The sequence below is a fragment of the Cupriavidus basilensis genome (assembly GCF_029335485.1).
Lineage (GTDB): Bacteria > Pseudomonadota > Gammaproteobacteria > Burkholderiales > Burkholderiaceae > Cupriavidus > Cupriavidus basilensis_E.
The window spans coordinates 1-47,220 of record NZ_JARJLM010000349.1; the positions used below are offsets into that span (position 1 = coordinate 1).

The following is a 47,220-nucleotide window of genomic DNA, read 5'->3' on the forward strand; positions in this document are numbered from 1 at the left end:
CTGGGGCTTGGCAATGCATGTGACGGGTGGTTCTGGCGCAAACGCAGGCGTGCGCGCGACACCCGTTCCGGGCACCTCTGTTCTGGTGCCATCTAATTGTCATTCTAGCCGAGCCAGCAGTGGTAACGCGGCAATCACCTGACGCGGGGCAGGGGCGTTGAGCCGGCGAGCCTCCGCGGACGTGGCGCAGGCATGAAAAAAGGGACGGCATCGCCGTCCCTTTCCTGCTGCACGCGGGGTACCGCTTACTTCTGCGGCGCCGTTTCCGCGCTGTTGCCGGCGGTCTCGACCAGAATCATCGGACCTTCGGGCAGCGGCGGCAGGGGTTTGCGCTCACGCACGACGCGCGGTGCCGGCGGGATGCTGGCGGCAGCCTCCTGGGCGGCGCGCAGCTTGCTGCTGTCGGTGTTGATCCACTCGAGGCCGGCCGAAGCCAGCATCGGTTGCAGGGTTTCGATCGCCACCGGAGCGGCAGCCACCGGGGCTGGCACGGCGGCCGGGATGGCTGCGGGTGCGGCCACCGGCGCCTCGACGGCGGGGGCTTGCGCAGCCGGTGCCTGGGCGGCGGTTTCCGCCACCGCCGGGGCCGGCTGGTAAGCCGCCGGGCTGGCCGCAACCACGGTTTCGATCACCGGTTCAGCCACCGGTTCGGCGGCGGTCGCGGCGACAGGCGTTGCCGGCACGTGCACGGTTTCCACCGGCTGCATGGTCGGCTCGGGCGCTACCGCGGCCTCGACGGGCCGGGAAGCCGGTGCGCTGGGCGCCGTTTCGGCAACCACGGCGGCGGCTTCGGTCACGGCTTCGGTGGCGACGGCGGCAACAGCCGGTGCGGCACTTTCGCGGCCTTCTTCGGCATTTTCGCCTTCACCGCCTTCACCGCCTTCGCTGGCCTGGACGCCGTCGTCGCGTTCGCGGCGATAGCGATTGCGGCCACGGCGATTGCGGCGGCGGCGCTCTTCGCCTTCACCGTTCTCGGCGCCTTCCGGCGCTTCCGGGAACTCCGTGCGTGCGTTTTCGGCATCGTCGCGCGGCGCGGCCGGTGCGGCTACGGCCGGGGCGGCCACGGCAGCGCTCGCGGCGGCTGCGACGGCGGCGGTACCCACGGCTTCCGCGGCAAGGCCTTCGCCGGCTTCGCCTTCGCGCGGTGCTTCGCCGCGTTCACGCTGGCGATCGCGCTGGCGCTCGCGGCGTTCCTGGTTGCGGTCGCGGCGGCCTTCGCCACGGCCGTCGCTGCGCTCGGCACCTGCCACTTCGGGCTGGCGGGCCGGCTGGACTTCCAGTGCTGCCTGGCGCGGGGCGCGCCCGTTGCGCTCGCCACGTTCGCTGCGTTCTCCTCGCTCGCCACGGGCCTCGGCGCGTTCGCCGCGCTCAACGCGCGGTTCGCCACGCTCGCCACGTTCCTGGCGCTCGCCGCGCTGGCCACGGCCCTGGCGTTCTCCACGCTCGCCACCGCGTTCGCCGCGCTGGCCACGCTCGCCGCGGCCTTCGCCACGTGGGCCGCGCTGGGCGCGGTTTTCCGCGCTACGCGGCTCCGCGTCAACCGGCTTGGCCGGCTCGACGGCCGGGGCGGCCGGCTTGGCGCCGAACAGGTTCTTGAGCCAGCCGATGAAGCCGCCGCTGGCCACCGGCTGGGTGGCCGGTACGGCGGGACGTGCCACGGGGGCCTCCGGGCGGGGGGCGCGCTCGGCGCGCGGTACCGAGACCGGTGCCGGCTGTTCCGGCGTAATGCCCTTGACCGCGGCTTCCTGGCGCGGCTTGGCATCTTCCTTCTTGCGGCTGCTGTAGCTGGTATCGGCTTCCAGTTCCTTGGCGGCGGCCTCGGCCATCTTGTAGCTGGCGGTGCCTTCTTCCAGGCGCGGGTCGTCGTGGCGCAGGCGCTCCAGCTTGTAATGCGGGGTTTCGAGGTGCTTGTTGGGAATCAGCAGCACATTCACCTTGAAGCGCATTTCGATCAGGTTGATGTCCTGGCGCTTCTCGTTGAGCAGGAACGCAGCCACTTCCACCGGCACCTGGCAGTGGATGGCGGCGGTGTTCTCCTTCATCCCTTCTTCCTGGATGATGCGCAGCACCTGCAGGGCGGAGGATTCGGTATCGCGGATATGACCGGTGCCATTGCAGCGCGGGCAAGTGATGTGCGAGCCTTCCGACAGCGACGGGCGCAGACGCTGGCGCGACAGCTCCATCAGGCCAAAGCGGCTGATTTTGCCCATCTGCACGCGGGCGCGGTCATGGCGCAGGGCGTCCTTCAGGCGCGTTTCCACGTCCTTCTGAGCCTTGCTGGCCTCCATGTCGATAAAATCGATCACGATCAGGCCGCCCAGGTCGCGCAGGCGCAGCTGGCGGGCGATTTCATCGGCGGCTTCGAGGTTGGTGCGTAGCGCGGTTTCCTCGATGTCGGCGCCCTTGGTGGCGCGTGCCGAGTTCACGTCCACCGACACCAGGGCTTCGGTATGGTCGATCACGATGGCGCCGCCCGAGGGCAGCATGACCATGCGCGAATACGCCGATTCGATCTGGTGCTCGATCTGGAAACGCGAGAAGAGGGGAACATCGTCCCGGTACTTCTTCACGCGGTTCATGTTGTCGGGCATGACCACGCTCATGAAGGCGCGGGCCTGTTCGTAGATCTCGTCGGTATCGATCAGGATCTCGCCGATATCCGGCTGGAAATAGTCGCGAATGGCGCGAATCACCAGGCTGGATTCGAGATAGATCAGCAGCGGGGCCTTGTTGTCGCCGGCGGCGCCGTCGATGGCCTTCCACAGTTGGAGCAGGTAGTTCAGGTCCCACTGGAGCTCTTCGGCCGAGCGGCCGATGCCGGCGGTGCGGGCGATGGTGCTCATGCCTTCGGGCACCGTCAGCTGCGCCATGGTCTCGCGCAGTTCCTGGCGGTCCTCCCCCTCGATGCGGCGCGAAACGCCACCGCCGCGGGGATTGTTGGGCATCAGCACAAGGTAGCGGCCGGCCAGCGAGATAAAGGTGGTCAGCGCCGCGCCCTTGTTGCCGCGCTCTTCCTTCTCGACCTGGACGATCAGTTCCTGGCCTTCGTGCAGCGCGTCCTGGATGCGCGCGTTGCGCACGTCCACGCCTTCCTTGAAGAAGGCGCGCGCCACTTCCTTGAAGGGCAGGAAGCCGTGGCGCTCTTCGCCGTAGTTGACGAAGCAGGCTTCCAGCGACGGTTCGATACGGGTGATGACACCCTTGTAGATGTTGCCCTTGCGCTGTTCGCGCCCGGCAGCCTCGATGTCGATATCGATCAGTTTCTGACCGTCGACGATGGCGACGCGCAATTCTTCCTGTTGCGTCGCGTTAAAAAGCATGCGTTTCATCGCATTACCTCACTCAATGCCGAGGATTGCACCGGCAAAGCGGTGCCCTCGGCGTTCCGTGGAGCACGCGAGGGAGCGAGTGGTGGCGCGAGAATTGCCGAAGGCGCCGGTGCGCAAATGAGCGCGGCCGGCTGGGCGCGGGTGAAAGAGAGGTAACGACGTCGATGCGCCGTCCGCATGGTCGGAGAGAACGCCGGTGTGCTGCTCTGCGCAGCGACCCGGCGGGTTTCCGGCTGGCATGGCGGCAACGCGGGCGCAAAGGGCGCCATCGCATCGCGGCCGGCCGCGGAAGGCCAAGACGCGTCAAAGAGCAAGTTTGTCGTCACGGCAATGCTGCTTCGCTACCTGACATCTCCTGGCGGGCGCACCTACTACTTCTTGGAGTTCTGCGACCGGGCGCCGGTATAACCAGTCAGGTGGCGTCGGAAGCATGCCGGCGGCACCGTTTCCCGGTGCGGGCGGGACTTCTCTCACCAGAGCGGATGCCGCGAGAGCACCCGCTATCAAATTCTGTTCTACCTGAACACTCTATTCCCACGTGACCGCCGTCAGCGCCGAAGTTGCCTTTGGGCGACTTCCTGCGCGGGGCAGTACCGTGCGTGCTGCGTTTTTGCTGCCATTCACCAACCCGGGGCTCGCGTGGTACGCAAAGAAGCGGGAGGCTGGCAGGGCTGGCGGCAACCCGAAGTGTAAAATACGACGAATCGCCTACACCTGACTTGCGCTGCCGGTCTTTGGCCGGGACAGCGAGGAAATTATATTGAAAATGAATGAGTTACGCCATCAAATTGAAAAAGAGGTGCGGGCCGCCGCGGCCGGGCCCCAGGTGGCGTACGTAACAATTGGCGACGAGGCCGATGGCCAGCGTATCGACAACTTCCTCCTGAAGCTCTCGAAAGGGGTGCCGAAGAGCCATGTCTATCGCATCCTGAGGTCGGGGGAAGTGCGCGTCAACAAGGGCCGGGTGGATGCCACCTATCGCCTCCAGCTTGGCGATGTCGTGCGGATTCCGCCCATGCGAGTGGCGGCGCCGGCACCCGATGGCGGCAAATTCGTGCCGCCGGCCAGTTTCCCGGTTGTCTTCGAGGATGAGTACCTGCTGGTGATCAACAAGCCTGCCGGCGTGGCCGTGCATGGTGGCTCCGGCGTGGCGTTCGGCGTGATCGAGCAATTGCGGCGGGCGCGCCCGCAGGCCAAGTTCCTTGAGCTCGTGCACCGGCTCGACCGCGAAACCTCGGGCCTGCTGGTGCTGGCGAAGAAACGCACGGCGCTGGTCAACCTCCACGAACAGATGCGCGGCAGTGCGCTGGACAAACGATACTTCGCGTGCGTGGCCGGTCACTTCGAGAACGCCCGGCAGCACGTGAAGCTGCCGCTATTCAAATACACCACCGCCGAGGGCGAGCGCCGGGTGCGCGTGCAGGACGACGGCATTGCCTCGCATACCGTGTTCAACCGGCTGGAAGTCATGCCGGGATTCACCTTGCTGGAAGCGGAACTGAAGACGGGCAGGACCCACCAGATCCGGGTCCACCTGGCGCATTCCGGCTTCCCCATCCTCGGCGACGAGAAATATGGCGACTTCGCCCTCAACAAGGCGCTGGCCCGCAGCGGCGCCAATCCCGGGCTCAAGCGCATGTTCCTGCACGCGCACAGCCTGACTTTCACGCATCCGATCAGTGGTGACATCATCACTGTCGTTGCTCCCATGCCGCCGGAGTGCGAAGCCTTCCTGCAGCAAGCCCGCAACCAGCGCGCCCGCGACTAAGGCGCCAACAAGGATACCAATGGCCAGGCAACGCTTTGACCTGATCGTGTTCGACTGGGATGGAACCCTGATGGATTCCACCCCGACCATCGCCAAGTGCATCCAGCTCGCCAGCCGCGACCTCGGCCTGCCGGTGCCCGACGACAGCGCCGCCAGCCATGTGATCGGGCTGGGGCTCAAGGATGCGCTGTCGTACGCCGTGCCCACGCTCGATCCGGCCGACTATCCCAAGCTGGCCGAACGCTATCGCTTTCATTACCTGACCCGCGACGCGGAACTGGTGCTGTTCGAAGGCGTGCGCGAGATGCTGGAGGCACTGCATGCCGAGCACTATTTCCTTGGCGTGGCCACCGGCAAGACCCGCGTCGGCCTGCAGCGAGCACTGGAGGCGACCGGCCTGGCGCGCTGGTTCGACGCCACCCGCTGCGCCGATGAGACCTTCTCCAAGCCCCATCCCGCCATGCTGCAGGAGCTGACCCGCGAGCTTGGCCAGGAGATGGAGCGCACCGTCATGATCGGCGATACCACCCATGACCTGCAGATGGCGGTCAATGCCGGCGCGGCAGGGATCGGCGTCGGTTATGGCGCGCATCCGGCCGACACCCTGCTGGCGATGGCGCCGCTGCATTGCGCCACTTCGATCGGCGACCTGAAGGACTGGCTGCTGACCCATGCCTGACATGCGCGGAGAAAGGGGGGCTGGCGCGCGCCGCCGGTGCGCGGCCGACGAGCTGGCCGAAGGCGGCGGCGGGGTGCGCTTCGTGGTGGCGGTGGGCGGCCGGCCGGTGAGCGCCTTCGTGGTGCGTTTCGACGGCATTGCCCATGGCTACCTGAACCAGTGCGCCCATGTGCCGATGGAGCTCGACTGGCAGGAGGGGCAGTTTTTCGAGTCCTCGGGCCTATACTTGATGTGCGCGACACATGGCGCGATTTATGCGCCGGACAGCGGCCTGTGCGTCGGCGGCCCTTGCCGCGGCGCCTCGCTATCCAAGCTGCGCATCGAAGAGCGCGACGGTAATGTGTACTGGTTGCCGGAAAGCCCCTACGAAGCACCCGCTGGCTAGCGGGGCAGCCCGCAGGGCCGGATGCTGGGCAATACTTCATTCCTAATCAAGAGCCAAAGAGCCAACTGCATGACAGAACAGCAAAAGCCGCCTCACGACGAATCTGGCAAGCCGCAGGAGCCGTCTGCTACTGCCGGCGCCGGGACGCCGGGAGCCGCGGACGACCGGCTGGAAACGGCCTCGCAGGCCGATTTCCCGCTGGAGCAGGACTTGCGCGCCGGCGATGCCGCGGCACAGCGCGAAGCCAGCCAGCGCAAGGCGCGCCTCGCCGGCCGCGACGTCGGGCCGGTGCCTACCGGGACCGGCTGGGAGCGGGATGTGCTGGAAAAGGTGCTGATGGCGACCTTGCGCGAGCAGCGTGCGGCGCGCCGGTGGCGCATCTTCTTCCGATTTGTCGGGATCGGCCTGCTCGCCTTGCTGTTCTTTGCCATTTTTGACTTCAAGGGCGATGGCAGCATTACCACCTCGGGCCGCCATACCGCGATGGTCTCGCTCGATGGCGAGATTGCCGCGGGCACGCCGGCCAGCGCCGAGTCGATCAATGCCGCCCTGCAAGCCGCGTTCGCCGATACCAATGCGGCCGGCATCATCCTGAAGATCAACTCGCCGGGCGGCTCTCCGGTCCAGGCCGGCATGATCAACGACGAGATCCACCGCCTGCGGGCCCTCTATCCATCCAGGCCTTTCTACGTGGTGGTGGAGGAAATCTGCGCTTCCGGCGGCTACTACGTGGCGGCGGCGGCGGACAAGATCTATGTCGACAAGGCCAGCATCGTCGGCTCGATTGGCGTGCTGATGGATGGTTTTGGCTTCACCGGGCTGATGGACAAGCTGGGGGTCCAGCGCCGTCTTTATACCTCCGGAGCCAACAAGGGCATGCTCGATCCATTCTCTCCCGAGGTGCCGAGGCAGAAGCAATATGCCGAGACCATGCTCAAGCAGATTCACCAGCAGTTCATCGATGTGGTCAAGCAAGGCCGCGGCGATCGTCTCAAGAACGACCCGGATCTGTTCTCCGGCCTGTTCTGGTCGGGCGAGCGCAGTGTGGAGCTGGGGCTGGCCGACGGCCTGGGCAACGCGGACTATGTGGCGCGCGATCTGTTCAAGGCGGAAGACATCGTGGACTACACCGTCAAGGAGAACATCGCGGAGCGGGTCGCCAAGCGCTTTGGCGCGGCGGTGGGTACGGCAGCGATGAAGACGATGCTGCTTGGCGCTCGTGCGCAGGCCATGCATTGATCTGTATGCAAGATGCGGGAAAATGGGGCGTAAATGCCCCATTTTTCGTTTTATGCCCCCGCTCTCAACCTGCCAGCAGCGAAAAAATGGCCGGCCGCTTGTGCAGATCCAGTCGCTCCGGCCGCCACTCGGAAATCGGCAGCGTGACGATCGCTTCGCTTGGCAAGGTCAGGTCGACCGCGATCGACAGCATGGTGCCGCCGGCGCAATGCTGGCGCATGGCTTCCAGCAAGGGGCCGTTGCGGTAGGGCGTTTCAATCCAGACCTGGGTCTGGTGTGCCTTGCGTGAAAGCTGCTCCAGCTCGCGCAAGCGCTGCGCGCGCTCGCCGGCGTCCACCGGCAGGTAACCGTTGAAGGCAAAGCTCTGGCCGTTCAGGCCCGAGCCCATCACCGCCAGCAGGATCGAACTGGGGCCCACCAGCGGGCGCACGCGTACACCCCTGGCATGGGCCAGGCGCACCAGGTTGGCGCCGGGATCGGCCACGGCCGGCACACCGGCCTCCGACAGCAGGCCGCCGTCGCGGCCCTCGCGGATTGGTGCAAGCAAGGCCGCCAGTGCATCGTCACGCGTGTTGACGTTCAGTTCGCGGATCTCGATCTGCTGGATCGGCCGGGCCAGCGGACAGGTTTCGCCCAGCTTCTTGAGGAAGGCGCGTGCCGTCTTGGCGTTTTCCGCCACCAGGTAGTCCAGTCCGGCGGCGATTTGCTGCACGCCGGCCGGAATCACGTCCGGCAAGGGGTCGGTTTCGTCGCGCTTGCCCAGGGTGTTGGGAATCAGGTACAGGATGCCGCTCATGCTTGGTTCTCTTGCTTTTGTTTCGACTGCTTTGTTTGTCTGCCCGCGCCATCGGCGCGGCCGCCCTCAGTCCTGGAAAAAAGGGTAGCCGGCCTGGCGCAGCATGGTGGTCAGCGCAATCAGGGGCAGGCCCACCAGCGCGGTAGGATCGTCCGATGCCATGTGCGAGAGCAGGGCGATGCCGAGGCCTTCGGATTTGGCACTGCCCGCCACATCGTAAGGGCGTTCGATGCGCAGGTAGGCTTCCAGTTCGTGGTCGGGGAGTTCGCGGAAGGTTGCGCGGGTCTGGACATCCGCGAGCTGGGCGTGGCCGTTGCGGCCATCGAGCAGGCACAGCGCGGAATGGAAGGTGACGGTACGGCCTCGCATCAGCTGCAATTGTGCTAGCGCCTGTTCATGCGAGCCAGGCTTGCCGATCTGCCTGCCGTCCAGCGTGGCTACCTGGTCAGAGCCGATCACCAGGGCGCCCGCATGGCGCTCGGCAATAGCCTGGGCTTTGCTGCGGGACAGCCGCAGTGCGGTGGCTTCCGGGCTTTCTCCGGCAAGAGGGGTCTCGTCGATGTCTGGTACCGCCACCTCGAATGGAATGCGCAGCCGTTGCAGCAGTTCGCGGCGATAGGGCGAACTGGAGCCCAGGATCAGGGTGGGGCGGGAAGTTTGCGGCATAAGTGATTGAGCGAAAAGGGAAAGCGCCGGATAGCCATCTTCCAAAATTTTGACCACGGCCGAAAAAACGTCGTATAATCTTCGGTTTCAGCCAAGCAAGTCCGGCGCAATTTCCGTGTGTTAACCGGTATTGTGCGGCCCCAGGAACATGTTTCGATGGTGAATAACCCTCGGCACCACGCTCCAGGCCGCTATGCCCGGAATGCTCCGGCAAAACGGCACGATAAGACATGACCCAGCCGATTGACCTGCGCGCGCTCGATCTCTTTGCTTTTTGCCGCGCCGGCGGGAATGCAGCCGGCGAAGTTGCGGCGCGCGATTTGCCGCGCATCATAGCCGAGACCGCAGCGCAAGCGCCAGTATCGGCGCCGGACGAGGTGTTCGGCTACGTGCTTACCGGTTTTGTCGAGGAAGACACCAGCGAGCCAGGCACGGCGCCGACGCAGCATCTGTATATCGATCTCTCCGTGAACGGACGGGTGTGGCTGGATTGCCAGCGCTGCCTGCAGGTTTATACCGAGACGATCGCTACGGACATGTGCTTCGAAGTGGTGGCCAGCGAGGAAGACGCCGACGCTGCGCCGATGGACGATGACGAAATCGACGTGATCGTCGGGTCCAAGCGCTTCGACCTGCTGTCGCTGATTGAAGATGAAGTGCTGCTGGCTTTGCCGGTGGCGCCCAAGCATGACGTTTGCCCGCAGGTACACGAAAGCCTCGTGACCGGGGTGGACGGACAGGCGGAACCCGAACCCGAGGTTCTGCCGGAAGAGGAAAAACGGCCTTCGCCCTTTGCGGCGCTGGCTGGCCTGAAGACCAAGCACTGAAGCCGGCTCGCCGGCATCGGGCTGCGTTTCAAGGCACCAGGATCAGCATCCGGCCGGGCCCGGCTACGCCTCGTGCGGGATGCGTGTGTTACCATTGAAAAATTCTCGAAGGAGTCATCATGGCAGTTCAACAGAACAAGAAGTCGCCGTCCAAGCGCGGCATGCACCGTTCGCACGATCATCTGTCGGCAGCGCCGCTGGCAGTCGAACCGACCACGGGCGAAGCCCACCTGCGTCACCACGTTAGCCCGAACGGCTACTATCGTGGCCGCAAGGTCATCAAGACCAAGAACGACTGACAGATCGTTCGGCGTGGCTTTGCGTCTCGTACGCGCACGTTGCTAGGTCAAAAACAAAAAAGCGGCAAAATCGTTGCCGCTTTTTTGTTGCGCGCTCGCAGCGCAAACCGTAGCGCAGGTTCCAGCCTCCATCGCGCCACTTGCCCGAGCCAGGCCCACGGCCATGGATGGCGGGCCAGGGCGGGCGCCGGGGCTGGCACCGGGCGCTCCGTGAGTGCCGTCGGGTAGCCATCGGCTGGTCCGGGTCAAGCCCGGCCAGGCCGGGAGCCAGGTTTTCAAGTCACGCCGACAAGCGCTTCTGCACCAGGAAACAATGACGATCAAACTAGCTATCGACTGCATGGGTGGCGATCACGGCGTCTCCGTGACGGTACCGGCGGCGATCAGTTTTCTCTCCAGCCATGGCGATGCCGAAGTGGTGCTGGTCGGCTTACGGGACAGCATCGAGCCGCAGCTCAAGAAGCTGCACGCGCTCGACCATCCGCGCGTGCGCGTTGTGACCGCGACCGAGGTCATCACCATGGACGATCCAGTCGAGGTGGCGCTGCGCAAGAAGAAGGACTCCTCGATGCGGGTGGCTGTGACCCAGGTCAAGGAAGGGCTGGCCGACGCCTGCATCTCGGCGGGCAACACCGGTGCGCTGATGGCGGTCTCGCGCTACGTGCTGAAGACGCTCGAGGGCATCGAGCGGCCGGCGATCGCCACCACCATCCCCAATGAACAGGGCTGGGGCACCACCGTGCTCGACCTTGGCGCCAATGCCGACTGCGAGCCCGAGCACCTGCTGCAGTTCGCGCGCATGGCCGAGGCCATGGTGGCGGTGGTGGACCATAAGGAACGCCCTAGCGTCGGCTTGCTGAATATTGGCGAGGAAGTGATCAAGGGCAACGATGTGGTCAAGCGCGCGGGCGAATTGCTGCGTGCCTCCGAACTCAACTTCTACGGCAACGTGGAGGGCAACGACATCTTCAAGGGCACCACCGACATCGTGGTGTGCGATGGCTTTGTCGGCAACGTCGCGCTCAAGAGCAGCGAGGGGCTGGCCAAGATGATCGGCAATATGATCAAGGAAGAATTTACCCGCTCATGGTTCACCAGGCTGCTGGCGGGACTGGCCATGCCGGTACTCAAGCGGCTGTCCCGGCGGCTGGACCCGGCCCGCTACAACGGCGCGTCCCTGCTCGGCCTGCGCGGGCTGGTGGTCAAGAGTCATGGCTCTGCCGACGCGCACGCTTTTGAGTGGGCTATCAAACGCGGGTATGATGCGGCCAGGAATGGTGTGATTGCTCGCACCATTCAGGCTTTCGCCAACAAGTCAGGTAACAGCACCCCGGCTACCGGCCCGCAGTCAGGCGCCCAGGATTCCAGTCCAAGCCCGCACGCCGCCTGAGGTCTTGATGTAGATGCCACGGGCGACGACCCGTGGCCACACGATCGATCCGACATTACATGACAAGCTACGCAAAAATCACCGGAACCGGGAGCTATTTGCCTCCGCGGCGCGTCACCAACCACGATCTGGCGGCGCAACTGGCTGAGAAGGGTATCGAGACCAGCGACGAATGGATTTTTTCGCGCAGCGGCATCTCGGCCCGCCACTGGGCCGAACCGGATGTCACCAGCAGCGACCTCGCGGTCAAGGCCGCGGAGCGCGCACTTGAGGCGTCCGGCATCGATCGCCAGAGCATCGACCTGATCATCGTAGCCACCTCCACGCCCGATTTCGTTTTCCCCAGCACGGCCTGCCTGGTGCAGCAGAAGCTCGGTATCACCAATCACTGTGCGGCATTCGACCTGCAGGCGGTGTGTTCCGGTTTCGTCTACGCGCTCGCCACCGCCGAGAAATTCATCCGCAGCGGTTCGCACCGCAATGCGCTCGTGATCGGCGCGGAAGTGTTCTCGCGGATTCTCGACTTCAACGACCGTACCACCTGCGTGCTGTTCGGCGACGGCGCCGGCGCGGTCGTGCTGTCGGCCTCCGAGGAGCCCGGCATCCTGTCTACGGCGATGCACTCCGACGGCAGCCACGTCGATATCCTGTGCGTGCCGGGCAATGTTTCGGGCGGCAATATCACCGGCAACCCGTTCCTGCACATGGATGGACAGGCAGTGTTCAAGCTGGCGGTCACGGTGCTCGACAAAGTGGCGCGTGAAGCGCTAGCTGGCGCGCAGTTCCCGGCCGGGCAGGTCGACTGGCTGATCCCGCACCAGGCCAATATCCGCATCATGCAGAGCACGGCCAGGAAACTGGGCCTGCCGCCCGAGCGCATGGTGGCGACGGTGCACGAGCACGGCAATACGTCGGCCGCGTCGATCCCGCTGGCGCTGGATGTGGCGGTGCGCGACGGCCGTATCGGCGCGGGTGATCACGTGCTGATGGAAGGCGTCGGCGGGGGCTTCACCTGGGGCGCGGTGCTGCTGCGCATGTAAGATTCGGGCCGGCGCCAGGGGCTTGACCCGTTGCGCCGGTCTTGCCGTATTCATCTTTACGATTCGATTGCGATGAAATATTCCTTTGTATTCCCGGGGCAAGGCTCGCAGGCAGTCGGCATGCTTAACGCGTTTGCCGATCATCCCGTGGTCCGTGCCACGCTGGACGAGGCGTCCTCCGCGCTCGGCCAGGACCTGGGCCGGCTGATCGCCGAAGGCCCGGCCGAGGAACTGAACCTCACGACCAATACCCAGCCAGTGATGCTGACCGCCGCGGTGGCGATCTACCGTGCCTGGCTCGATGCCGGCGGCGCGGCTCCGGCGCTGGTGGCCGGCCACAGCCTGGGCGAGTATTCCGCGCTGGTGGCGGCCGGGGTGATCCCGTTCGCCGAAGCGGTGCCGCTGGTGCGCTTTCGTGCGCAAGCCATGCAGGAAGCCGTGCCCGTGGGCGAAGGCGGCATGGCCGCCATCCTTGGCCTGTCCGATGACGACGTGCGCGCCGCTTGCGCGGAAGCTGCGGCGACGGGTGCAGGCGTGGTCGAGGCGGTGAACTTCAATGCGCCTTCGCAGGTGGTGATCGCCGGCAACAAGGCGGCGGTGGAGAAGGCCTGCGAAATGGCCAAGGCCCGCGGTGCCAAGCGCGCGCTGCCGCTGCCGGTGTCGGCGCCGTTCCATTCTTCGCTGCTCAAGCCCGCCTCGGACCGTCTGCGCGAGCGCATGGCCGGCATGACGTTTGCCGCGCCGTCGATCCCGCTGGTCAATAACGTCGACGTAGCCATCGTCACCGATCCGCAAGCCATCAAGGATGCGCTGGTGCGCCAGGCGGCGGCGCCGGTGCGCTGGGTCGAGTGCGTGCAGAAGATGGCGGCGGAAGGCGTGACCCACGTGATCGAATGCGGTCCGGGCAAGGTGCTGGCCGGCATGACCAAGCGCATCGACGGCAACCTGGTGGGCGGAGCGATCTTCGATCCGGCCTCGCTGCAGGACACGCTGGCGCTGCTGAAGTAATCAAGGATCAAGGCAATGACGAAATTTCTGGAAAACCAGGTTGCGCTGGTGACCGGCGCGTCGCGCGGCATCGGCCGGGCCATTGCGCTGGAACTGGCCGCCCAGGGCGCCACGGTGGTGGGTACCGCCACCAGCGAGGCAGGTGCCGCTGCGATCAGCGAGTACCTGGCGGCGGCCGGCGGCAAGGGCCGCGGCGCCGTACTCAACGTCAACGATGCGGTGGCTTCCGAAGCGCTGATCGACGAACTGGTCAAGGCCCACGGTGGCCTCGGCGTGCTGGTGAACAATGCCGGTATCACCCAGGACCAACTCGCCATGCGCATGAAGGACGATGACTGGAGCGCGGTGATCGAAACCAACCTGACGGCAGTATTCCGCCTGTCGCGCGCAGTGCTGCGTCCGATGATGAAGGCACGCGGTGGCCGTATCATCAACATTACCTCGGTGGTCGGCTCGACCGGCAATCCGGGGCAAATGAACTATGCGGCGGCCAAGGCCGGCGTTGAGGGTATGAGCCGTGCGCTGGCGCGCGAGATCGGCAGCCGCAATGTCACCGTCAATTGCGTGGCGCCCGGCTTTATCGATACCGACATGACCAAGGTGTTGTCGGAAGAGCAGCATGCGGCACTGAAGACGCAGATCCCGCTGGGCCGGCTGGGCCAGCCGGAAGACATCGCGCATGCGGTGGCCTTCCTGGCAGGTCCGCAGGCGGCCTACATTACCGGTACGACGCTCCATGTGAATGGTGGCATGTACATGAATTGATCACCTTGCGCGGTGGTCGGATTCGTTGGAGAAGCCGACAGAAGCCGCGCGAAGTGGTTGTTTTTAAAACTGATCGGGCGCTGTTCTTGCAATAGATGGCGAGGGGCATTTTTGTGGCCCAAACCTGCTAAAATGCGCCCACTTTTTGTCGAACTTCCCTGGAGGGTTACATGGACAATATCGAACAACGCGTCAAGAAAATCGTGGCAGAGCAACTCGGCGTGGCCGAGGCAGACATCAAGAACGAATCCTCGTTCGTGAACGACCTGGGCGCCGACTCGCTCGACACGGTTGAACTCGTGATGGCGTTGGAAGATGAATTCGGCATGGAAATTCCCGATGAGGAAGCCGAGAAGATCACGACCGTGCAACAGGCAATCGATTACGCCACCGCACACGTCAAGGCTTAAGCCTGTCGTATCTGGATTCCGAGCCACAGAAGGCAGGCGGACGGGCCCTTGGGTCCGCCGTGCTGTTTTCTGTGGCTTTCGTCTGTTCGAAGAAGCACAATCGGACTGGCTGCGCCGGTGTCGGCGTAGCCCGGTGCCGGCCGATGGCCTGCCCCGATTCTTGTTCCGGTTCTGTTTCACGTATCCGTAGGAAATCATAGTGAGCCGTCGTCGCGTCGTCGTCACTGGGCTTGGCCTCGTGTCTCCGGTCGGAAACACGGTTGCCGAAGGCTGGGCCAACCTGGTTGCCGGCAAGTCCGGCATCGCCACCGTTACCAAATTCGATCATTCCGCGCTTGCCGTGCACTTTGCCGGCGAGGTCAAGGGATTCAATGCCGAGGACTACATCCCGGCCAAGGAAGCCCGCCATATGGATACCTTTATCCACTATGGCATCGCAGCGGGTTCGCAGGCGCTCAAGGATAGCGGCTACGAAGTGACCGAAGCCAACGCGGACCGCATCGGCGTGCTGGTCGGCTCGGGCATCGGCGGCCTGCCGATGATCGAGGATACGCATGCCGAGCTGACCAATCGCGGTCCGCGGCGGATCTCCCCGTTCTTCGTGCCGGGCTCGATCATCAACATGATCTCGGGCCACCTGTCCATCATCCATGGACTCAAGGGCCCCAACCTGGCCGCCGTGACGGCTTGCACCACCGGCCTGCACAGCATCGGCCTGGCGGCTCGCCTGATCCAGGCGGGCGATGCCGACGTGATGCTGGCCGGTGGCGCCGAATCCACGGTTTCGCCGCTCGGCATCGGCGGTTTCGCCGCTGCCCGGGCGCTGTCGACCCGCAACGACGACCCCGCTGCCGCTTCCCGCCCGTGGGACAAGGATCGCGATGGTTTCGTGCTGGGCGAGGGCGCCGGCGTGGTGATGCTCGAGGAGTACGAGTCCGCCAAAGCGCGCGGCGCCAGGATCTATGCCGAACTGATCGGCTTCGGCATGAGCGGCGACGCATACCACATGACCGCGCCGAACATGGACGGTCCGCGCCGCTGCATGGTGAACGCTCTCAGGGACGCCGGCATCAACGGGGACGAAGTCGGCTACCTGAATGCGCACGGTACCTCGACTCCGCTGGGCGACAAGAACGAGACTGAAGCCATCAAGCTGGCCTTTGGCGATCACGCCTATAAGCTGGCAGTCAACTCCACCAAGTCGATGACCGGCCACCTGCTTGGCGGCGCTGGCGGTCTCGAATCGGTGTTCACCGTGCTGGCCCTGCACCATCAGGTGTCGCCACCGACCATCAATATCTTCAACCAGGATCCTGAGTGCGACCTGGATTACGTGGCCAATACCGCGCGTGATCTGAAGATCGATGTAGCCGTGAAGAACAACTTCGGCTTCGGCGGGACCAACGGCACGCTTGTCTTCCGTCGCGTCTGACCCCGGCGGCAGCCGGGTGGCTTTCCCTTGGATTTCAGTCGGGACCCACCCCTTGAGGTGGGCCCTGGCTTTATTCCTGGCCTGCGAGCTGGCAGCGTTCGCGCTGCTGGCCCGGGAGGGCGTGCATGCCCTGGAGCGCTCGTCGCAAGGTTGGAATCTGCCGCAATGGCTGATGGTGCTTGGTCTCGCGGCCTTGTGCGCGTGGCTGTCCTGCCAGTGGCCCGCGCTCTGGCGTGGCGCCGCATGCACATACTGCGGCCTGGCCCAGGGGCGGGATAGCACGGGACGGCCAGCTATCTCGATCGGCCTGCCCGATGGCCGCCGCGCTGTAGCGCGCGTGGAATCCAGTTGGGAACTGGGCGAGTTGGCCCTGGTGCTGGCCCTGGAGCCGGTGTCCGGGCATGCGCCGCGCGTGCTGCTGGTCAACCGCGCCTGCGCGGACGCCGACGCGTTGCGCTTGCTCAGACGCAGGCTCCGCGTGGCACGGCGCGAGCGCTTGGGGACAGGTGATGCAAATTGATGCACGCTTGTCTGAAGCATCCATCACAATATGCGTTGCACCGCACTGACCGTGCGCCTGGCTACGTAGGTAAAATACAACGTTTGTCGTGAAGACGAAACCAAGAGATACACTGCAGGTGAACCATTCGTGAGCGAACGCGAAGCCGATCAGCTCCTCGTTGAACGCGTCCAGCAGGGCGATAAGCGGGCCTTTGAATTGTTGGTGGCGAAATACCACCGCAAGATCATCCGGCTCATTTCGCGCTTGGTCCGGGATTCGGCGGAAGTGGAGGATGTGGCACAGGACGCCTTTATCAAGGCGTATCGTGCCTTGCCGCAATTCCGCGGCGAGTCGGCGTTCTACACCTGGTTGTACCGGATTGCGGTGAACACGGCAAAGAACTACCTGGCGACCCAGGGACGCCGTCCGGAAGCCTCCAGCGATATCGATGCCGAAGAGGCTGAAACTTTTGCGGATGGTGAGCAACTAAGAGATATCAATACGCCGGAGTCGATGCTCCATACCCGCCAGGTGGCCGAGACGGTCAACCGCGCGATGGAAGCTCTGCCCGAGGAATTGCGCACCGCCATCACCCTTCGCGAGATCGAGGGCCTCAGTTACGAGGAGATCGCGGAAGCCATGGGGTGCCCGATCGGTACGGTCCGCTCGCGCATTTTCCGGGCGCGCGAGGCGATTGCCGAGAAATTGCGTCCTTTGCTGGGAACGGCAGAGGGCAAGCGGTGGTAGCAGCAGTAGCAAAAAGGGTAGCAAGAGCGGTAAAGAAAATGTCGTGCGGCCAGCGTTGCAGCCTATTCCTGCATCGATAAGCGACAAAGCAGTAGACGGGATTGTCGGTTGTTCAATGGTTTTTCTAGGGGTGGGAAATGGGTCAGGCTCATAAGCAGTCGGTTCATGTAGTGGAAGCGGCGGAGCAGATCTCCGTGCTGATGGATGGCGAACTGGCGCCGCACGAAGCCAACGCTGTGCTGGACCTGGCGAAGAGCGAGGCAGGCATGGCAAGCTGGACCGCGTATCAATTGATTGGCGATGCCCTGCGTTCGGAAGAACTGACGCACGCCGGCTCGACCGATGATTTTCTCTCCCGTTTTTCCGCCCGTCTCGACAGCGAACCGCACGTTCTGGTGCCCGCCGTGGCCAAGGCTGGGCCTGCCGATGGGCATCGCCTGCTATTCAAGCCGTCGTGGGTTCGCCGCGTCATGCCGGGTACAGCCATCGCCGCCGCTGTGGCGGCCGTCAGCTGGGTGGTGGTGCCGCAGATGCGCGGCCCCGCCGATCTCGGCACGCCGGACGCCGTGGTGGCCCGAGTCGAACAGCCTGCGGCACCCAAGGCCGGCGGCATCGTGGCGGTATCCGCCGACAACGCGCAGATGATCCGCGATCCGCGCCTGGACGAATATCTGCGTGCCCATCGCGTATCGGTTGCCACCGATGCGGTTGTGCCGACCATGCGCACCGTTGCCAACAGCGCAAACTTCTCTCAGGACAATTCGCAGGAATAATGCCGGACATGCATAAAGGATGGTCGCCCGCCAACGTAGCAGGCGCACACAGAATAAGGGCCCTTCGCAGGTCCTTTTTTCTGGCCTTGTGTCTGACTGCTGCCGCAGCGACCGCGCAGCCGCTGGACAATACGCTGGCCCGTCGCGATGCAACGGCCTGGCTCAACAAGATTCATCGCGCGGCCCAGCGCGAGAATTATGTCGGCACGCTGATCTATCAACGCGGCAGCGTGATGCATGCCTCGCGCATCCAGCATTACAGCGATCTCGTCAACAACGAGTACGAAAGGCTGGAAACCCTCGACGGGAAGCCGCGCGAGGTGCTGCGGCAGAATGACGTCGTCCACAGCCTGATCCCCGAAGCCAAGCTGGTGGTGGTGGAGAAGCAGGAAGCCAAGGATCGTTTCCCGGCCCTGCTGGCGACCAACAAGAGCGACGTGCTCGATATCTACGACATGCGCAAGCTTCCGGGCGAGCGCGTGGCGGGAGTCGAATGCGAGGTGTTCTCGCTCGATCCGCATGACGCGGCGCGCTATGCCGTGCGTCTCTGGGCCGAGAAGAATTCCGGCTTGCTGATGCGCGCCCAGACCCTGGGCGAAGGCGGCAAGGTGCTGGAGCAGGTCGCGTTCTCGCAGGTCGACATCGGTGTGCCGTCTGAAAAGCAGCGCATTCTCGCCGCCATCAAGAGTTCCAAATCCTGGAATCACTACGAGGTGACCAACCAGCCGGCCAATATTGCCGACGAAGGCTGGAGCATCGGGATTCCGGTCAAGGGCTTCCTGAAGATTCGCGAGGTCCGGCGTCCGCTTGGGGAACTGCGCGCGCCGCAGGCCAACCCGCGCGGGAACGTCTTCGAAGTGCTCCAGGTGGTCTATAGCGATGGCTTGACCGGCCTGTCTGTGTTTATCGAGCCGGTTTCCGAGCAGCGCGTGCGCCGCGAAGGCGTGGCTTCGCTTGGCGCCACCCAGGTGGTGGTGCGGCGCGTGGCCGATTTCTGGATCACCGTGGTAGGCGAGGTGCCCCCCGCCACAGTCAGGCAGTTTGCCTCGGCGGTAGAATACAAACCACCAAAGGCCCACTGAGCCGGGTTGCGGCGATGACGGGTGGCGGGAAACCGCCACTCAGCCGTCGCAAATCCGCGACACTTGCCGCCTACGCTTTCTTCCTCTTTTCGCTGATCTCCCGGGAGTCGACGATGTCACCAAGATCTCCAGCCTTGGCTCGGACCGTGCTCATGGCTGCCATTCTCGCTTTTGCGCCGTTTGTCGCCGAGCTGAGCCATGCACAGGCGGCTGCGCCGTCCTACAACCTGCCCGATTTCGCCGATCTGGTCGAAAAGACCGGGCCGGCGGTCGTGAATATCCGCACCACCGAGCGCGTGCGCTCGCGCGGCGCTCCTGGCGCGGACGACGACGAAATGGCGGAATTCTTCCGCCGCTTCTTCGGTGTGCCCATGCCCGGCGCACCCACGCCCCCGGGCGGCCAGCGCCGCGGCCAGCCACAAGGCGAAGAACAGAGCCGTGGGGTGGGATCGGGTTTTGTCATCAGCCAGGATGGCTATGTGATGACCAATGCCCATGTGGTGGCCGATGCGGACACCATCTACGTGACGCTGCTCGACAAGCGCGAATTCAAGGCCAAGCTGATCGGTTCGGACAAGCGCACCGATGTGGCCCTGCTCAAGATCGATGCAACCGGCCTGCCCAAGCTGGCTATGGGCGATTCCGACAAGGTCCGCGCGGGCGAATGGGTGCTGGCCATCGGTTCGCCGTTCGGGCTGGACAACAGCGTGACCGCCGGCATCGTCTCGGCCAAGGGGCGCGATACGGGCGACTACCTGCCGTTCATCCAGACCGATGTGGCGGTGAATCCGGGCAATTCGGGCGGTCCGCTGATCAATCTGCGCGGCGAGGTGATCGGCATCAATTCGCAGATCTACAGCCGCAGCGGCGGCTATATGGGGATTTCCTTTGCCATTCCGATCGACGAAGCCATGCGGGTCACCGAGCAGCTCAAGGCGAACGGCAAGGTCACGCGCGGGCGTATCGCGGTGGCGATCGGCGATGTCACCAAGGAGGTCGCCGACTCGCTGGGCCTGGGCCGTGCCCGCGGCGCGCTGGTGGGCAGCGTCGAGCCCGGCGGCCCGGCCGAAAAGGCAGGGATCGAGGCTGGCGACATCATCCTCAAGTTCAACGGCCGCGACATCGAGAAGGCGTCCGACCTGCCGCGCATGGTGGGCGACATCAAGCCGGGTACGCGCGTGCCGCTACAGCTCTGGCGCAAAGGCGCGACGCGCGAGGTTTCCATCACGGTGGCCGAGCTCGATGCGGATGCCAAGATCAAGACGCGCGGAGGCAATTCGCCGCGCGACGACAGTAGCGCGCCCACGGCCAAGCCCAACGCACTAGGCCTGATCGTCAACGAGATTCCCGACGCGAAACTGAAGGAGCTCAAGATCAAGTCGGGGGTTGAGGTGGACCAGGTCGATGGCCCGGCGCAGCGTGCCGGCATTCGTCCGGGCGACATCATCCTGCGCCTGGGCGATAGCGACGTGACCAGTCCGCGCCAGTTCAACGAACTGGTCAAGGGGCTGGACAAGGGCCGGATCGCAGCCGTTTTTGTCCGGCGCGGCGATGCCACGCAGGTGCTGACCCTGAGGCCGGGCACGATGTCCTCCCGCTGAGCCGCGGCATCGCCATGAGCGAGCTCACACTGTATGGCAGGGCCTACTGCCATCTGTGCGAGGACATGAAAATCGCGCTGGAGCCGCTCCGGCGCGATTTTTCCTTTGTCCTGCATGAGGTGGACGTGGATGCCGACCCTGCGGCGGAAACCCGGTTCGGCGAACTGGTGCCCGTGCTGGCGGCGGGCGGCCCGGGTGGCTGCGGCGAGACGCTGTGCCACTACTTTCTCGACGAGAAGCGCGTGAGGGTGTGGTTGGGCGCACATGCGGGCCAGCAAGGGACCGAATAGGCCGGCGGACTGGCGAAAGTGCGCCCGATTGGGTGGCCGCAGCCCTGGCGCTTGATCCACGGCCTATTTCGCCATACGGAAGGCCTTGAAAATACGGTAAAATCGCGCTTTGGCGCAAAGTCTGCGCCACCAACCTGCGACCGGGAGCGGGGCGCGCCCGGCAGGGCGCCAGTTCCAGGTCGTTCATAATTGCTGCGCCGCCCGGCGTGCCCATGCGGGCACTTCGAGGCCCGAACTGGCGCACCCCTGAACATCAGATGGACCATATCCGCAACTTCTCGATCATCGCCCACATCGACCACGGCAAATCGACCCTGGCCGACCGCATCATCCAACTCTGCGGAGGCCTGTCCGATCGCGAGATGGAGGCGCAGGTGCTCGACTCGATGGATATCGAGAAGGAGCGCGGCATCACCATCAAGGCGCAGACCGCGGCGCTGAGCTACAAGGCGCGCGACGGCAAGATCTATAACCTCAATCTCATCGATACCCCGGGGCACGTCGACTTCAGCTATGAAGTAAGCCGCTCGCTGTCCGCCTGCGAAGGTGCGCTGCTGGTGGTCGACGCCTCGCAAGGCGTGGAAGCCCAGACCGTTGCCAACTGCTACACCGCGATCGAGCTCGGCGTGGAAGTGGTGCCGGTATTGAACAAGATCGATCTGCCGTCGGCCGATCCGGACAACGCGATCCGCGAGATCGAGGAAGTGATCGGCATCGACGCGCACGACGCCACGCCTTGCTCGGCCAAGACAGGCCTGGGCGTGCAGGATGTCATCGAGGCGATGATTGCCCGCGTGCCGCCGCCCAAGGGCGACCCCGATGCGCCGCTGCAGGCCCTGATCATCGACTCGTGGTTCGACAACTACGTCGGCGTGGTGATGCTGGTGCGCGTGGTCAACGGCACGCTCAAGCCCAAGGACAAGGTCCTGCTGATGGCCACCGGCTCGCAGCACCTGGTCGAACAGGTCGGCGTGTTCTCGCCCAAGTCGCTGCCGCGCGAGTCGTTGCAGGCGGGGCAGGTGGGCTTCGTTATCGCCGGCATCAAGGAATTGAAGGCCGCCAAGGTGGGCGACACCATCACCGTCATGGCGCGCAAGGCGGCCGAGCCGCTGCCGGGTTTCAAGGAAGTCAAGCCGCAGGTGTTCGCCGGCCTGTACCCGGTCGAAGCCAACCAGTACGAGGCGCTGCGCGAATCCCTGGAGAAGCTCAAGCTCAACGACGCATCGCTGCAGTACGAGCCTGAAGTGTCGCAGGCGCTCGGTTTCGGTTTCCGCTGCGGCTTCCTTGGCCTGCTGCACATGGAGATCGTGCAGGAACGCCTGGAGCGCGAGTTCGACATGGATCTCATCACCACCGCGCCGACGGTGGTGTACGAGGTCGATATGCGGGACAAGACCAAGCTGATCGTGGAAAACCCGGCCAAGATGCCGGACCCGAGCCGTATCGAGAACATCCTCGAGCCCATCGTCACCGTCAACCTGTACATGCCGCAGGACTACGTCGGCTCGGTGATGACGCTGTGCACGCAAAAGCGCGGCACGCAGATCAATATGAGCTATCACGGCAAGCAGGTGCAGCTCACGTACGAGATCCCCATGGCGGAAATCGTCATGGATTTCTTCGATCGCCTGAAGTCGGTTTCGCGCGGCTATGCCTCGATGGACTACGAGTTCAAGGAGTATCGTGCCGCCGACGTGGTCAAGGTGGACATCCTGATCAACGGCGACAAGGTCGATGCCCTGTCGGTGATCGTGCACCGCACCAACTCGCAGTACCGGGGCCGCGAAGTGGTATCCAAGATGCGCGAGATCATCCCGCGCCAGATGTACGACGTAGCCATCCAGGCTACGATCGGCGTCAATGTCATCGCCCGCGAGAACGTCAAGGCGCTGCGCAAGAACGTGCTGGCCAAGTGCTACGGCGGCGATATCTCGCGTAAGAAGAAGCTGCTCGAAAAGCAGAAGGCGGGCAAGAAACGCATGAAGCAGGTGGGTACGGTGGAAATTCCCCAGGAGGCGTTCCTGGCAATCCTGCAGGTAGGCGACAAGTAGGCCGGGAGGACCGTGCCGGATTGTCCGGCAGGCCCTTGCCGGTTGGCGCAGCGGACTCAAACAAAACATCACCAAAATCTAGCCGTCATGAATTTTGCACTGATACTTTTTGTGCTGGTCGTTATCACGGGCATTGCCTGGGTGGCCGACAAACTGGTGTTCGAGAAGCAGCGGCGGCTTTCCGCCCAGGCCGCACTGGCGCAGTTCGATGCGCGGCAGGCCGATCTCCAGGGGCGCTACGGCGCCGGCGAGATCGACACCTCGCGTAGCCGCCTGGCCGAGGAAAAGCTGCGCCAGCCCTGGTGGCTGGAGTATTCGGCAAGCTTCTTCCCGGTCATCCTCGCGGTGTTCGTCCTGCGTTCCTTCGTGGTCGAGCCGTTCAAGATTCCGTCCGGCTCGATGATCCCGACCTTGCTGATCGGCGACTTCATCCTGGTCAACAAGTACGACTATGGCATCAGGCTGCCGGTGCTGAACAAGAAGATCATCCCGGTGAGCGAACCGAAGCGTGGCGATGTGATGGTGTTCCGCTACCCGAAGGACGAGTCTCTCGACTACATCAAGCGCGTGATCGGCGTGCCGGGCGATGTGGTGAGCTACCAGAACAAGCGCCTGACCATCAACGGCAAGCCCGCGGAATACAGCGAGCAACCGGACTACCTGGACGAGGAACGGCTTTCCTATTCGAAGCACTTCCGCGAGAAGCTGCCCGAGGGGCCGGAACACGGCATCCTCAACGATGCCGACCGGCCGCCCTATGTGGCAGGCGCGGATCCGGATTTCCCGTTCCACGAAAACTGCACTTACAATCAGCAGGGGCTGACCTGCAAGGTGCCGCAAGGTCACTATTTCGTGATGGGCGACAACCGCGACAATAGCCTGGATTCAAGGTATTGGGGCTTCGTGCCCGATCAGAATATTGTCGGCCGGGCATTCCTGATCTGGATGAACCTCGGCAATATCGGACGCGTGGGGTCGTTCAAATAGAACTCCCGCGGCGCGAATAACCACTCCAGTCAAGCGAGGGAAAGCGCAATATGGGTCAATCGGGTCAAAAGGTTAGGGTAGTCAGGGCACAGGCACGGCTGGCGGGACGGAACAGGCCGCGTGGTTTTTCCCTGGGCAGCCTGCTTGTCGTCATTCTGGTCGTCGGAGGCGTTGTGATCCCGGCGGTCAGGGCGATTCCAAGCCTGGTGGAGTATTTTTCGATCAAGCGCGCCGTCGGCTATGCGAAGCAGCAGGCATCCAACAAGCGCGAAGTGGCCGATTATTTCAACAAGCAGGCGCAGATTGACCGTATTACCGCCGTGCGCAGTGACGACCTGGATATCCAGGAGGATGACAATGGCACGATTCGCTCGGTGGGCTTTTCCTACCGCAACGAGGTGCCGCTATACGGCCCTCTGAGCCTTTTGATTACCTACTCGGGAACGCAGTACTGACATGAACCTCGACGCCTTGCAGCAACGCCTCGGCTACCGCTTCAGCAAGCCAGAATTGCTGCAGCAGGCGCTGACGCACCGCAGCCATAGTGCCATGCACAACGAACGCCTGGAGTTCCTGGGCGATTCGGTGCTGAACTGCGCCGTGGCCGATATGCTGTATGGCATGTTCAGCAAGCTCGACGAAGGCGATCTGTCCCGCGTGCGCGCGAACCTGGTCAAGCAGCAGGCGCTGTATGAGATCGCACAGATGCTGCAGCTGTCCGAGTCGCTGCGCCTGGGCGAGGGCGAACTGAAGAGCGGCGGTTTCCGCCGTCCTTCGATTCTCGCCGACGCGCTGGAAGCGATCGTCGGCGCCGTCTTCCTCGATGCCGGCTTCGAGGGTGCGCGCACCCTGATCCGCAAGCTCTACATCCCCATCCTGGAGCAGGTGGACCCGCGCACGCTTGGCAAGGATGCCAAGACGCTCCTGCAGGAGTACCTGCAAGGCCACAAGATCGCCTTGCCGCAATATAACGTGATCGCCACACATGGCGCCGCGCATAACCAGCAGTTTGAAGTCGAGTGCACCGTGCCTAAACTGGAAGTGCGGGTGTTCGGAACCGGCGCGTCGCGCCGTGCCGCCGAGCAGGCCGCCGCCAAGCTGGCACTCGACGAGGTGCAAAAGCTCGTGCCCCAGTTGCTCAAGCGCAGCCGGGCCGAGCGCACCGGCAAGACGCGCAAGCAACCGGTGCCGCCCGATCCCCAGTTGTCTCTCAGGTTGAAGGAATGACCGAATCTAACGATCCGCGGCAAGAAGCCGCGGGTACCCCTTCTGCGGCATTCCGCTGCGGCACCGTGGCCATTGTCGGGCGTCCCAACGTCGGCAAGTCCACGCTGATGAATGCGCTGGTTGGCCAGAAGATCAGCATCACCTCCCGCAAGGCGCAGACCACGCGCCATCGCATCGTCGGCATCCAGACCACCGATGACGCCCAGTATGTGTTCGTCGATACGCCGGGATTCCAGACGCGCCATGCCAGCGCGCTGAACCGCTCGCTCAACCGTGCCGTCACCTCGACCCTGTCGAGCGTGGACCTGGTGCTGTTCGTGGTGGAGGCGGGCTACTATGGCGCCGACGACGAGAAGGTGCTGTCGCTGCTGCCGAAGAAGGTGCCGGTGCTGCTGGTCACCAACAAGCTCGATCGCCTTGGCGCGGACCGCGCCGAGGTGATGATGCCCTTCCTGGAAAAAATGGGGCACCAGTTCCAGTTCGCGGAAGTGGTGCCGATGTCGGCCAAGACCCACGACCACATCGACCGCCTGCTGGGCATCATCCGGCCTTATCTGCCGGAAGGCGAGCCGATGTACGATGCCGACTCCATGACCGATCGCAGCGAGCGCTTCCTGGCTTCCGAGATCATCCGCGAGAAGGTGTTCCGCTGGACCGGTGACGAGTTGCCGTACACCAGCACGGTCATCATCGACAAGTTCGAGACCGAAGGCCGGCTGCGCCGCGTGTTTGCCACCATCCTGGTCGAACGTGACGGGCACAAGGCCATGATCATCGGCCACAAGGGTGCCAAGCTCAAGACCATTTCCACCGAAGCCCGCATCGATATGGAGAAGCTGTTCGATGGCAAGGTCTACCTGGAGATGTTTATCAAGGTGAAGAGCGGCTGGGCCGACAACGAAGCTGGATTGCGCGCCTACGGCTATGAATGACAGAGCGGGCGGGCCTGCCCTGAAGGCCCGCCGCATTGATCCGGTAGTGGAAGAAGCAGCCGAACTGCTGGACAGCCGCGCCGTGCCCGGCATGGAGGTGGCCGAGCAGCGCGCGATGATGGATCGCGCGCTGCGCATCGTGCCGGCGCGCACCGAACTGCGTGTGGCCAACCAGCCCGGCTTCGTGCTGCATGCCTGGCCCTATCGCGAAACCAGCCTGATCCTCGACGTGTTCACGCGCGATCATGGCCGCGTGGCCATGGTGGCCAAGGGCGCCAAGCGCCCGCATTCGGCGCTGCGCCCGGTGCTGCAGCATTTCCAGCCGATCTCCCTGTCATGGAGCGGACGCGGCGAGGTCAAGACGCTGACGCGCGCGGAGTGGGTCGGCGGCCTGTTGCCGCTGGCGAGCGACGCCTTGCTCTCCGGTTTCTATCTCAACGAATTGCTGCTGCGTTTCTGCGCCCGCGAAGACGCCCACGTTGCCTTGTTCCGCCAGTACATGGCCACGCTGACGCGGCTCGCGCATGGCGAACAGGCCGGACTGGTGCTGCGTGGCTTCGAGCGCGTGCTGCTGCAGGAAACCGGCTTTGCGGTCGCTTTCGATCAATGCGCCAACTCCGGCGAGACGGTCGAGCCGGGGCTGGACTATGTCTACCAGCCCGAGCGCGGCGTGCGCCGCGCGCAGGCCAGCGATCCGTCGTCGTGGCCGGTGGTGTCCGGGCAGACGCTGCTCGACATGTCGCAGGACGACTATCGCCGGACACAAACTGTCACGCAAAGTCGTGCCCTGATGCGCTTCCTGCTGCATTATTATCTGCAAGGCGCGCCGCTGAAGACGCGCCAGATCCTGATCGACCTGCAATATCTCTGAGCTTTCGAGCCCCTTTCGCATGATTTTCCACGCGCATCCCGGCGTCATCGACCTTGGCGTCAACATCGACCACGTGGCCACGCTGCGCAATGCGCGCGGCACGGTCTATCCCGATCCGATCCAGGCCGCGCTGCAGGCCGAGCAGGCCGGCGCCGACCTGATCACGCTGCATCTGCGCGAGGACCGCAGGCATATCCGCGACGCCGATGTGCGCGCCCTGCGCCCGCTGCTGGCCACGCGCATGAACCTGGAGTGCGCCATCACCCAGGAAATGCTCGACATCGCCTGCGAGATCCGCCCGCAGGATGTCTGCCTGGTGCCCGAGCGGCGCGAGGAAGTCACCACCGAAGGTGGCCTGGATGTGGCGGGGCGCTTCGAGCAGGTGAAGGCAGCCTGTGGCCAGCTTGCCGGCGCAGGCATCCGCGTTTCGCTGTTTATCGATGCGCAGGCCGAGCAGATCGAAGCCGCCGCCGCCTGCGGCGCGCCGGTGGTGGAACTGCACACCGGGCGCTATGCCGACGCACATACCGAGGCCGGGCAGGCTACCGAGTTGCGCCGCGTGGCCGAAGGCGTCGACACCGGCGTGCGGCTCGGCCTGGTGGTCAATGCCGGCCATGGGCTGCACTACACGAATGTGCAGCCCGTCGCCGCGCTGCATGGCATCAAGGAACTGAATATCGGTCACGCCGTTGTTGCGCACGCGGTCTTTGTAGGCTGGCAGAACGCCGTGCGCGAGATGAAGGCCATCATGGTGGCGGCGCGGCTCGGCACCACCTATCCGCGTCCGGGCGCCGCAGCGTGATCTACGGCATCGGCACCGACATCATCCAGATCGACCGCGTGCAGGGCGTGATGGAACGCACGCAGGGCCGCTTTGCCGAGAAGGTGCTCGGTCCCCAGGAACTCCAGAAATACCACGCGCGCAAGGCGCGCTCCGAGAAGCGCGGCCTCGCCTTCCTCGCCACGCGTTTTGCCGCCAAGGAGGCCTTCTCGAAGGCGGTCGGGCTGGGCATGCGCTGGCCGATGACATGGCGCGCGATGGAACTGCTGAATCTGCCCTCCGGCGAGCCGTATCCGCATTGCCATGGCGAACTGGACGCCTGGCTGCGGGAACGCGGTGTGACGGTGCGGGTCAGTGTCAGCGACGAACACGATTATGCGGTCGCCTTTGCGATCGCCGAGCTTGGCGGCGCCGATGTGCGCGCCGGCCTGCCGCTCCCCCCCCCAGCCTAGCGAAGATTTGAAATGATCAAGAAGATTTCCGGCAAACGGCCGGGTCCGGTAGTACTCGACGTCAAAGGCAAGCACCTCGATGCGGACGATGTCCGCCGCATTTCCCATCCGCTCACCGGCGGCGTGATCCTGTTCGCGCGCAACTTCGAGTCGCGCGCGCAACTGCAGGCACTCACCCATGAAATCCGCGCGGTGCGCGAGGACGTGCTGATCTGCATCGATCACGAGGGCGGCCGGGTGCAGCGCTGCAAGACCGATGGCTTCACGCATCTGCCGGCCATGGCGCGGCTGGGCGAGCTGTGGGAGCGCGATGTGCTGGCGGCGACCAAGGCCGCGGTGAGCTGCGGCTATGTCCTGGCGGCCGAACTGCGCGCTTGCGATATCGACCTGAGCTTCACCCCGGTGCTGGACCTGGACTACGGCCTCAGCGCCGTGATCGGCGATCGCGCCTTCCATGCCGATCCGCGCGTGGTGACGATGCTGGCCAATCACCTGACCCACGGCCTGCTGCTGGCCGGCATGGCGAACTGCGGCAAGCATTTCCCCGGGCATGGTTTCGTTGCCGCGGATTCACACGTGGCGGTGCCGGTCGACGAGCGCGGGCTGGACGAGATCCTGGCCCAGGACGCGCGGCCCTACGATTGGATGGGCATGGCACTGACGTCGGTGATGCCGGCGCATGTGATCTACCCGAAGGTGGACCCGCACCCCGCCGGTTTCTCGCGCTTCTGGCTGCAGGACATCCTGCGCACCCAGCTCGGCTTCGAAGGCGTGATTTTCAGCGATGACCTGAGCATGGAGGGCGCGAGCGTGGCCGGCACCGTGACCGAGGCGGCGCGTGCCGCCCTGGGCGCAGGTTGCGACATGGTGCTGATCTGCAATCACCCGGAGCGCGCCGACCAGTTGCTGGGCGAACTGGACGTTGCCATCGGCAAGGCGTCGCAACGCCGCATCCGCCGCCTGTTCGGGCGCCGCAAGCCGCTGGAGTGGAACAAGCTGATGCAGGAGCCGGAGTACGCCGCGGCGCTGCGCGTGCTCAAGGCGCATGACCTGATAGCCTGAAGCCTGAAGGGCGGGGTGGTCCGGCATACGGGAAATACAAAAGGGCAGCCGAAGCTGCCCTTTTCCCGCTGCGCCATCCGCTGGGGATGGCGGCGAACAAGCTGCGCTTAGTTGGCGCGGCTGCGGTATTCGCCGGTACGGGTGTCGATTTCGATCTTGTCGCCGATATTGCAGAACAGCGGCACTTGCAGTTCGAAGCCGGTGTTGATCTTGGCGCCCTTGAGCACCTTGCCCGACGAGGTGTCGCCCTTGACGGCCGGTTCGGTGTAGATGATCTCGCGGACCAGGGTGGTCGGCATATCAACCGAGATGGCCTTGTCGTTGTAGAACACCACTTCGACGTTCATGCCGTCTTCGAGGTAGTTCAGCGAGTCGCCCATGCTGTCCTGCTCGACTTCGTACTGGTTGAAGTCGGTGTCCATGAACACGTACATCGGGTCGGCGAAGTACGAGTAGGTGCATTCGCGGCGCTCCAGCATCACGACTTCGAACTTGTCGTCAGCCTTGAAGACGGATTCGCCCGGGGCTTCCGTCAGCAGGTTCTTGTACTTCATCTTGACCACGGCGGAGTTGCGGCCCGACTTGTTGTACTCAGCCTTCTGCACGACCATCGGGTCGGTGCCGATCATGAACACGTTGCCGACGCGGAGTTCTTGTGCGGTTTTCATCTGAACTGTTTTCCTGAAAAAGAATGTCTCGGAATTCGGTGTGGCGAAGGCGCGCTGCCGGCATATGGCGCAAAATGCAGCCATGCGCGCGGCCCATGCCCCTTATGCTCAGGCTTATAAAGCCCAGGTTCAAGCCCAGGGTTAAAGCTCAGATGCCGCGCTGTTTGCGCCGCGGCCCATGCCGCGGACAACCGTTTGCGCAGCTACCCCCGTCTTCCGGACCCGGTCGCCATCAAATCAACCCATTATTTTACCTGATTTTCGCAAAAGGCCGCCAGATTTGCCGCCAGGTCGCCCAGGTGCTGCAGGCTGCGCTGCCACTGCTCGGCGGCGTCTGCCAATGTGGCCAGATGTACGCGCAATGCCGGCCATTCGGGTGATTCATTGCCCCCATTCCAGCTGTGCCAGAAACTGGTAAGTGCATTTTCCGCCTCTGTTTGTCCTGTTCGTTCCAGCCGCTGGCGGAAAAGGGCTAGAAAGGCATCGAGCTTGATCCGGTGCGCGTCGTCGGATTGGGGATAGATATGCCAGACGAAGGGACGCCCGGCCCACTGCGCGCGTACGAACGAATCTTCGCCACGCACGAAATTGAGATCGCACAGCCAGAGCAGTTCGTCGTAGTGCTCCTGGCGCACGAAGGGCACCACCTGCAGGGTCAGGTTGCCGCTCGAGAACGAGTTGCCAGGCTCGCAGCCGGTGGCGCCAGCCCATATGCTTGCCTGCCGCGCGGCAAGGCCTGCCGGGACCAGGCACTGCACCGGTTCCGGCCCATCCCGCCATTGCGCCAGCAGGGCGGGCAGGGCATCGTTGGGATAGGCGAACAGACTGACTTTCAGGGCACCTCCGACAGGCTGGAAGCCCAGCCGGTGCCAGAGTGCGGCCTGGGCCGCGGGGCTGGAGCGGAAGTGCTCGCGTTGCGCACCCAGCATCGTCTCGCGCAGCAGCCCGCCGGTGCCCGGCTCGAAGCCGGGGAAGAAGAAATGCTTGAGCAGTGGCAGGCGCGGATGGGGCGAGGTCATACCGTGATGCTCCCTGACCCACGGCTCCGCGCTCAGGTACTCGAGGTTGATCCAGAGAGGCTTTGGCTCGCGTATGGCCATGGCGTCGAGGAAGGGCTCCGGCAGGTCGCAGGCGAAGGACTCGATCACGACGTCGTGCGGCGTGATACCCGCGAAGCGCCTGGCGCTTTCCTGCGCACTTTCCTGGTCCGTGCGCTGCCATGGGCGGATCGTCACGCCGGCCAGCTCCTGCTGGGCTGCGCCGGTATCGAGACCGGGCGCAAGGCGCGCAAAGCTGGGGAAATCGTCCACCCACAGGCGCACGGCGTGGCCATGCTCTTGCGCCAGTTGCCGCGCCAGACGCCAGCAGACGCCGATATCGCCGAAATTGTCGATGACGGTGCAGAAGATGTCCCAGGAACGGATGGCGCGATCGGAGTAGGCGGGCATGGTGGCGCGAGTCGGCAAGGAATTGCTCTAAACTTGCGATTTTAGAGCCTGTTGCGAAGTGGCCCCGTCGGCCACGCGCGTCGCGGGCCATCTCACGGTCAATTCGCTACCGATGTCCCAGCAGGAACCAGAACCCCACGATCAAGACACGCGGGCCGCCGCCGAGCCCGAAGCACTGCCTGGCCAGGCGGGCGAGGCATTGCCCGAGACGCCGTTCGACGCCAAGGCGGTGATTGCGCAATTGCCCGGCCTGCCCGGCGTCTACCGCTACTTCGATGCGAACGGCAATGTCCTTTACGTAGGCAAGGCGCGCGACCTGAAGAAGCGTGTCTCGAGCTATTTCAGCAAGACGCTGCTATCGCCGCGCATCGCCATGATGGTTGCCAAGATCGTGCGCATCGACACCACCGTCGTGCGCACCGAGGCCGAGGCGCTGCTGCTGGAGAACAACCTGATCAAGGCGCTGGCGCCGCGCTATAACATCCTGTTCCGTGACGACAAGTCGTATCCGTTCGTCAAGCTGACCGGTCACCGCTTCCCGCGCATGGCCTATTACCGGGGCGCCACCGATCGCAAGCACCAGTATTTCGGGCCGTTCCCGAGCGCGCACGCCGTGCGGGAAAGCATGCAGATCCTGCAGCGGGTGTTCCAGTTGCGCACCTGCGAGGACACCGTCTTCGCCAACCGCACGCGGCCGTGCCTGCTGCACCAGATCCATCGCTGCACCGGTCCTTGCGTGGGCGCCATCAGCGAGGCGGACTACGCGCGCGACGTGGGCAACGCGGCGCGCTTCCTGCAGGGCCGCCAGAGCGAGGTGCTCGAAGGCTTGCAGGCGAAGATGGAGGAGCATGCGGGCCGGCTCGAATTCGAGCAGGCCGCGGCCGTGCGCGACCAGATCGGCGCGCTGTCCACCGTGCTCAAGCGGCAGGCGGTGGAAGAGGTGGGCCAGTCCAGCGATATCGACGTCCTGGCGGTGGCGGTGGAGGGCGGCCGCGCCTGCGTCAACCTGGCGATGGTGCGCGGCGGCCGGCACCTGGGCGACAAGGCCTATTTCCCCGCGCACGTCGAAGAAGGGGCGATGATCGTCGGGGGCGACGATGACGAGGCCGGTGTGAGCGAAGTGGTGGAGGCCGGAGCGGCGGGCGAAAGCGAAGGACAGGGCGCGGTGACGGCTGCCGCGCCGGCCGGGATACCGGTCGAACGCATTGCCGCCGAGGTCTTGTCCGCCTTCCTGGCCCAGCACTACCTGGACCAGGCGGTGCCGCCAATCCTGGTGGTCAGTCACGTGCCTCCCGATACCGCGTTGCTGCAGGCGCTTTCGACGCAGGCGGGACGCAAGGTCACGCTGGTCCGTCAGCCGCAAGGGCAGCGCCGCGCCTGGCTCGAAATGGCCCAGCAGGGCGCGGCGCTGGCGCTGTCGCGGCGCCTCGCCGAGCAGGGCAGCCAGCAAGCCCGCACGCGCGCGCTGGCCGAAACCATCGGCATCGATATGGAGGACCTGGCGCTGCTGCGGGTCGAGTGCTTCGACATCAGCCATACCGCCGGCGAGGCAACGCAGGCTTCGTGCGTGGTCTTCCACCATCACGAGATGCAGAACGCCGAATACCGCCGCTACAACATCCAGGACATCACGCCTGGCGACGACTACGCGGCCATGCGCCAGGTGCTCACGCGGCGCTACCAGAAACTGGTGGAATTGCTGGAGCAGGCGCAGGAGGCGGGTCCCGATGGCGTGCAGGGCGGTGCGTCCGGCGCGCTGGCGCAGATGCCGACTGTGGTCCTGATCGATGGCGGCAAGGGGCAGGTGGAGGTGGCGCGCCAGGTGTTCGAGGAACTCGGCCTGGATATCGGCCTGCTGGTCGGCGTGGCCAAGGGCGAGGGCCGCAAGGTCGGGCTGGAAACCCTGGTGTTCGCCGATGGCCGTCCGTCACTTGAGTTGGGGCAGGGCAGCGCAGCCTTGATGCTGGTCGCGCAAATCCGCGACGAGGCGCACCGCTTCGCCATCACCGGCATGCGCGCGCGCCGCGCCAAGACACGTACTACCTCGCGGCTGGAGGAGATCGAGGGAGTCGGGGCCCGCCGTCGCCAGAAGCTGCTGACGCGCTTCGGCGGCTTGCGCGGCGTGATGGCTGCCAGCATCGACGAGCTGGCCAGCGTCGACGGCATCTCTCATGCGCTGGCCGAGGAAATCTATCGGCAGCTGCATTGACCAGGGCGGCGGATCGGGCCAATTCCGCAGGCTGCGTGGCGGGAAATGCTCGGTCCCGGTTGAAATAGGCGACAATCTCGGGGTTGCCCATTGCCGTTGACTCGCTCCGAGCCCCCATGCCGCTGAATATACCGATCCTGCTGACCTGGCTTCGTGTCGCCATGATTCCCCTCGTGGTGGGTGTGTACTACCTGCCGGAGGCCTGGCTGCCAATGCATGCCAAGAACATGACGGCGGCCGGTTTCTTCATTATTGCGGCGGTCACCGACTGGCTGGATGGCTTCCTGGCCAGGCGCTGGAACCAGACTTCGTCGTTCGGTGCTTTTCTCGATCCGGTGGCCGACAAGCTGATGGTGGCTGCGGCGCTGCTGTCCCTGCTGGCGCTCGGCCGGGTGGCCGACCTGATCGCGCTGGTGATCATCGGGCGCGAGATCACTATCTCGGCGCTGCGCGAGTGGATGGCGCAGATCGGCGCTTCCAAGAGCGTGGCGGTGAATTTCCTCGGCAAGCTAAAGACCACGTTCCAGATGATCGCGATACCGCTGCTGCTCTTCAACGACAGCCTGTTCGGTATCGTCGACGCATCGGTGCTGGGCGCATGGCTGATTTATGTGGCGGCAGTGCTGACCCTGTGGTCCATGTTCTATTACATGAAGCTGGCGTGGCCGCAGATTCGCGAGCGCAGTGGCATGAGCGCGGAGGCCACCGCACAAAAATGAGAATTTGATGAAAAAGATGCTTGACGAACGGGGTGCTGGTTTGCAATAATCCTGTTCTCGCTTCTGACGAAACAAACCGAACGAAGCGAAAAGCAGCAGAAACGCAGCGAGTTGTCGGCAGTATCGATGCAGAAGTTGCGTTTTAAGCAAGAAGTTGGAAGGATCCTGCGGGAGTAGCTCAGTTGGTAGAGCGCAACCTTGCCAAGGTTGAGGTCGCGAGTTCGAGCCTCGTCTCCCGCTCCAGGTTTCCGCTGTATCCGGAAAATGTCGGCCTGTGCCGTATGCTTCCGGGGTAGCTCGAAGAGTAGTGAAGTCGTTCAGGTGGTAAATGCGGGAGTAGCTCAGTTGGTAGAGCGCAACCTTGCCAAGGTTGAGGTCGCGAGTTCGAGCCTCGTCTCCCGCTCCAGTCCCAAAGGGAAGCAGCGCTTCCCTTTTTGTTTGTGATGGTAGTGCGCAGGCCCGGGCAGGGTCAGGCGAATGCGGCTACAATCCAGCAGCAAGTCACCCGGCGGGGTGGCAGAGTGGTCATGCAGCGGCCTGCAAAGCCGTGTACGCCGGTTCGATTCCGACCCCCGCCTCCAGGTATTCAAGCACTTAGCGCTACCCTAACCGGTGGCGCTTTTTGCTTTCTGGCTCAAGTCACCAACGTATGCCCGTCCCCATGGAGCCAGCCTCCATGATCACGTATTGCGTACGTTCCTTGCAGGTGGCTTCCACACGGTAGTCGGGCGGCAGTTTGAACAAGGCAACGCGGGCCCGTAGCCTGGATCGCCGCCAGTACCTTGTCATGCCGCCGCAGGCGTACATCCACTTCCGGCAAGAACGTGCCATCCGGCTCTTCGGTAAAGATCACGCCGAGGTTGTACTGCCGTTCGAGGCGTAAGGCCAGGTAAGTGCCGCCATCGGAGGTATCCGCCAGAAGTCCCACGGATTTGTGGCTTGGCACACGGTTCGAGCTTTCGTCTGCGCGCATTCAGCCTCATGACCGATGGTGGTCTCAACGTCCGGGCGGGTGCGGCGATGGCGCGATCGCGGTCAGGCGCGGCTTGCAAGGCAAATGGGTTGAGCCCGGGATTTCGCCGAAACAAGCGGATCGTCTTCTAAATTTAGGAATACTCCTAATATCATCGCCTATTTCCCGTTTTCTCCCGATTTTGCTTCAGCTTTTTCGCGGGCTGCCGTAAAGGCGTAGGAGGGGCTGTTCAAAAGACGGCTCGCCGGATCCGGAGATGTTGCAAGCGCGCTTCCAAAGCAGATTTGTCTGGGCTCGCGGGTGATGGGGCAACTGGTGCGCCAGCCGCCCGCAAGCGTCATTCCATCATCCCTCTTTGCAGGAGTGGCGCGCCCGTGCGCGCCGAGAATGCGCAATGAATATCACCCAACGCTTACTGGTCACCTTGTCGCTGGCCTTGTTCGCCATGCTTGCCGCCGGCATCGGCGGTATCTGGCAACTGCGCGAGTCGCAGGGGCGCTTTACCTACTTCAATGAAAACACGCTGGTCAGTGTGCGCTCGCTGAGCGACCTGCGGGCCATCGTCAATGGCATGCCTACGTCGCTCCATGCTTACGCCATGTCGGCGGAAGCGAGTGGGCGTGCGCAAGCCGTGGCAGAACTGGCGAAGGCCGACCAGGATTTTGACAGCATCGCTGCCGCCTATGCGCGCAGCGATATTTCCGACGAAACCGATGCCAGGATGCTTGAAGCCGACCTTGCCATCATGAAGCGCTTTCGTGCGGAACGGGAGCGCTTCATGGAACTGCTCGCGGCCGGCGATGTCGGGACAGCGCGGGGCATGCTGACGGGTGGCGCGCTGCCGGCGGCGCTTACCGCTCTGCGCACCGCCATCAACGAGCACGTCGCCTACAACGCCGGGCTGGGTGAGCAAGTGGTCGGCAGCAACCAAAAGGCGTACGAACTGGCGCTGACCCTGGTTTCTGTGATCATTGCCGCAGCCTTGCTCGCCAGCGGTGCGATGGGCTACTCGCTCTATCGCCGCATCCATGGCAGCCTGGCGGACATCGAGGAGACGCTGCACTATGTCAGCGATTCGCTGGACCTGGACCGTCGTGCCTCGGTGCAACACAAGGATGAGATCGGGCGCACGGCGATGGCGTTCAACCAGTTGATCGAGCGGGTCGCATCAGCGCTGCGCGAAGTGCGCCTGTCGACCGATTCAGTGAGCACTGCGGCGCATCAGATAGCGGCGGGAAATTCGGATCTGTCGTCGCGCACCGAGCAGCAGGCGGCGTCGCTCGAGCAGTCGGCCGCCAGCCTGGAGGAACTGACCGCGACGGTGCGGCAGAATGCCGACAACGCACGGCGGGCCAGTGGCCTGGCGGACAGTGCAGCGGATGTGGCGAAGCACGGCAGCACGGCGGTACAGCAGATGGTGGATACCATGGGCGCAATCAACATCAGTTCCACACGGATCGCGGAAATTACCAACCTGATCGAAGGCATCGCGTTTCAGACCAATATCCTGGCGCTCAATGCCGCCGTAGAGGCGGCGCGTGCCGGGGAGCAGGGTCGTGGCTTCGCGGTGGTGGCCGGCGAAGTGCGCAGCCTGGCGCAGCGCTCGTCCAGCGCCGCCAAGGAGATCAAGGATTTGATCGACACATCAGTCGATACCGTGCGCACGGGCTCGGCACAGGCTGAAGATGCCGGACGAACCATGAGCGAGATCCAGCAGGCCGTGAAGAAAGTGTCCGATATCATCAGCGAGATCGCCGCGGCCTCCAGGGAGCAGAGCACGGGGATCGAGCAGGTCAACCAGGCTGTGGGGCAAATGGACCAGGTTACCCAGCAGAACGCCGCGTTGGTGGAGCAGGCGGCCGCCGCTGCGCAGTCGCTGGACGAACAGGCTCACAAGCTACGCGATACGGTGGCGACTTTCCGCGTGACCGTGAACTAGCGCGCCGGTGCCGTCCGCCTTGGCGCCCGTGCATGGCGGTCGCGCGTAATGGCTTGCGGTGCCGGTCCCCGCTGCAGGCGAACGCCGCCCGATGACTCCGAAGCGCTATGAGCGGGCATATCCTCCTTCGATTCCTCGCATTGCCGCAGCGGCGATCGTGTTACATTCCATAGCGTAGTCTTCGCGGGGCGTTCAGGATGCATCTGGCCTGAACGGCGTGCCATCGTCGTCCGAACGGACCGGCGGCCCGCTGAAGCCCCTGCGCTGCTGCAAGACTCCCGTTCCCGTTTTCCCTGAATCAGTGCGGCTCCCTTGGTCCCTGCCCGGCGTTTCACGCTGCTACGGAGGCCGTGCTTCGTGTCCCCGTTGCAGCTGTGTTTGGGGGTGGGCGGGGTTATCCAGTCAACGCCATCATGGCCACCCACGAGGAACCCTGCACGCATGCATCACGCTACCCCGCTTATCAGCACCATTGTCGGCGGTCTTGTCCTGGCCTTCATTCTGGGTGCGCTGGCCAACCGGCTCAAGCTGCCCCCGCTGATCGGCTACCTGTGCGCGGGCATCGTGGTCGGCCCGCACACGCCTGGCTACACCGCGGATCAGGCGCTGGCTCCCGAACTGGCGGAGCTCGGGGTGATTCTCCTGATGTTCGGGGTCGGCCTGCATTTCTCGCTCAAGGACCTGATGGCGGTGAAGAAGATCGCCATCCCCGGCGCGGTGGTGCAGATCGCCATTGCTACCGTGCTGGGCATGGGCGTGGCCTGGGGCTTTGGGTGGGAGTGGGGGCCTGGCCTGGTTTATGGGCTTGCACTCTCGGTGGCGAGCACGGTGGTGCTGCTGAAGGCTTTGCAAGAGCGCAATCTGGTGGAGTCGCCGCAGGGGCGGATCGCGGTGGGCTGGCTGATCGTGGAGGACCTGGCGATGGTGCTGACGCTGGTTCTGTTGCCGGCGCTCGCGGGTTTGCTTGCGCCGGCCGGGGAGGCCGGTTCGGGGGGCGCCGCGGCCAGTTCGGGCGATATCCTGCTGACCGTGCTATCCACCCTGGGCAAGGTAGCCGCCTTCGTTGCCGTGATGCTGGTGATCGGCCGGCGCTTCATTCCGTGGATGCTGGAGCGCATCGTCTGGACCGGCAGCCGCGAGCTGTTCCGGCTGGCGGTGCTGGCCACGGCACTGGGCGTGGCCTTTGGTGCCTATTCCCTGTTCGGCGTGTCCTTTGCGCTCGGCGCCTTCTTTGCTGGCATGGTCCTGGCGGAATCCGAATTCAGCCATCGCGCGGCCGAGGAATCGCTGCCGCTGCGCGATGCATTCGCGGTGTTGTTCTTCGTTTCGGTCGGGATGCTGTTCAATCCCATGGTGCTGATCACCGATCCCTGGGGTGTGCTGGCTACGCTGTTCATCATCGTGGTGGGCAAATCGGTTGCGGCCCTCTGCATCGTGCGGGCGTTCGGGCATTCCACCCGTACCGGCATGACCATCGCCGTCAGCCTGGCGCAGATCGGCGAGTTCTCCTTCATTCTTGCCGGTCTCGGCGTCTACCTCAAGATTCTGCCGGAGCGTGGCCAGGCCCTGATCCTGGCCGGTGCGCTGCTGTCCATCGTGCTGAATCCGCTGCTGTTCTACATGCTTGACCGCTACACCGCCAAGCAGGAGGGCGAGGGCGAGGGCGATCCGCAGCCGGCTTGAGTGCCGGCAGCCCGTCGCAGCGGCTCAGCGGCCGGCCGCCGCCACGGCCTCGCGCCGCAGATACTCGGTAAAGGCCAGCAGGCCCTGCGTGGGATACTTGTCCTGGTGGACCACGAGCTGCAGCGGCCTGACCACCTCGGGCAGGCCCTCGCGCAGCGCCACCAGCGTGCCACGCTGCAATTCGTCTTCCACGACCTGCAGCGAGAGGCAGCTCACGCCGAAGCCGCTCATCACGGCGCGCTTGATCGCTTCGGTATTGCCGAGTTCCAGCGCAAAGCGCAACTCCCCCAGGAGCGGCGCCAGGCGTTGTTCGATGATTTCCCGCGTGCCCGAGCCGGGCTCGCGCACGACCCAGTCGGCATCCCGCAGAGCGGCGAGGTCGCCGGGCATCCTGGCGAGGGGATGGGCTGGGCCCACCACCACCACCATGACATCGTCGCGCCAGTGCGCGCTGCGCAGGTCGCGCTCGTGGCAAGTGCCCTCGATCAGACCGATATCGGCCTCGAACTGCAGCAGCGCCTGCAGAACGTCACGCGTGTTGCCGATGCGCATGTCGAGTGCGCAAGAGCCGTTTTGCGCGTTGCGAAATCCCGCTAGCAGGCCCGGCAGGATATAGCTGCCGATGGTATTGCTGGCGGCAATGCGCAGCTGCACGCCGGGCTGGACGGTGAAGCGCTCGAGTTCATGTGCCTGATCCAGCAGCGAAAGCGCACGCGGAAAAAACAGCCTGCCGGTCTCGTTGATGCTCAGTCGGCGCGCGACCCGGTCGAACAGGGCACCGCCCAGCGCGCCCTCGAGATCCGCCAGCGCGGCGCTGACCGCGGATTGCGACATTGCCAGTGCGTCGGCGGCGGCGACGGTGCTGCCATGCTGCGCGACCGCGACGAAGACGGAGAGCTGGCGCAAGGTCAGGCGAAGGGGGCGCTGGGTCATATCTGTATTTCAGGTAATGTATAGCGATATTACCTGTTTTACAGGTTTTCGCCTGCTCAGTACCCTCGGGACATGATCAACATACGCCCCGAAGCCGCCAGGCCGCAGGGGCAGGACCCTTGCCATGTCATCCACTCCGTCGTCCCCAGCCGTCAGTCTCGGCATCGCGCCGCCCTCCTGGTCCACCCGGCTCCTGACGCTGGTGCCGCTGGGTTTTATCGCCTGGCTGGCCATGGTCTTCTCGGCGCACCCGGCCATCGCCAAGCTTGGCATGAGCGCGCTGACGCTGGCCATGTTTGCCGGCATGGTTGCGGGCAACACCTTGCCCCAGCGCTGGCTGACCCCGCTGGGGCCGGGCATGCAGCTGGCTCGCCAGCAGTTGCTTCGGCTCGGCGTGGCACTGTATGGCCTGCGCCTGACCTTCGGCGCCATCATCGACCTCGGTCCGGCTGGCGTGCTGGTGCCGCTGGTCATGCTGGTATCGACAATGCTGGTGGGGATCTGGATCGGCTCCTCGCTGCTGGGGCTGACACGCCGCGAAGCCATCCTGGTCAGCGCGGGCAGCGCGGTTTGCGGTGCCGCCGCGGCCATCGCGGTGGCCTCTGTGGTGCGCACGGATGACCGCCAGACCGCGGTTGCGGTGGCCACCGTGGTCCTGTTCGGCACGGCGGGGATGCTGCTCTATCCGTATCTCTTCGAGCTGGCGACACAGCACTTGCACTGGGCAGTCAGCGAGCGCGTGTTCGGCATCTACACCGGCGCGACGCTGCATGAAGTGGCGCAGGTGATAGCGGCCGGCAAGATGGTCAGCGATGCCACTGCGGATGCCGCTGTGGTGACCAAGATGGTGCGTGTGCTGGCGCTGGGTCCCCTGCTGCTGGTACTGGCGCTGTGGCCGAAGGGGGGCGCGGAAGGCCAGAAGAGCCGCGCAGAGCGGCCATGGGGTGCCATCCTGAAAGCGGTGCCGTGGTTCGCGGTGGGTTTCGTGGCGGTGATGGCGGTGCATTCTGCCGGCCTTGTGCCGCAGGAGTGGAAGCCCTCGCTGCTGGCCTTCGACAACTGGCTGCTGGCCTGCGCGATGCTGGCTATCGGGCTGCATACCCGGATCGGCACTTTGCTGCGCGCCGGGCGCAAGCCGCTGCTGCTGGCTGGGCTGTTGTTCTTGTTCCTGATGGTCAGCGGCGCGCTGCTGTGCGCGGCAGTGGCCTGAGCCCGCGCCCTGGTGCGCAGAGGGGAAGTGACTGGGGGCGTGGTCCAGAACATGGGCCGTGCCATCGGCGATGGCCGCGGCCCTCTGGCCGGGAAGGGCGTACCACGGCGGGATGGATGCTGGTGCGGCCGACGGGGGTCGAACCCGTAAGCCCGTAAAGGCGGCAGATTTTAAGTCTGCTGAGTCTACCAATTTCTCCACGGCCGCACGGCAAGCCCGGTATTGTGGTCGGTTGGGCGCGGTGATGCAAGCTCCGCGCGGCGTTTGCAGCGATATGGCCGGGCCATACGGCAGCTTGCATGGGCAAGTGGCGCTTGTTACGCCTGGTAACAATGTTGAGCCTGCGGTTTCACCTGGATTTTCCCAGGAATCTACAATACGGTTTATCGAATAACGACTTGCAAGAGGCAAGGATCATGAAACGTTGGTTGCTCGCAGGACTCGCTTTGCTCGGGGGGCTGGCATCGGGTGCGGCAATGGCCCATGTGAGCATTGGCGTGGGCATCGGCCTGCCTGGCGTTGTCGTCGGCGGTCCGGCTTACTACCCGCCGCCGGCCTATGTTGCCGCGCCCCCGGTGGTGATGGCGCCGGCGCCTGTCTACTATGGCCCGCCGCCTGTCGTGGTGCGGCCGGCCCCGGTGTATTACGGTCCGGCCTACTATGGTCCGGCCTACTATGGCCGCGGCTATTATGGGCCGCCGGGGCACTGGCATCGCGAGCATCGCCACTGGCGATAAGCCTGAACGATCTGCCATGCGCAGATCACGGGAAAGGGCCCTTCGGGGCCTTTTTCTATGGTGGCCCCTGGAAGGGGCGCTGTAGGCAGGTGTGGCGTATTGGTTCCATCGTTGCCAATGGGGTCAAAAAATTTGAAGGGACAGATCAAACGGATGCTTATATCGTTATTAGGGTTTCCACTTATACTCTCGCTGTGACACCGTGATGACAAGATTCCACAAAGCTCTGACATCTGGTGCCCTCTCCAGCACACAGTATTCCCAAGTGAATCCGACCATGAAGATCAAGAATAGCCTGGTAGCGATCGCAGCACTGACCGCCCTGTCCGCACTCTCCGCCTCCGCATTTGCCGCCGGTATCGCCAAGGCAGACCCTTACACCGACGGCGCCAAGATGGGCAAGGTAGATCCCTTCACCGACGGCGCGAAGATGGGCAAGGTGGACCCCTTCACCGATGGCGCCAAGATGGGCAAGGTGGACCCGTTCACCGATGGCGCCAAGGTTGGCGATCGCCGCGACCAGTTCAGCGACGGAGCCTGAACCCGCGCTATGCAGGTTCGCGGGCCCTGAGGGCGCCGGCACTTGCAGGAAGCAACGCTCTGCATAAGCAAAAGACCCGCCTGGTGCGGGTCTTTTGCTTGGGCGGTGCGCAGGGATCTGGCCGCCTGGCGGGCCCGGCCGTGGTCATGCCGCGGGCCCTGGCGCGCTATACTTCCGGCTCATTGAACTGATTCACCGAACTGATATTCGAGGAGAGTGGTATGCAGCAGAAAACCGTGCTGACGGCAGATGATGTGAAGAAGGTGCTGGCCGCGGCCGAGGTCGAAGCCAAGAATCACCAATGGGCAGTCTCGATTGCCATCGTTGACGATGGCGGTCACCTGCTGGCGCTGCAGCGCCTGGACGGCGCTGCGCCGATCTCCGGCTACATCGCCACCGAGAAGGCACGTACGTCGTCGCTGGGCCGTCGCGAGTCGAAGGTCTATGAAGACATGATCAACAACGGCCGCCACTCGTTCATGACCGCCCCCGTGCTGCAAGGCATGCTGGAGGGCGGCGTGCCCATCGTCGTCAATGACCAGGTGGTCGGCGCGGTAGGCGTATCTGGCGTGAAATCGACCGAAGACGCGCAGATCGCGCGCGCCGGCATTGCCGCCCTGGGCGTCTGAGCCAGGCCTGCGCAGCAAGGCAGGTCGCGGTGCGGCAATGAGCCTGGCTCACTGGTGCACCGCTAGTTTCTGATTGCGCATCGAAAGCATTGCCTTGCCCAAGACCGGAGCCCGCCGGAAGGCTTCGCCGCCGGGCTGCCGGTTCCGGTGGCTGGAGATGCTTCCTCCCTCGCGCCCTTTCGTCATCACATCGTTTCCGCCTGCATGGCCATTGCCTTGCGGGGGAGGGCGCTTGTGCAAGCCGAACCTCCGCGTGTCGCTGACGCGGGCACGCGACGATCTCATTTTGTCAGGATCAGCTTGCCATAGCGCGTGATGCGCAGGGTATAGACCTCGCCATTGTGCAGGATCGGCAGCAGGTTGTTGCCGCGCATCAGCGTGTCCAGGGGGACTGCGTTGCCTGCCGGCGCGGCGGGCAGGCTGTCGCGCACCAGGGCTTCGAGCCGGGCGGGCAAGGCAGCCACGGCGGATTTCATCGATTCGATCGCCGCGCTGGCCGGGCTCTCGCGCCGCGCCTGATGGGACTTGTTGGGTGTGACTTCGACCCGGCGCAGGGAAAGACGGCGGCGGGTGACATGCGGTTGCGGCAGCGGCAGGGTGCTCATCGGCAGGCTCCGGTCCGATGGTCTGTGGCGGCACGCGGGACTGCGTACTGACAAGACCGGGTTCAAGGTGATCTCATATTAAATGAGAACCGTTATCATTACAATAGACTTTTTCAGTCTCTGCTTGCGCGTCCCATAGCAGCATCCCGCTTCGCTGCAATGCATACCGCGAGCGGCTCCGGCAAACGAAAAGGGCACTCCATGGAGTGCCCTTTTCGATCTTCCCGCGCATGCGGCATGTCGGTGCCGCATGGCGCGACGCGCTGCCGCCGTCAGTGCTTTGGCTCGGTAATAAAGCCAATCTTCCCCAGCCCGCCGTGCTGCGCGGCGGCCATCACCTCGGCCACGAACTCGTAGCGCACGGCGCGATCGGCGCGCAGGTGCAGTTCCGGCTGCGGTTGCAGTTGCGCGGCCTGGGCGATGTTGGCTTCGAGCGTGGGCTCGTCCACTTCGCTCTGGTTCCAGAAGATCTTGCCGCCGGCGTCGATCGATACGTTGATGTTCTGCGGCTTGGGATCGTTGGGCGTGTTGGTCGCGCGCGGCAGGTCGATCTTGACCGCGTGGTTGATGACCGGGATGGTGATGATGAAGATGATCAGCAGCACCAGCATGACGTCGACCAGCGGCGTCATGTTGATTTCGCTCATTACTTCGTCATCGTCCGAATCTAGTGTGCCGAATGCCATGATGACTTCCTTGTTGCGTTGCTGCGGCCTTACTGGTTCTTGACGGCGAGGCGCACGCCATTGTCGTCGGCGCCGGCGCGGTTGCTGACCGGGCGCACGCGGGCACCGGTGATGAAGTAGGCATGCAGGTCATGGGCGAAGCGGTTGAGCTTCGAGATCACGCCCTTGTTGCCCCGGCTCAGCGCGTTGTAGCCGAGCACCGCGGGGATGGCCACGGCCAGGCCGAAGGCGGTCATGATCAGTGCCTCGCCCACCGGGCCGGCCACCTTGTCGATGGTCGGCACGCCGGAGGCGCCGATACCGATCAGTGCGTGATAGATGCCCCACACGGTACCGAACAGGCCGACGAACGGCGCGGTGGAACCGACCGAGGCCAGCACGGCCAGGCCCGATTGCATGCGGGCGACGGCCTCGTCGATGGCGCTCTTGAGCGAGCGGGTGATCCAGTCCGAGATGTCCATCACGTCGTGCAATTGCGGCTGGCTGGCGCGATGGTGCTGCGCGGCTTCCTTGCCGGTCACGGCGAGCGTGCGGAACGGGTTGGCGTCGCTGCTGCCGAGCGTTTCGAGCGCATGATCGAAATCGTCGGAATGCCAGAACTGCTTTTCAGCGCCGTGCGCCATCTTCTTGAGCCGGAACAGATCCCACGCCTTCGTGAGAATCACGATCCACGAAGCCAGCGACATGATGAGCAGAATGATGGCGGTGGCACGCATGACGAAATCGCCTTGCGTCCAGAGGTGAGAGAGTCCGAGGTCCTGCATGATGGTTCCTGGTGAGGTCGGTATTGAAATCAGTTGAGTTCGAAGTTGAACGGCTGGAGCACGTTGACTGTCTCGGCTCGGCCATTGTTCACATAGGGTTTGCAGCGGATCCGCTTGGCAGCATCCAGTGCGGCCTGATCCAGGCGGCTTGACCCGCTCGAAACGGTCACGACGGTCTTGACGGGCTTGGCAGTCTCATCGAGCGTGATGCGCACCGTGGTCTTGCCCATTTCGCCCACGCGCTGTGCCTGTTTCGGGTACACGGGCGGCGGTTGTTCGCACTGTATCTCGCCAGCACCGATCGTGCGCGGCGCAGCCGCCGCGGCCGGTGCTGGCGGCTCGGGTGCGGGTGCAGGTGGCGCGGGCGGTGCGGGTGGCGCCGGCGGCGCTTCCACGGCATTGGGCGTAGGCGGCAGCGAAGCCACCGGCGTCGGCGTCGGGCGCGGCTGTGGCTGCGGCGGGATGGGCTTGGTGATCTTGACCTGCCTGGGCGGTGCTTCCGGCTGAGGCTTTGGCGTCTCGGCGGGCTTCTGGGGCGGTTCGAGCGGGATGATGCGGGCGACGATTTCCGGCGAAATCACGGCCTCCGTGATTTTGCGCCCCAGGCCGCTCTGGATCAGGTAAAGCAGGCCGGCGTGAAACAGCAGGACGGCGAGCGTGATCTTTAAAAAACGTTGATCGAACATGAGAAAACAGCAGATGTCGGCGAACTGGCACTGCGCCGGCTTTATTAGCGATAGGGCCTATTTGCGATAGAACAGGATCAGCGAGATGCCACAACCGACCAGCAAGCTAAGCAGCAATTCCATGATAAACGCTCCTTCAACAGGGATGCCGGTGGGAGCGCCGCTCTCGAGGCAGCGTGTCAGGGGGCAAGTATAAACGATAATGATTCTTATTTGGTGGCATTTTTGTGCAACGCATGGTTCGTCAGCGCGCAGCCGTCTTTATACGCCGATTTGACCGCCGGTTGCCCCAGTGTTCCCGGCCCTGCGGCAAAATGCGCGTTCTCGCACGGCACAGGGTTGCCGGCAATGTCCGATCTGCCACAAAGCGCGCTAGCATAGGAAAAGAAGAGCAATTCGCCGCGCCGGCCACGGCGCTCCCCCGTGCGAGAGGACCAGGCCATGGACTTCACCCGTTTCGCCGAAGACGACAGCTCTACGCTCCTGCATGCCACTGCCGGCACGCCAGGCACCTCCGCGCTTGACTGGATGTGCGCCCAGTTCGCCTTGCGCGTGGTGTGCGCGCTGGGGCCGCGCTTCAATCTGCGCAGCAACATCAACGACATACTGACCGTCAGTGCCCAGGAAATGGTCTGGCCCTATGGCGTGGTGCTGCGCGTCCAGCGTTTTCTGGCGGCGCGCTGCGCCGATATGCCGGCCTGGAAGGGCGCCGCGCGGCTGACGCCCGAGGAGTTTCTGGAGCGGCACGGGCAATGGAACAGCGCCTTCGACGAAAGCGCATTGTTCTACTACCTTGACGAGTACGTCAAGCACCACGCCAAGGACATGTTCGCCGTGTTCGATGTGTCGGCGGCGTCGCTGGCCGCGCGCCTGGATGGCGAGCGCGTGCTGCTGGTGCGCAATATCGACATGCTCAGCCATGTGCTCGACCTGCCGGAGCACGAACGCAAGCTGCTGCTGTACGCGGCGCTGGCCAAATACAAGCGCGACCTGCGCGCGGTAATGGTGGATTGCAAGGTGGCGCACAGCCAGGAGGCCTTCCAGATCCTGGCCGGGCTGACCGGCGCCAGCCCGGGCGCGGTGGCGGCCTCGCTACGGCCCGGTTCTCGCCTGGAGACGCTCAACCTGATCGAGCAGCCCTTGCCCGAGAACAGCGTGACGGATCTCGGCGACCTGATGCGGCTGTCGGATCGCTTGCTGCACGTGCTGCTCGGCAACTACGCGAACGAGGCCGAGATGATGGCGGTCTTCACGCGGCCGGCGGCGGCGCCTACGCTGGGCACCGGCGACTATCCGCATGTGGAGACCGATGCACGTTACCTGTCGGCGCTGCTGGCGAACGCCACGCGGCAGCACGCCTGCGGCGTCAATGTGCTGATCTACGGTCCGCCGGGAACCG

The 47,220-nt window shown here is 64.3% G+C and carries 46 protein-coding genes, 4 tRNA genes and 1 pseudogene; 40 read left to right on the forward strand and 11 right to left on the reverse strand.

Features of this window, described 5'->3' with window-relative positions; translation table 11 throughout:
- Positions 1–245: 245 nt before the first annotated feature.
- Complete coding sequence (locus P3W85_RS20315; protein WP_276266126.1) at positions 246–3,329, reverse strand: ribonuclease E/G; 3,084 nt, start codon at positions 3,327–3,329, stop codon at positions 246–248.
- Positions 3,330–3,506: 177 nt separating this feature from the next.
- On the opposite strand from P3W85_RS20315, the gene P3W85_RS20320 reads away from it, so the two are divergent.
- From P3W85_RS20320 to P3W85_RS20340, 5 genes are all read left to right on the forward strand, one after another.
- A complete protein-coding gene (locus P3W85_RS20320) occupies positions 3,507–3,737 on the forward strand; it encodes a hypothetical protein (protein WP_017229321.1) in 231 nt (76 codons plus the stop codon).
- 358 nt (positions 3,738–4,095) lie between these two features.
- On the forward strand, positions 4,096–5,097 hold the full coding sequence (locus P3W85_RS20325) for an RluA family pseudouridine synthase (RefSeq protein ID WP_017229322.1): 1,002 nt from the start codon (positions 4,096–4,098) through the stop codon (positions 5,095–5,097).
- Positions 5,098–5,116: 19 nt separating this feature from the next.
- A complete protein-coding gene (locus P3W85_RS20330) occupies positions 5,117–5,776 on the forward strand; it encodes an HAD-IA family hydrolase (RefSeq protein WP_276266127.1) in 660 nt (219 codons plus the stop codon).
- Positions 5,769–6,161: a Rieske (2Fe-2S) protein gene (locus P3W85_RS20335; protein ID WP_276266128.1), complete on the forward strand. Its 393-nt coding sequence runs from the start codon at positions 5,769–5,771 to the stop codon at positions 6,159–6,161. Before P3W85_RS20330 ends, P3W85_RS20335 begins: the two co-directional genes overlap by 8 nt.
- A gap of 69 nt (positions 6,162–6,230) precedes the next feature.
- On the forward strand, positions 6,231–7,400 hold the full coding sequence (locus P3W85_RS20340; protein ID WP_276266129.1) for a S49 family peptidase: 1,170 nt from the start codon (positions 6,231–6,233) through the stop codon (positions 7,398–7,400).
- Between the two features lie 64 nt (positions 7,401–7,464).
- On the opposite strand, the gene P3W85_RS20345 is transcribed toward P3W85_RS20340, so the two are convergent.
- Both P3W85_RS20345 and P3W85_RS20350 read right to left on the reverse strand, forming a co-directional pair.
- Positions 7,465–8,196 carry an SAM-dependent methyltransferase gene (locus P3W85_RS20345; protein WP_276266130.1) on the reverse strand — a complete coding sequence of 244 codons (732 nt, stop codon included), beginning with the start codon at positions 8,194–8,196 and terminating at the stop codon, positions 7,465–7,467.
- Between the two features lie 66 nt (positions 8,197–8,262).
- Positions 8,263–8,862 carry a Maf-like protein gene (locus P3W85_RS20350; protein WP_276266131.1) on the reverse strand — a complete coding sequence of 200 codons (600 nt, stop codon included), beginning with the start codon at positions 8,860–8,862 and terminating at the stop codon, positions 8,263–8,265.
- A 230-nt stretch (positions 8,863–9,092) separates the two neighbouring features.
- On the opposite strand from P3W85_RS20350, the gene P3W85_RS20355 reads away from it, so the two are divergent.
- The 23 genes from P3W85_RS20355 (at position 9,093) to nagZ (ending at position 29,391) form a co-directional block, all read left to right on the forward strand.
- A complete protein-coding gene (locus P3W85_RS20355) occupies positions 9,093–9,689 on the forward strand; it encodes a DUF177 domain-containing protein (protein WP_017229328.1) in 597 nt (198 codons plus the stop codon).
- A 119-nt stretch (positions 9,690–9,808) separates the two neighbouring features.
- A complete protein-coding gene (rpmF, locus tag P3W85_RS20360; RefSeq protein ID WP_017229329.1) occupies positions 9,809–9,988 on the forward strand; it encodes a 50S ribosomal protein L32 in 180 nt (59 codons plus the stop codon).
- 313 nt (positions 9,989–10,301) lie between these two features.
- Entirely contained in the window at positions 10,302–11,378 is a 1,077-nt protein-coding gene (plsX, locus tag P3W85_RS20365) for a phosphate acyltransferase PlsX (RefSeq protein WP_035815085.1), read from the forward strand.
- Between the two features lie 59 nt (positions 11,379–11,437).
- Complete coding sequence (locus tag P3W85_RS20370) at positions 11,438–12,418, forward strand: beta-ketoacyl-ACP synthase III (RefSeq protein ID WP_017229331.1); 981 nt, start codon at positions 11,438–11,440, stop codon at positions 12,416–12,418.
- A gap of 72 nt (positions 12,419–12,490) precedes the next feature.
- Positions 12,491–13,426 (forward strand): ACP S-malonyltransferase, encoded by a 936-nt coding sequence (fabD, locus tag P3W85_RS20375; RefSeq protein ID WP_017229332.1) that lies wholly within the window; start codon positions 12,491–12,493, stop codon positions 13,424–13,426.
- A gap of 15 nt (positions 13,427–13,441) precedes the next feature.
- Positions 13,442–14,191 (forward strand): 3-oxoacyl-ACP reductase FabG, encoded by a 750-nt coding sequence (gene fabG / locus P3W85_RS20380; protein WP_276266132.1) that lies wholly within the window; start codon positions 13,442–13,444, stop codon positions 14,189–14,191.
- Positions 14,192–14,361: 170 nt separating this feature from the next.
- Entirely contained in the window at positions 14,362–14,601 is a 240-nt protein-coding gene (gene acpP, locus P3W85_RS20385) for an acyl carrier protein (RefSeq protein WP_008644813.1), read from the forward strand.
- Between the two features lie 199 nt (positions 14,602–14,800).
- A complete protein-coding gene (gene fabF / locus P3W85_RS20390) occupies positions 14,801–16,033 on the forward strand; it encodes a beta-ketoacyl-ACP synthase II (RefSeq protein WP_017229334.1) in 1,233 nt (410 codons plus the stop codon).
- A 52-nt stretch (positions 16,034–16,085) separates the two neighbouring features.
- On the forward strand, positions 16,086–16,553 hold the full coding sequence (locus P3W85_RS20395) for a hypothetical protein (protein ID WP_017229335.1): 468 nt from the start codon (positions 16,086–16,088) through the stop codon (positions 16,551–16,553).
- A 129-nt stretch (positions 16,554–16,682) separates the two neighbouring features.
- Entirely contained in the window at positions 16,683–17,282 is a 600-nt protein-coding gene (gene rpoE, locus P3W85_RS20400; RefSeq protein WP_017229336.1) for an RNA polymerase sigma factor RpoE, read from the forward strand.
- A gap of 137 nt (positions 17,283–17,419) precedes the next feature.
- Entirely contained in the window at positions 17,420–18,055 is a 636-nt protein-coding gene (locus P3W85_RS20405; protein ID WP_035815093.1) for a sigma-E factor negative regulatory protein, read from the forward strand.
- 8 nt (positions 18,056–18,063) lie between these two features.
- Positions 18,064–19,137 (forward strand): MucB/RseB C-terminal domain-containing protein, encoded by a 1,074-nt coding sequence (locus P3W85_RS20410; RefSeq protein ID WP_035815106.1) that lies wholly within the window; start codon positions 18,064–18,066, stop codon positions 19,135–19,137.
- 152 nt (positions 19,138–19,289) lie between these two features.
- Positions 19,290–20,738 (forward strand): Do family serine endopeptidase, encoded by a 1,449-nt coding sequence (locus tag P3W85_RS20415; protein ID WP_017229340.1) that lies wholly within the window; start codon positions 19,290–19,292, stop codon positions 20,736–20,738.
- 14 nt (positions 20,739–20,752) lie between these two features.
- Positions 20,753–21,028, forward strand: coding sequence for a glutaredoxin family protein (locus tag P3W85_RS20420; protein ID WP_017229341.1), 276 nt, complete (start codon positions 20,753–20,755; stop codon positions 21,026–21,028).
- 257 nt (positions 21,029–21,285) lie between these two features.
- The gene (gene lepA, locus P3W85_RS20425; RefSeq protein WP_276266133.1) at positions 21,286–23,079 is read left to right on the forward strand and encodes a translation elongation factor 4; all 1,794 of its coding nucleotides are present in this window, start codon (positions 21,286–21,288) and stop codon (positions 23,077–23,079) included.
- Between the two features lie 87 nt (positions 23,080–23,166).
- Positions 23,167–24,066, forward strand: coding sequence for a signal peptidase I (lepB, locus tag P3W85_RS20430; RefSeq protein ID WP_017229343.1), 900 nt, complete (start codon positions 23,167–23,169; stop codon positions 24,064–24,066).
- A gap of 50 nt (positions 24,067–24,116) precedes the next feature.
- The gene (locus P3W85_RS20435) at positions 24,117–24,521 is read left to right on the forward strand and encodes a DUF4845 domain-containing protein (protein ID WP_051078562.1); all 405 of its coding nucleotides are present in this window, start codon (positions 24,117–24,119) and stop codon (positions 24,519–24,521) included.
- Position 24,522: 1 nt separating this feature from the next.
- Entirely contained in the window at positions 24,523–25,293 is a 771-nt protein-coding gene (gene rnc, locus P3W85_RS20440) for a ribonuclease III (protein WP_017229345.1), read from the forward strand.
- On the forward strand, positions 25,290–26,225 hold the full coding sequence (gene era / locus P3W85_RS20445) for a GTPase Era (RefSeq protein WP_276266134.1): 936 nt from the start codon (positions 25,290–25,292) through the stop codon (positions 26,223–26,225). The genes rnc and era overlap by 4 nt, the downstream gene beginning before the upstream one ends.
- Positions 26,218–27,096 carry a DNA repair protein RecO gene (gene recO / locus P3W85_RS20450; RefSeq protein WP_017229347.1) on the forward strand — a complete coding sequence of 293 codons (879 nt, stop codon included), beginning with the start codon at positions 26,218–26,220 and terminating at the stop codon, positions 27,094–27,096. The genes era and recO overlap by 8 nt, the downstream gene beginning before the upstream one ends.
- Positions 27,097–27,115: 19 nt before the next feature.
- Positions 27,116–27,898: a pyridoxine 5'-phosphate synthase gene (gene pdxJ / locus P3W85_RS20455; protein WP_017229348.1), complete on the forward strand. Its 783-nt coding sequence runs from the start codon at positions 27,116–27,118 to the stop codon at positions 27,896–27,898.
- Positions 27,895–28,329 carry a holo-ACP synthase gene (acpS, locus tag P3W85_RS20460; protein ID WP_276266135.1) on the forward strand — a complete coding sequence of 145 codons (435 nt, stop codon included), beginning with the start codon at positions 27,895–27,897 and terminating at the stop codon, positions 28,327–28,329. Before pdxJ ends, acpS begins: the two co-directional genes overlap by 4 nt.
- Positions 28,330–28,341: 12 nt before the next feature.
- A complete protein-coding gene (nagZ, locus tag P3W85_RS20465; protein ID WP_276266136.1) occupies positions 28,342–29,391 on the forward strand; it encodes a beta-N-acetylhexosaminidase in 1,050 nt (349 codons plus the stop codon).
- 107 nt (positions 29,392–29,498) lie between these two features.
- Here nagZ and efp read toward each other — a convergent pair whose 3' ends face one another.
- Positions 29,499–30,059: an elongation factor P gene (efp, locus tag P3W85_RS20470; protein WP_017229351.1), complete on the reverse strand. Its 561-nt coding sequence runs from the start codon at positions 30,057–30,059 to the stop codon at positions 29,499–29,501.
- Between the two features lie 245 nt (positions 30,060–30,304).
- The gene (gene earP, locus P3W85_RS20475) at positions 30,305–31,507 is read right to left on the reverse strand and encodes an elongation factor P maturation arginine rhamnosyltransferase EarP (RefSeq protein ID WP_276266145.1); all 1,203 of its coding nucleotides are present in this window, start codon (positions 31,505–31,507) and stop codon (positions 30,305–30,307) included.
- Positions 31,508–31,619: 112 nt separating this feature from the next.
- Between earP and uvrC the strand changes: the two genes are divergently transcribed.
- From uvrC to ybaL, 7 genes are all read left to right on the forward strand, one after another.
- On the forward strand, positions 31,620–33,716 hold the full coding sequence (uvrC, locus tag P3W85_RS20480) for an excinuclease ABC subunit UvrC (protein WP_276266137.1): 2,097 nt from the start codon (positions 31,620–31,622) through the stop codon (positions 33,714–33,716).
- 116 nt (positions 33,717–33,832) lie between these two features.
- Entirely contained in the window at positions 33,833–34,435 is a 603-nt protein-coding gene (gene pgsA / locus P3W85_RS20485; RefSeq protein WP_276266138.1) for a CDP-diacylglycerol--glycerol-3-phosphate 3-phosphatidyltransferase, read from the forward strand.
- 167 nt (positions 34,436–34,602) lie between these two features.
- A tRNA-Gly gene (locus tag P3W85_RS20490) sits at positions 34,603–34,678 on the forward strand.
- A gap of 87 nt (positions 34,679–34,765) precedes the next feature.
- Positions 34,766–34,841, forward strand: a tRNA-Gly gene (locus P3W85_RS20495).
- A 101-nt stretch (positions 34,842–34,942) separates the two neighbouring features.
- Positions 34,943–35,016, forward strand: a tRNA-Cys gene (locus P3W85_RS20500).
- Positions 35,017–35,802: 786 nt separating this feature from the next.
- A complete protein-coding gene (locus P3W85_RS20505; RefSeq protein ID WP_276266139.1) occupies positions 35,803–37,347 on the forward strand; it encodes a methyl-accepting chemotaxis protein in 1,545 nt (514 codons plus the stop codon).
- A 441-nt stretch (positions 37,348–37,788) separates the two neighbouring features.
- On the forward strand, positions 37,789–39,030 hold the full coding sequence (gene ybaL / locus P3W85_RS20510; protein ID WP_276266140.1) for a YbaL family putative K(+) efflux transporter: 1,242 nt from the start codon (positions 37,789–37,791) through the stop codon (positions 39,028–39,030).
- Positions 39,031–39,054: 24 nt separating this feature from the next.
- Here the strand turns inward: ybaL and P3W85_RS20515 are convergent, their stop codons facing one another.
- A complete protein-coding gene (locus P3W85_RS20515) occupies positions 39,055–39,963 on the reverse strand; it encodes a LysR family transcriptional regulator (protein WP_276266141.1) in 909 nt (302 codons plus the stop codon).
- Positions 39,964–40,087: 124 nt separating this feature from the next.
- Here P3W85_RS20515 and P3W85_RS20520 point away from each other — a divergent pair, with 124 nt between their 5' ends.
- Positions 40,088–41,173, forward strand: a complete 1,086-nt coding sequence (locus P3W85_RS20520; RefSeq protein WP_276266142.1) for a YeiH family protein — start codon at positions 40,088–40,090, stop codon at positions 41,171–41,173.
- A gap of 120 nt (positions 41,174–41,293) precedes the next feature.
- Here P3W85_RS20520 and P3W85_RS20525 read toward each other — a convergent pair.
- Positions 41,294–41,380 (reverse strand) — tRNA-Leu (locus P3W85_RS20525).
- A 209-nt stretch (positions 41,381–41,589) separates the two neighbouring features.
- Between P3W85_RS20525 and P3W85_RS20530 the strand changes: the two genes are divergently transcribed.
- The 3 genes from P3W85_RS20530 to P3W85_RS20540 all read left to right on the forward strand — a co-directional run bounded on the left by P3W85_RS20530 (position 41,590) and on the right by P3W85_RS20540 (position 43,080).
- A complete protein-coding gene (locus P3W85_RS20530; RefSeq protein WP_035815098.1) occupies positions 41,590–41,910 on the forward strand; it encodes a hypothetical protein in 321 nt (106 codons plus the stop codon).
- Between the two features lie 277 nt (positions 41,911–42,187).
- Positions 42,188–42,451, forward strand: a complete 264-nt coding sequence (locus tag P3W85_RS20535) for a hypothetical protein (protein WP_017229361.1) — start codon at positions 42,188–42,190, stop codon at positions 42,449–42,451.
- 221 nt (positions 42,452–42,672) lie between these two features.
- Positions 42,673–43,080 (forward strand): heme-binding protein, encoded by a 408-nt coding sequence (locus tag P3W85_RS20540; RefSeq protein ID WP_017229362.1) that lies wholly within the window; start codon positions 42,673–42,675, stop codon positions 43,078–43,080.
- Between the two features lie 281 nt (positions 43,081–43,361).
- Here P3W85_RS20540 and P3W85_RS20545 read toward each other — a convergent pair whose 3' ends face one another.
- The 4 genes from P3W85_RS20545 to P3W85_RS20560 all read right to left on the reverse strand — a co-directional run bounded on the left by P3W85_RS20545 (position 43,362) and on the right by P3W85_RS20560 (position 45,821).
- A complete protein-coding gene (locus P3W85_RS20545; protein WP_017229364.1) occupies positions 43,362–43,685 on the reverse strand; it encodes a hemin uptake protein HemP in 324 nt (107 codons plus the stop codon).
- Positions 43,686–43,957: 272 nt separating this feature from the next.
- Positions 43,958–44,371, reverse strand: coding sequence for an ExbD/TolR family protein (locus P3W85_RS20550; protein WP_017229365.1), 414 nt, complete (start codon positions 44,369–44,371; stop codon positions 43,958–43,960).
- A gap of 29 nt (positions 44,372–44,400) precedes the next feature.
- A complete protein-coding gene (locus tag P3W85_RS20555; RefSeq protein ID WP_276266143.1) occupies positions 44,401–45,135 on the reverse strand; it encodes a MotA/TolQ/ExbB proton channel family protein in 735 nt (244 codons plus the stop codon).
- A gap of 29 nt (positions 45,136–45,164) precedes the next feature.
- Positions 45,165–45,821 (reverse strand): energy transducer TonB, encoded by a 657-nt coding sequence (locus P3W85_RS20560; RefSeq protein WP_276266144.1) that lies wholly within the window; start codon positions 45,819–45,821, stop codon positions 45,165–45,167.
- A gap of 441 nt (positions 45,822–46,262) precedes the next feature.
- Between P3W85_RS20560 and P3W85_RS20565 the strand changes: the two are divergent.
- Positions 46,263–47,220 (forward strand): annotated as a pseudogene (locus P3W85_RS20565) (ATPase); the annotation flags it as partial.

What these genes read in the sequence shown, in the direction of transcription:
- P3W85_RS20315 (WP_276266126.1), bottom strand. Translation starts at nt 3,329, where the DNA reads ATGAAACGCATGCTTTTTAACGCGACGCAACAGGAAGAATTGCGCGTC.
- P3W85_RS20320 (WP_017229321.1), top strand. Translation starts at nt 3,507, where the DNA reads ATGGTCGGAGAGAACGCCGGTGTGCTGCTCTGCGCAGCGACCCGGCGG.
- P3W85_RS20325 (WP_017229322.1), top strand. Translation starts at nt 4,096, where the DNA reads ATGAATGAGTTACGCCATCAAATTGAAAAAGAGGTGCGGGCCGCCGCG.
- P3W85_RS20330 (WP_276266127.1), top strand. Translation starts at nt 5,117, where the DNA reads ATGGCCAGGCAACGCTTTGACCTGATCGTGTTCGACTGGGATGGAACC.
- P3W85_RS20335 (WP_276266128.1), top strand. Translation starts at nt 5,769, where the DNA reads ATGCCTGACATGCGCGGAGAAAGGGGGGCTGGCGCGCGCCGCCGGTGC.
- P3W85_RS20340 (WP_276266129.1), top strand. Translation starts at nt 6,231, where the DNA reads ATGACAGAACAGCAAAAGCCGCCTCACGACGAATCTGGCAAGCCGCAG.
- P3W85_RS20345 (WP_276266130.1), bottom strand. Translation starts at nt 8,196, where the DNA reads ATGAGCGGCATCCTGTACCTGATTCCCAACACCCTGGGCAAGCGCGAC.
- P3W85_RS20350 (WP_276266131.1), bottom strand. Translation starts at nt 8,862, where the DNA reads ATGCCGCAAACTTCCCGCCCCACCCTGATCCTGGGCTCCAGTTCGCCC.
- P3W85_RS20355 (WP_017229328.1), top strand. Translation starts at nt 9,093, where the DNA reads ATGACCCAGCCGATTGACCTGCGCGCGCTCGATCTCTTTGCTTTTTGC.
- rpmF (WP_017229329.1), top strand. Translation starts at nt 9,809, where the DNA reads ATGGCAGTTCAACAGAACAAGAAGTCGCCGTCCAAGCGCGGCATGCAC.
- plsX (WP_035815085.1), top strand. Translation starts at nt 10,302, where the DNA reads ATGACGATCAAACTAGCTATCGACTGCATGGGTGGCGATCACGGCGTC.
- P3W85_RS20370 (WP_017229331.1), top strand. Translation starts at nt 11,438, where the DNA reads ATGACAAGCTACGCAAAAATCACCGGAACCGGGAGCTATTTGCCTCCG.
- fabD (WP_017229332.1), top strand. Translation starts at nt 12,491, where the DNA reads ATGAAATATTCCTTTGTATTCCCGGGGCAAGGCTCGCAGGCAGTCGGC.
- fabG (WP_276266132.1), top strand. Translation starts at nt 13,442, where the DNA reads ATGACGAAATTTCTGGAAAACCAGGTTGCGCTGGTGACCGGCGCGTCG.
- acpP (WP_008644813.1), top strand. Translation starts at nt 14,362, where the DNA reads ATGGACAATATCGAACAACGCGTCAAGAAAATCGTGGCAGAGCAACTC.
- P3W85_RS20405 (WP_035815093.1), top strand. Translation starts at nt 17,420, where the DNA reads ATGGGTCAGGCTCATAAGCAGTCGGTTCATGTAGTGGAAGCGGCGGAG.
- P3W85_RS20410 (WP_035815106.1), top strand. Translation starts at nt 18,064, where the DNA reads ATGCATAAAGGATGGTCGCCCGCCAACGTAGCAGGCGCACACAGAATA.
- P3W85_RS20415 (WP_017229340.1), top strand. Translation starts at nt 19,290, where the DNA reads ATGGCTGCCATTCTCGCTTTTGCGCCGTTTGTCGCCGAGCTGAGCCAT.
- P3W85_RS20420 (WP_017229341.1), top strand. Translation starts at nt 20,753, where the DNA reads ATGAGCGAGCTCACACTGTATGGCAGGGCCTACTGCCATCTGTGCGAG.
- lepA (WP_276266133.1), top strand. Translation starts at nt 21,286, where the DNA reads ATGGACCATATCCGCAACTTCTCGATCATCGCCCACATCGACCACGGC.
- lepB (WP_017229343.1), top strand. Translation starts at nt 23,167, where the DNA reads ATGAATTTTGCACTGATACTTTTTGTGCTGGTCGTTATCACGGGCATT.
- P3W85_RS20435 (WP_051078562.1), top strand. Translation starts at nt 24,117, where the DNA reads ATGGGTCAATCGGGTCAAAAGGTTAGGGTAGTCAGGGCACAGGCACGG.
- rnc (WP_017229345.1), top strand. Translation starts at nt 24,523, where the DNA reads ATGAACCTCGACGCCTTGCAGCAACGCCTCGGCTACCGCTTCAGCAAG.
- era (WP_276266134.1), top strand. Translation starts at nt 25,290, where the DNA reads ATGACCGAATCTAACGATCCGCGGCAAGAAGCCGCGGGTACCCCTTCT.
- recO (WP_017229347.1), top strand. Translation starts at nt 26,218, where the DNA reads ATGAATGACAGAGCGGGCGGGCCTGCCCTGAAGGCCCGCCGCATTGAT.
- pdxJ (WP_017229348.1), top strand. Translation starts at nt 27,116, where the DNA reads ATGATTTTCCACGCGCATCCCGGCGTCATCGACCTTGGCGTCAACATC.
- nagZ (WP_276266136.1), top strand. Translation starts at nt 28,342, where the DNA reads ATGATCAAGAAGATTTCCGGCAAACGGCCGGGTCCGGTAGTACTCGAC.
- efp (WP_017229351.1), bottom strand. Translation starts at nt 30,059, where the DNA reads ATGAAAACCGCACAAGAACTCCGCGTCGGCAACGTGTTCATGATCGGC.
- earP (WP_276266145.1), bottom strand. Translation starts at nt 31,507, where the DNA reads ATGCCCGCCTACTCCGATCGCGCCATCCGTTCCTGGGACATCTTCTGC.
- uvrC (WP_276266137.1), top strand. Translation starts at nt 31,620, where the DNA reads ATGTCCCAGCAGGAACCAGAACCCCACGATCAAGACACGCGGGCCGCC.
- pgsA (WP_276266138.1), top strand. Translation starts at nt 33,833, where the DNA reads ATGCCGCTGAATATACCGATCCTGCTGACCTGGCTTCGTGTCGCCATG.
- P3W85_RS20505 (WP_276266139.1), top strand. Translation starts at nt 35,803, where the DNA reads ATGAATATCACCCAACGCTTACTGGTCACCTTGTCGCTGGCCTTGTTC.
- ybaL (WP_276266140.1), top strand. Translation starts at nt 37,789, where the DNA reads ATGCATCACGCTACCCCGCTTATCAGCACCATTGTCGGCGGTCTTGTC.
- P3W85_RS20515 (WP_276266141.1), bottom strand. Translation starts at nt 39,963, where the DNA reads ATGACCCAGCGCCCCCTTCGCCTGACCTTGCGCCAGCTCTCCGTCTTC.
- P3W85_RS20520 (WP_276266142.1), top strand. Translation starts at nt 40,088, where the DNA reads ATGTCATCCACTCCGTCGTCCCCAGCCGTCAGTCTCGGCATCGCGCCG.
- P3W85_RS20530 (WP_035815098.1), top strand. Translation starts at nt 41,590, where the DNA reads ATGAAACGTTGGTTGCTCGCAGGACTCGCTTTGCTCGGGGGGCTGGCA.
- P3W85_RS20535 (WP_017229361.1), top strand. Translation starts at nt 42,188, where the DNA reads ATGAAGATCAAGAATAGCCTGGTAGCGATCGCAGCACTGACCGCCCTG.
- P3W85_RS20540 (WP_017229362.1), top strand. Translation starts at nt 42,673, where the DNA reads ATGCAGCAGAAAACCGTGCTGACGGCAGATGATGTGAAGAAGGTGCTG.
- P3W85_RS20545 (WP_017229364.1), bottom strand. Translation starts at nt 43,685, where the DNA reads ATGAGCACCCTGCCGCTGCCGCAACCGCATGTCACCCGCCGCCGTCTT.
- P3W85_RS20550 (WP_017229365.1), bottom strand. Translation starts at nt 44,371, where the DNA reads ATGGCATTCGGCACACTAGATTCGGACGATGACGAAGTAATGAGCGAA.
- P3W85_RS20555 (WP_276266143.1), bottom strand. Translation starts at nt 45,135, where the DNA reads ATGCAGGACCTCGGACTCTCTCACCTCTGGACGCAAGGCGATTTCGTC.
- P3W85_RS20560 (WP_276266144.1), bottom strand. Translation starts at nt 45,821, where the DNA reads ATGTTCGATCAACGTTTTTTAAAGATCACGCTCGCCGTCCTGCTGTTT.